This is a genomic window from Streptomyces toyocaensis (assembly GCF_000725125.1).
In the GTDB taxonomy this organism is placed as follows: domain Bacteria; phylum Actinomycetota; class Actinomycetes; order Streptomycetales; family Streptomycetaceae; genus Streptomyces; species Streptomyces toyocaensis.
The window spans coordinates 1-55491 of record NZ_JFCB01000025.1 but is presented as its reverse complement, the minus strand read 5'-3'; the positions used below and the strand labels follow the sequence as shown (position 1 = coordinate 55491).

At 71.2% G+C, this 55491-nt stretch carries 57 protein-coding genes and 1 riboswitch (1 of these 58 only partly in view); of the genes, 28 read left to right on the top strand and 29 right to left on the bottom strand.

The annotated features are described in order from the left end of the window. Both aroA and BU52_RS23825 read right to left on the bottom strand, forming a co-directional pair. Positions 1 to 574: the start of a 3-phosphoshikimate 1-carboxyvinyltransferase gene (aroA, locus tag BU52_RS23830; RefSeq protein WP_037937807.1), read on the bottom strand. 767 nt of this gene lie to the left of the window's left edge; the window shows 574 of its 1341 coding nt (coding positions 1–574); its start codon is at positions 572 to 574; its stop codon lies beyond the left edge, outside the window. Between the two features lie 98 nt (positions 575 to 672). Beyond that, positions 673 to 1395 carry a M50 family metallopeptidase gene (locus BU52_RS23825; protein ID WP_037937899.1) on the bottom strand — a complete coding sequence of 241 codons (723 nt, stop codon included), beginning with the start codon at positions 1393 to 1395 and terminating at the stop codon, positions 673 to 675. A gap of 60 nt (positions 1396 to 1455) precedes the next feature. Between BU52_RS23825 and BU52_RS23820 the strand changes: the two genes are divergently transcribed. From BU52_RS23820 to BU52_RS23775, 10 genes are all read left to right on the top strand, one after another. Continuing rightward, positions 1456 to 2271, top strand: coding sequence for an SOS response-associated peptidase (locus BU52_RS23820; RefSeq protein WP_037937805.1), 816 nt, complete (start codon positions 1456 to 1458; stop codon positions 2269 to 2271). Between the two features lies 1 nt (position 2272). Then, the gene (locus BU52_RS23815; protein WP_037937803.1) at positions 2273 to 2932 is read left to right on the top strand and encodes an alpha/beta hydrolase family protein; all 660 of its coding nucleotides are present in this window, start codon (positions 2273 to 2275) and stop codon (positions 2930 to 2932) included. A 256-nt stretch (positions 2933 to 3188) separates the two neighbouring features. Continuing rightward, the gene (sigR, locus tag BU52_RS23810) at positions 3189 to 3875 is read left to right on the top strand and encodes an RNA polymerase sigma factor SigR (RefSeq protein WP_037937802.1); all 687 of its coding nucleotides are present in this window, start codon (positions 3189 to 3191) and stop codon (positions 3873 to 3875) included. Beyond that, the gene (rsrA, locus tag BU52_RS23805) at positions 3872 to 4183 is read left to right on the top strand and encodes a mycothiol system anti-sigma-R factor (RefSeq protein ID WP_037937801.1); all 312 of its coding nucleotides are present in this window, start codon (positions 3872 to 3874) and stop codon (positions 4181 to 4183) included. Before sigR ends, rsrA begins: the two co-directional genes overlap by 4 nt. Positions 4184 to 4327: 144 nt before the next feature. Beyond that, entirely contained in the window at positions 4328 to 5707 is a 1380-nt protein-coding gene (locus BU52_RS23800; protein WP_037937800.1) for an HD-GYP domain-containing protein, read from the top strand. Then, complete coding sequence (locus BU52_RS23795; protein WP_200881263.1) at positions 5704 to 6951, top strand: HD-GYP domain-containing protein; 1248 nt, start codon at positions 5704 to 5706, stop codon at positions 6949 to 6951. The genes BU52_RS23800 and BU52_RS23795 overlap by 4 nt, the downstream gene beginning before the upstream one ends. Positions 6952 to 7108: 157 nt before the next feature. Further along, positions 7109 to 8089, top strand: coding sequence for a tetratricopeptide repeat protein (locus BU52_RS23790; protein ID WP_037937898.1), 981 nt, complete (start codon positions 7109 to 7111; stop codon positions 8087 to 8089). Between the two features lie 77 nt (positions 8090 to 8166). Continuing rightward, positions 8167 to 8817: a peptide deformylase gene (def, locus tag BU52_RS23785; RefSeq protein WP_037937797.1), complete on the top strand. Its 651-nt coding sequence runs from the start codon at positions 8167 to 8169 to the stop codon at positions 8815 to 8817. A gap of 231 nt (positions 8818 to 9048) precedes the next feature. Further along, positions 9049 to 10134, top strand: coding sequence for an epi-isozizaene synthase (gene cyc1 / locus BU52_RS23780; RefSeq protein WP_037937895.1), 1086 nt, complete (start codon positions 9049 to 9051; stop codon positions 10132 to 10134). Further along, complete coding sequence (locus BU52_RS23775; protein WP_037937796.1) at positions 10131 to 11501, top strand: bifunctional albaflavenone monooxygenase/terpene synthase; 1371 nt, start codon at positions 10131 to 10133, stop codon at positions 11499 to 11501. The genes cyc1 and BU52_RS23775 overlap by 4 nt, the downstream gene beginning before the upstream one ends. 19 nt (positions 11502 to 11520) lie before the next feature. Here the strand turns inward: BU52_RS23775 and BU52_RS23770 are convergent, their stop codons facing one another. Further along, positions 11521 to 12483 carry a GlxA family transcriptional regulator gene (locus BU52_RS23770; protein WP_037937795.1) on the bottom strand — a complete coding sequence of 321 codons (963 nt, stop codon included), beginning with the start codon at positions 12481 to 12483 and terminating at the stop codon, positions 11521 to 11523. A gap of 92 nt (positions 12484 to 12575) precedes the next feature. Here BU52_RS23770 and BU52_RS23765 point away from each other — a divergent pair, with 92 nt between their 5' ends. Continuing rightward, entirely contained in the window at positions 12576 to 12800 is a 225-nt protein-coding gene (locus tag BU52_RS23765; protein ID WP_037937793.1) for a hypothetical protein, read from the top strand. Between the two features lie 24 nt (positions 12801 to 12824). On the opposite strand, the gene BU52_RS23760 is transcribed toward BU52_RS23765, so the two are convergent. From BU52_RS23760 to nagB, 6 genes are all read right to left on the bottom strand, one after another. Next, positions 12825 to 13781 carry a ribonucleotide-diphosphate reductase subunit beta gene (locus BU52_RS23760; protein ID WP_235216408.1) on the bottom strand — a complete coding sequence of 319 codons (957 nt, stop codon included), beginning with the start codon at positions 13779 to 13781 and terminating at the stop codon, positions 12825 to 12827. Between the two features lie 50 nt (positions 13782 to 13831). Continuing rightward, the gene (locus BU52_RS23755; protein WP_107061248.1) at positions 13832 to 16189 is read right to left on the bottom strand and encodes a ribonucleoside-diphosphate reductase subunit alpha; all 2358 of its coding nucleotides are present in this window, start codon (positions 16187 to 16189) and stop codon (positions 13832 to 13834) included. 124 nt (positions 16190 to 16313) lie between these two features. Continuing rightward, a riboswitch (cobalamin riboswitch) is annotated at positions 16314 to 16485 on the bottom strand. Between the two features lie 124 nt (positions 16486 to 16609). Beyond that, positions 16610 to 18241, bottom strand: coding sequence for a monocarboxylate uptake permease MctP (mctP, locus tag BU52_RS23750; protein WP_037937790.1), 1632 nt, complete (start codon positions 18239 to 18241; stop codon positions 16610 to 16612). Beyond that, positions 18238 to 18504, bottom strand: coding sequence for a DUF3311 domain-containing protein (locus BU52_RS23745; protein WP_200881261.1), 267 nt, complete (start codon positions 18502 to 18504; stop codon positions 18238 to 18240). Before BU52_RS23745 ends, mctP begins: the two co-directional genes overlap by 4 nt. A 180-nt stretch (positions 18505 to 18684) precedes the next feature. Further along, positions 18685 to 19449: a GntR family transcriptional regulator gene (locus tag BU52_RS23740; protein WP_037937786.1), complete on the bottom strand. Its 765-nt coding sequence runs from the start codon at positions 19447 to 19449 to the stop codon at positions 18685 to 18687. A gap of 156 nt (positions 19450 to 19605) precedes the next feature. Next, positions 19606 to 20391 (bottom strand): glucosamine-6-phosphate deaminase, encoded by a 786-nt coding sequence (gene nagB / locus BU52_RS23735; protein WP_037937785.1) that lies wholly within the window; start codon positions 20389 to 20391, stop codon positions 19606 to 19608. A 484-nt stretch (positions 20392 to 20875) separates the two neighbouring features. Here nagB and BU52_RS23730 point away from each other — a divergent pair, with 484 nt between their 5' ends. Next, positions 20876 to 22351, top strand: coding sequence for a sensor histidine kinase (locus BU52_RS23730; RefSeq protein WP_037937784.1), 1476 nt, complete (start codon positions 20876 to 20878; stop codon positions 22349 to 22351). A gap of 198 nt (positions 22352 to 22549) precedes the next feature. Here the strand turns inward: BU52_RS23730 and BU52_RS23725 are convergent, their stop codons facing one another. Both BU52_RS23725 and BU52_RS23720 read right to left on the bottom strand, forming a co-directional pair. Next, a complete protein-coding gene (locus tag BU52_RS23725; protein WP_037937783.1) occupies positions 22550 to 22807 on the bottom strand; it encodes a WhiB family transcriptional regulator in 258 nt (85 codons plus the stop codon). Positions 22808 to 23125: 318 nt separating this feature from the next. Beyond that, positions 23126 to 24094, bottom strand: a complete 969-nt coding sequence (locus tag BU52_RS23720) for a diacylglycerol/lipid kinase family protein (RefSeq protein WP_037937782.1) — start codon at positions 24092 to 24094, stop codon at positions 23126 to 23128. Between the two features lie 116 nt (positions 24095 to 24210). Between BU52_RS23720 and BU52_RS23715 the strand changes: the two genes are divergently transcribed. Then, entirely contained in the window at positions 24211 to 24657 is a 447-nt protein-coding gene (locus tag BU52_RS23715) for a hypothetical protein (protein ID WP_037937781.1), read from the top strand. Positions 24658 to 24676: 19 nt separating this feature from the next. Here the strand turns inward: BU52_RS23715 and BU52_RS23710 are convergent, their stop codons facing one another. The 3 genes from BU52_RS23710 to BU52_RS23700 form a co-directional block, all read right to left on the bottom strand. Next, positions 24677 to 25816 carry an RNA polymerase sigma factor SigF gene (locus BU52_RS23710; RefSeq protein ID WP_078903417.1) on the bottom strand — a complete coding sequence of 380 codons (1140 nt, stop codon included), beginning with the start codon at positions 25814 to 25816 and terminating at the stop codon, positions 24677 to 24679. A 17-nt stretch (positions 25817 to 25833) separates the two neighbouring features. Beyond that, a complete protein-coding gene (locus tag BU52_RS23705) occupies positions 25834 to 26247 on the bottom strand; it encodes an ATP-binding protein (protein WP_004925829.1) in 414 nt (137 codons plus the stop codon). Between the two features lie 256 nt (positions 26248 to 26503). Beyond that, a complete protein-coding gene (locus BU52_RS23700) occupies positions 26504 to 26764 on the bottom strand; it encodes a UBP-type zinc finger domain-containing protein (RefSeq protein ID WP_037937779.1) in 261 nt (86 codons plus the stop codon). Between the two features lie 60 nt (positions 26765 to 26824). Between BU52_RS23700 and BU52_RS23695 the strand changes: the two genes are divergently transcribed. After that, on the top strand, positions 26825 to 28417 hold the full coding sequence (locus tag BU52_RS23695) for a Na+/H+ antiporter (protein ID WP_037937777.1): 1593 nt from the start codon (positions 26825 to 26827) through the stop codon (positions 28415 to 28417). Between the two features lie 10 nt (positions 28418 to 28427). Here BU52_RS23695 and BU52_RS23690 read toward each other — a convergent pair whose 3' ends face one another. After that, entirely contained in the window at positions 28428 to 29348 is a 921-nt protein-coding gene (locus BU52_RS23690) for a 1-aminocyclopropane-1-carboxylate deaminase/D-cysteine desulfhydrase (protein WP_037937776.1), read from the bottom strand. A gap of 71 nt (positions 29349 to 29419) precedes the next feature. Beyond that, positions 29420 to 30010: an N-acetylmuramoyl-L-alanine amidase gene (locus BU52_RS23685; protein ID WP_037937775.1), complete on the bottom strand. Its 591-nt coding sequence runs from the start codon at positions 30008 to 30010 to the stop codon at positions 29420 to 29422. 293 nt (positions 30011 to 30303) lie between these two features. On the opposite strand from BU52_RS23685, the gene BU52_RS23680 reads away from it, so the two are divergent. From BU52_RS23680 to BU52_RS23645, 8 genes are all read left to right on the top strand, one after another. Next, positions 30304 to 31710, top strand: a complete 1407-nt coding sequence (locus tag BU52_RS23680; protein ID WP_037937774.1) for a family 2B encapsulin nanocompartment shell protein — start codon at positions 30304 to 30306, stop codon at positions 31708 to 31710. A 133-nt stretch (positions 31711 to 31843) separates the two neighbouring features. Next, entirely contained in the window at positions 31844 to 32953 is a 1110-nt protein-coding gene (locus tag BU52_RS23675; RefSeq protein ID WP_037937773.1) for a family 2 encapsulin nanocompartment cargo protein polyprenyl transferase, read from the top strand. A gap of 188 nt (positions 32954 to 33141) precedes the next feature. After that, entirely contained in the window at positions 33142 to 33795 is a 654-nt protein-coding gene (locus tag BU52_RS23670) for a GNAT family N-acetyltransferase (RefSeq protein WP_037937772.1), read from the top strand. Between the two features lie 142 nt (positions 33796 to 33937). Beyond that, positions 33938 to 34474 (top strand): hypothetical protein, encoded by a 537-nt coding sequence (locus BU52_RS23665; protein ID WP_051858553.1) that lies wholly within the window; start codon positions 33938 to 33940, stop codon positions 34472 to 34474. A gap of 132 nt (positions 34475 to 34606) precedes the next feature. Then, complete coding sequence (ctaD, locus tag BU52_RS23660; protein ID WP_435856999.1) at positions 34607 to 36310, top strand: aa3-type cytochrome oxidase subunit I; 1704 nt, start codon at positions 34607 to 34609, stop codon at positions 36308 to 36310. Positions 36311 to 36313: 3 nt separating this feature from the next. Continuing rightward, entirely contained in the window at positions 36314 to 36754 is a 441-nt protein-coding gene (locus tag BU52_RS23655) for a hypothetical protein (RefSeq protein WP_037937766.1), read from the top strand. 139 nt (positions 36755 to 36893) lie between these two features. Further along, complete coding sequence (locus tag BU52_RS23650) at positions 36894 to 37478, top strand: dihydrofolate reductase family protein (protein WP_037937764.1); 585 nt, start codon at positions 36894 to 36896, stop codon at positions 37476 to 37478. A gap of 26 nt (positions 37479 to 37504) precedes the next feature. Further along, positions 37505 to 37753 (top strand): hypothetical protein, encoded by a 249-nt coding sequence (locus BU52_RS23645; protein WP_037937763.1) that lies wholly within the window; start codon positions 37505 to 37507, stop codon positions 37751 to 37753. Positions 37754 to 37792: 39 nt separating this feature from the next. Here the strand turns inward: BU52_RS23645 and BU52_RS23640 are convergent, their stop codons facing one another. The 5 genes from BU52_RS23640 to sodN form a co-directional block, all read right to left on the bottom strand. Continuing rightward, positions 37793 to 38545 carry a VOC family protein gene (locus BU52_RS23640; RefSeq protein ID WP_037937762.1) on the bottom strand — a complete coding sequence of 251 codons (753 nt, stop codon included), beginning with the start codon at positions 38543 to 38545 and terminating at the stop codon, positions 37793 to 37795. Then, positions 38542 to 38970, bottom strand: coding sequence for a VOC family protein (locus BU52_RS23635; RefSeq protein WP_037937760.1), 429 nt, complete (start codon positions 38968 to 38970; stop codon positions 38542 to 38544). The genes BU52_RS23640 and BU52_RS23635 overlap by 4 nt, the downstream gene beginning before the upstream one ends. Before the next feature lie 9 nt (positions 38971 to 38979). Further along, a complete protein-coding gene (locus BU52_RS23630) occupies positions 38980 to 39402 on the bottom strand; it encodes a helix-turn-helix domain-containing protein (RefSeq protein ID WP_037937759.1) in 423 nt (140 codons plus the stop codon). A 71-nt stretch (positions 39403 to 39473) separates the two neighbouring features. Then, positions 39474 to 40544 carry a protein kinase family protein gene (locus BU52_RS23625; protein ID WP_037937887.1) on the bottom strand — a complete coding sequence of 357 codons (1071 nt, stop codon included), beginning with the start codon at positions 40542 to 40544 and terminating at the stop codon, positions 39474 to 39476. A 151-nt stretch (positions 40545 to 40695) separates the two neighbouring features. Continuing rightward, on the bottom strand, positions 40696 to 41091 hold the full coding sequence (gene sodN / locus BU52_RS23620; RefSeq protein ID WP_037937753.1) for a superoxide dismutase, Ni: 396 nt from the start codon (positions 41089 to 41091) through the stop codon (positions 40696 to 40698). A 144-nt stretch (positions 41092 to 41235) separates the two neighbouring features. Between sodN and sodX the strand changes: the two genes are divergently transcribed. Continuing rightward, positions 41236 to 41670, top strand: coding sequence for a nickel-type superoxide dismutase maturation protease (gene sodX / locus BU52_RS33990; RefSeq protein ID WP_078903416.1), 435 nt, complete (start codon positions 41236 to 41238; stop codon positions 41668 to 41670). Here the strand turns inward: sodX and BU52_RS23615 are convergent. Beyond that, on the bottom strand, positions 41553 to 42203 hold the full coding sequence (locus BU52_RS23615) for a CGNR zinc finger domain-containing protein (protein ID WP_037937749.1): 651 nt from the start codon (positions 42201 to 42203) through the stop codon (positions 41553 to 41555). The genes sodX and BU52_RS23615 overlap by 118 nt on opposite strands. 100 nt (positions 42204 to 42303) lie before the next feature. Between BU52_RS23615 and BU52_RS23610 the strand changes: the two genes are divergently transcribed. After that, on the top strand, positions 42304 to 43074 hold the full coding sequence (locus BU52_RS23610) for a class I SAM-dependent methyltransferase (protein ID WP_037937746.1): 771 nt from the start codon (positions 42304 to 42306) through the stop codon (positions 43072 to 43074). A 62-nt stretch (positions 43075 to 43136) separates the two neighbouring features. Here BU52_RS23610 and BU52_RS23605 read toward each other — a convergent pair whose 3' ends face one another. The 3 genes from BU52_RS23605 to BU52_RS23595 are packed head-to-tail and all read right to left on the bottom strand — an operon-like array spanning position 43137 to position 45851. Continuing rightward, positions 43137 to 43937, bottom strand: coding sequence for an amino acid ABC transporter ATP-binding protein (locus tag BU52_RS23605; RefSeq protein ID WP_051858552.1), 801 nt, complete (start codon positions 43935 to 43937; stop codon positions 43137 to 43139). Continuing rightward, positions 43934 to 44863 (bottom strand): amino acid ABC transporter permease, encoded by a 930-nt coding sequence (locus BU52_RS23600; RefSeq protein ID WP_037937744.1) that lies wholly within the window; start codon positions 44861 to 44863, stop codon positions 43934 to 43936. Before BU52_RS23600 ends, BU52_RS23605 begins: the two co-directional genes overlap by 4 nt. Before the next feature lie 28 nt (positions 44864 to 44891). Then, positions 44892 to 45851, bottom strand: a complete 960-nt coding sequence (locus BU52_RS23595) for an ABC transporter substrate-binding protein (protein WP_037937883.1) — start codon at positions 45849 to 45851, stop codon at positions 44892 to 44894. Between the two features lie 580 nt (positions 45852 to 46431). Between BU52_RS23595 and BU52_RS23590 the strand changes: the two genes are divergently transcribed. The 4 genes from BU52_RS23590 (at position 46432) to BU52_RS23575 (ending at position 49686) form a co-directional block, all read left to right on the top strand. Further along, positions 46432 to 47670, top strand: a complete 1239-nt coding sequence (locus tag BU52_RS23590; RefSeq protein WP_037937743.1) for an NAD(P)-dependent malic enzyme — start codon at positions 46432 to 46434, stop codon at positions 47668 to 47670. A gap of 174 nt (positions 47671 to 47844) precedes the next feature. Next, positions 47845 to 48810: a zinc-binding dehydrogenase gene (locus BU52_RS23585; RefSeq protein ID WP_037937742.1), complete on the top strand. Its 966-nt coding sequence runs from the start codon at positions 47845 to 47847 to the stop codon at positions 48808 to 48810. A 100-nt stretch (positions 48811 to 48910) separates the two neighbouring features. Next, entirely contained in the window at positions 48911 to 49120 is a 210-nt protein-coding gene (locus BU52_RS23580) for an HTH domain-containing protein (RefSeq protein ID WP_030219802.1), read from the top strand. Next, a complete protein-coding gene (locus tag BU52_RS23575) occupies positions 49120 to 49686 on the top strand; it encodes a Clp protease N-terminal domain-containing protein (protein WP_037937739.1) in 567 nt (188 codons plus the stop codon). Before BU52_RS23580 ends, BU52_RS23575 begins: the two co-directional genes overlap by 1 nt. 7 nt (positions 49687 to 49693) lie before the next feature. Here BU52_RS23575 and BU52_RS23570 read toward each other — a convergent pair whose 3' ends face one another. The 4 genes from BU52_RS23570 to BU52_RS23555 form a co-directional block, all read right to left on the bottom strand. Further along, positions 49694 to 50719 carry a PadR family transcriptional regulator gene (locus BU52_RS23570; RefSeq protein WP_037937738.1) on the bottom strand — a complete coding sequence of 342 codons (1026 nt, stop codon included), beginning with the start codon at positions 50717 to 50719 and terminating at the stop codon, positions 49694 to 49696. Position 50720: 1 nt separating this feature from the next. Next, a complete protein-coding gene (locus BU52_RS23565; RefSeq protein ID WP_037937882.1) occupies positions 50721 to 51593 on the bottom strand; it encodes a DUF4097 family beta strand repeat-containing protein in 873 nt (290 codons plus the stop codon). Positions 51594 to 51740: 147 nt separating this feature from the next. Beyond that, positions 51741 to 51920: a DUF6104 family protein gene (locus BU52_RS23560; protein ID WP_003992906.1), complete on the bottom strand. Its 180-nt coding sequence runs from the start codon at positions 51918 to 51920 to the stop codon at positions 51741 to 51743. Positions 51921 to 51998: 78 nt separating this feature from the next. Further along, positions 51999 to 55491: multifunctional oxoglutarate decarboxylase/oxoglutarate dehydrogenase thiamine pyrophosphate-binding subunit/dihydrolipoyllysine-residue succinyltransferase subunit (locus tag BU52_RS23555; RefSeq protein ID WP_037937737.1), on the bottom strand; the 3493-nt coding region annotated here is incomplete at its 5' end.

The following is a 55491-nucleotide window of genomic DNA, read 5'->3' as shown; positions in this document are numbered from 1 at the left end:
CGCTGACGAACTGGGACGAGGAGGACGCGTCGACCTCCACCGTGCCGCCGTCCAGGGCGCCGCCGCCGTGCACCGTCATCGGCAGCGCGCCGCGGTCGTCGTCGTCGATCCGGGCGCCCAGCCGGCGCAGCGCGTCGATGACTCCGTTCAGGGGACGCTCGTACGAGCGGGGGTCGCCGTCGAAGCGGACGGGACCGTCGGCCAGCGTGGCGACCGGGGGCAGGAACCGCATCACCGTGCCCGCGTTGCCGACGTCGACGGTGGCCGGACCGCGCAGGCCGGTGGGGAGCACCCGCCAGGCCTCGCCGGTGCTCTGCGGTCCCCCCGCGACGGAGGAGCTGGACGACACCGTCTCCTCGATCTCCACGCCCATCGCACGCAGCGCGCCCGCCATCAGCAGCGTGTCGCGCGAGCGCAGCGGGCGGCGCAGCCAGCCCGGCTCGGAGGCGAGCGCGGCGAGCACGAGGGCGCGGTTGGTCACCGACTTGGACCCGGGCACGTGGACCGTCGCGTCGACGGCTCCGCTTGCGTACGGGGCGGGCCAGAGGGCGGTGTGCGTGGGGTTCGGGGCCATGGGGCCACTCTATAAGGCGGGCGGTGGCGAGGCCGTTCGTCGTCCGCGGGTGAGACGGCGGGGACCCGCGCGGCTTCCCGCCCGCGGGCGCCGTCGGCTCACAGGCCCAGCAGCCACCTGCCGCCGCCGAGCAGCGCGCACAGCGACACCGCGTGGAACAGGAACAGCCACAGCCCCGCCGGCACGTGGGTCAGCCGCGACAGCTGGTCCGCGTCCGAGTCCCCCGCACCGCCACGCGCCCGCTTGGCCTGCAGCTCGAACGCCGGGCGCACCCCGCCGAGCAGCAGGAACCACACCACGGCGTACGCGAACGCCGCCTGTACCTGCGGGCCGGCCAGCCAGGACACCAGGACGAACGTGCCGCCGGTGACGAGCACCGACAGCGCCCCGTAGGCGTTGCGGATCATCACCAGCATCGCCACCAGCAGCGCCGTGGCCAGCCACAGCAGCAGCGTGATGCGTCCGGCCCCGAGCAGCGCGGCGCCGCCCAGGCCCAGCAGCGGGGGAGCGGTGTAGCCGGCCGCGGCGGTGAGGATCATGCCGATGCCGTCCGGCTTGCCGCGGCTGACGGTGAGGCCGCTGGTGTCGGAGTGCAGGCGTATCCCCGTCAGCGTGCGGCCGGTGAGCAGGGCCACCAGGCCGTGCCCGCCCTCGTGGGCGATGGTGATGGCGTTGCGGGACAGCCGCCACGGCCCCTGCGGTACGACGACGGCGGCCGCGGCGACGAGGGTGGCGACGACCACCCACACATCGGGGTCGGGCTGGGTCCCGGACACCTCGTCCCAGAGGGAGGCGAGCGAGGCGGACGCGGTGCTGGCCATGCTTTCCATGCGTTTCGGATCGCTCCCTGTGTGCGTACGGAGTCTGGCAGTGTTGCATGTATGTGCGGACGGTATGCAGCGAGTCGCAGGCCCGAGGACCTCGCGGGGATCTTCGGGGTGGAGAAGTGGGAGCCGGAGGAGACCCTGGAGCCCGACTACAACGTGGCGCCGACCAAGCAGGTCTACGCCGTACTCGACCGTGCCCTCAAGGACGAGGCCGGACCCCGCCCGGTGCGGCAGCTGCGGACGCTCACCTGGGGACTGGTGCCCTCCTGGTCCAAGACCCCCGAGGGCGGCGCCCGGATGATCAACGCCCGCGCCGAGACCGTCCACGAGAAGCCGTCCTACCGCCGCGCCTTCTCCTCCCGGCGCTGCATCCTCCCCGCCGACGGCTACTACGAGTGGGTCACCGGCAAGCAGGAGCGGGACCTGGAGGCCGAGGGCAGGAAGAAGCGGCCCCGCAAGCAGCCCTACTTCGTGACGCCGGCCGACGGCTCGGTGTTCGCCATGGCCGGGCTGTACGAGTTCTGGCGGGACAGGACGCTGCCGGACGACCACCCCAGGGCCTGGTGGGTGACGTGCTCGGTGATCACCACCGAGGCGGAGACCTCTCCGCTCGCCGTTTCCCCCGCCGAGGGCCCGCACGCCCTCGCCGAGATCCACCCCCGGATGCCGCTGATGCTCACGCCGGACCGCTGGGACGCCTGGCTGGACCCCGCCCGCACGGACGTCGACGAGCTGCGCGGGCTGCTCGCCCCGCCGCCCGCCGGCCTGATGCGCGCCTACCCGGTCGCCACGGCAGTCAGCAACGTCCGCAACAACGGGCCGGAGCTGCTGAAGGAGCTGGCCGCGCCGGAAGAGGGCACACTCTTCTGACGTGACCCCCGACACGACAGACACGTCAGAGACGACCGAGAGCGTCGAGACGGACGCCGGCACCGCCCGTGTGACGTGGCGCAGCGCCGGGCGCGGTGCCCGCCTCGTCCTCGCGGTGAGTCACGGCGCCGGCGGCGGGATCGAGGCTCGTGACCTCCGGGCGCTGGCCGCCGGGCTGCCCGCGCACGGCGTGACCGTCGCCCTCGTCGAACAGCCCTGGCGGGTGGCCGGCAGGAAGGTGGCCCCCGCGCCGAAGACCCTGGACGCCGGCTGGCGCGGCGTCTGGCCCGCGCTGACCGCGCCGGGCCTGCCGGTGATCTCGGGCGGGCGCAGCGCCGGAGCCCGCGTCGCCTGCCGCACCGCCGCGGAACTCGGCGCCCGCGCCGTACTCGCCCTGAGCTTCCCGCTGCACCCGCCGGGCAGGCCCGAGAAGTCCCGGGCCGGCGAACTGCTGGGTGCGGGCGTGCCCACCCTCGTCGTCCAGGGCGGCAACGACCCGTTCGGCAGACCCGGGGAGTTCCCCGACGGGGCCTACGAGCTGGTCGAGGTGCCCCACGGCGATCACGGCTTCGCCGTGCCGAAAAGGGCCGGCATCACGCAGGAGGAGGCCGTGGCGGTCGTCACGGACGCCGTCGTGCGGTGGACCGGGACGCTCGGCTGAGGCGCCGGGAATGCGCGGGCGGCTCCCGCTGTTGGGAGGGGCGTACGTGCCGCTCGTCGGCACAGACGTCGTAGGAGAGGAAGTCCGCCGCATGGGTTCCATGTTCTGCCCGAGCCGCAGTGCCCGCGCCGACCTGGACTGGACGGTGCTGCACGCGGCCAGGACCGCCCCGATTCGGGCGGCGGGCGGACCGGATCGTCGTCTATCCTCCGATTCGGGTGAGACCGGTTCCGGTCTCGCGACGACATCGGAGGAGGTGGGTCCGGTTCCCGGTACCGACGCAGGGACCGAACACGGCCAGGCGGAGCAGCCCGAGGGCCAGGGCAGCACGGGCGCGGAGTCGACCGCGGAGCGCAGCGCGCGCTTCGAGCGGGACGCGCTCGAGTTCCTCGACCAGATGTACTCGGCCGCGCTGCGCATGACGCGCAACCCGGCCGACGCCGAGGACCTGGTGCAGGAGACGTACGCCAAGGCGTACGCGTCCTTCCACCAGTTCCGCGAAGGCACCAACCTCAAGGCGTGGCTGTACCGGATCCTCACCAACACCTTCATCAACTCCTACCGCAAGAAGCAGCGCGAGCCCCAGCGCAGCGCGGCCGAGGAGATCGAGGACTGGCAGCTCGCGCGGGCCGAGTCGCACATGTCCACGGGTCTGCGCTCCGCGGAGTCGCAGGCGCTGGACCACCTGCCCGACTCGGACGTCAAGGAAGCACTGCAGGCGATCCCCGAGGAGTTCCGCATCGCGGTGTACCTCGCCGATGTCGAGGGCTTTGCCTACAAGGAGATCGCCGACATCATGGGGACACCCATCGGTACGGTGATGTCCCGGCTGCACCGTGGCCGCCGCCAGCTGCGCGGCATGCTCGAGGACTACGCGCGCGAGCGCGGGCTGGTCCCGGCCGGTGCCGGAGAGTCGAACGAAGCGAAAGGCTCGGGGTCATGAGCTGCGGAGAGCCGCACGAGACGGATTGCAGCGAAATCCTCGATCATCTCTACGAGTTCCTCGACCGCGAGATGCCGGATGCCGACTGCGTGAAGTTCGAGCACCACTTCGAGGAATGCTCGCCGTGCCTGGAGAAGTACGGGCTCGAGCAGGCGGTGAAGAAGCTGGTCAAGCGCTGTTGCGGGCAGGACGACGTGCCGGGCGACCTGCGCTCCAAGGTCATGGGCCGGATCGACCTGATCCGCTCCGGTCAGGCCGTGCCCGAGCAGGACGTCACGGCTTCACCGGTCACACCGCAGGAGTCCTGACACCCCGCCCCTCCCGGCCCGCGGTGTCACTCGTACGTGCTAATCCCCCGGTTATCGGCCCGTCGCGGTCCTGGACTCCGGCCTAGGCTCCTGAGCCTGGCAGATGGCGGGCCGCGTGCGGCGGGCACGGTCGGGGAGGGGCTCATGGAGGCGTTACCGGCGCGGGCCCTGGCGTATGTCGCCGGTGTCACCTTGCTGGCCCTGCTCTGTGTGGTCCCCCCGCCGGGGCTCCCGTTCCCGGGCGACCCGGCGGACCCGGGCGTCCCGTGGTGGCCGGTCGTTCTGCTCGCCGCCGTGTACGCCGGGTGCGAGCGCCTCGCCCGTTCGCGCCTCGTGGCCGCACCGCATCCGGGCGGCACCTTCTACCCCGTCCTGCTCGCCGGGGCCTTTCTGCTGCCGCCGCACGCCGCGGCGCTGGTCGCGCTGCCCGGGGCGCTGCTGCTTCCCGTGGAGCAGCGGCCGCACCTGGCGCGCAGGCTCTGGCGGGCCGGCCGGCTCGTGGTCGCCGTGTGGGCCGCGGGCCGGGTCCACGGGGCGGCCGGGGGCCCGGACACGGTGGCGGACTGCGACGTGCCGGGGGCACTCGCGACCGCCGGGGCAGCGGTCCTGGCGTTCTGCCTGGTCCTCACCCTGATCGACGGCGGCGTCCTGGCGCCGGCGTCCGGGGCGCGTCCGCGCGGGAGGCGCGCCGCCGCCCTGGCCACGTGGCGCCGGCAGTTCCTGAGGTCGCTGGCACCGCTGACCGTGCACGCCCTCGCCGGGCTCATGATGGCGCTGCTGTGGCGCAGCGCCTACGGCCCCGTGGCGGCACTGCTCGTGCTGCTGCCGATGGGCGTCTCGTGGTGGGCGTTCGCCCAGTACCACCGGGAGCGGGCCGCCCACCAGGCCACGATCCGCGCCCTCGTCCAGGCCGTCGACATCAAGGACGGCTACACGCGCGGGCACAGCGAGCGCGTCGGACGGGCCTCCATGATGATCGCGCGGGAACTCGGACTCGACGACGAGCGGGTGGAGGTGCTCCGCTTCGCGGGCATCCTGCACGACGTCGGCAAGCTCGGCGTCCCCACCCGGCTGCTGACCAAGAACGGTCCCCTGACCCCCGAGGAACGCCGGGTGATCGAACTGCACCCCGAGTACGGGCACGAGATGGTGCGGGGGATCTCCTTCCTCGGCGAGGCCCGGGCGGCCGTGCTGCACCACCATGAGCGGCTCGACGGCTCGGGCTACCCCTACGGGCTGGCGGGCGGTCAGATCCCCGAGTCCGCGCGGGTGGTCGCCGTGGCCGACGCCTTCGACGCGATGACCTCCACCCGCTCCTACAGCAGGGCACGGCCCGTTCCCGTGGCGCTGGAGGAGCTCCGGCGCTGCGCGGGCACCCACTTCGACCCGCGGATGGTCGGCGCGCTGGTCCGCGCGATCGGCCGGGCGGGCTGGCATCCGGCGGTGACCGCCGACGACGACCGCTCCGCCGCCCTGCCCGGGCCCGCCGCACCGGTGACCGGCCGGCCGGGAGCGCGCCGGTGAGGCCGCGGCTGCACACCGTGGTGCACCTGTGCGCCGCCGTCCTCGCCGCGGGCTCCCTGGGCAGCACCCTCTACAACGGCGTCGCGGAGCGGGGCACCGCCCTGGCGTTCGGGGTGCTCGTCACCGTCGGCGAACTCACCCGGCGCAGCGGGACCCGGATCCGGGAGGCCGCGCCGCTCGCCGCCGCGGGCTCGCTCTCGTACGCGCTGCTCGGCGAGACGGCGGGGCGGCCGACCCACCACGGTGCCGCCCAGGTCGTCACCGTGGTGCTCGCCGCGTCCCTGCTCGGCAGCGTGCCGCACGTCGGGCGTGGGGGCGGGCCCGCACTCGAACCGCAGGCCCGCCGGGTGCTGACCGTCGGCTTCGTCGCCGTCTGCTTCCAGCCCCTGCACGGCCGGGGCGCCTTCGACGACTGGGAGGGACCCTCCCACGCGCTGCTGCTGCTGGCCCTGCTGTCCCTCACCGCGCTGTGCGACGCCGTGCTCGCCGCCGCGCTGGCCCACTCCCGTACCGGCTGGCCCTTCCTGCCGACGCTGCGGGACGAACTGCGCGCCGTGCCCGGCATCGGCGCGGCCGTCGTCGCCACGGGCGCGGTGATGGCGCTCGGGGTCGCGGTCGTCGGGCTGTGGGCGCTGCCCGTCTTCTCCGTTCCCCTGCTGCTCGCCCAGCTGTCCTACCGGCGGTACGCCGCCGTGCGCGCCACCTACCGGCAGACCATCGCCTCCCTCGCGCGGGCCACCGAGATCGCCGGGTACACCCCCGCCGGGCACGCCCGCCGGGTCGCCGCGCTCAGCCAGGCGGTCGGCCGGGACCTGGGGCTGACCGAGCCCGAGCTGACCGTGCTGGAGTACGCGGCCCTGATGCACGACATCGGTCAGCTCAGCCTCGTCGACCCGGTCCCCGCGGGCGCCACCGCAGTCCTGCCGGTCTCCGAGCAGCGGCGGATCGCGCTGCTCGGCGGCGCCGTGGTGCGCCAGACGGGAGTGGACCCCCGGGTGGCCGGGATCGTCGAGCGCCAGGCCGACCCGCACCCGGAGCAGCCGCCGGCCGCGCGGATCGTCCGCGTGGTGAACGCGTACGAGGAGAAGTCCCGGGAAGGAGGGCCCGGCGGGGCGCTGGCCGCGCTCGAGGAACTGCGGCTCGCTACCGCCGGGGAGTACGCGCCGGAGGTCGTCGAAGCGCTGGCCCGGGTGCTGTCACGGAATACGGAGGGGGAGCGTGCACACGGAGACCGGTCGTGGTGAGAGCCGCGAACAGGGCTGTCTGACCCCGGGCAAGGCTGGGTAACCCATGGGTAATGAGCGTCCTCGCGGCCGTACGTGGTTGGATGCGAAGGAGAGGGTGTCCGGGGGCGCGGATCGGTACGGCCGGCCCACCGAACGGAACTGGCAGGCGGGAATCGTGAGGATCTTCGGCAAGGGACGGCACCGGCCCTCCGCCTCCTGGCGGCAGGCCACGGACCGCGCGTTCACGCTCATCGGCGACGGCCGGTACGAGGACGCGGGCGCGCTGCTGACACGTGCCGCCGATCTGGAACCCTGGCTGTCGGAGTCCTGGTTCAACCTCGCGCTGCTGCACAAGTTCCGGCACGACTGGGAGCAGGCGCGGACGGCCGGCCTGCGGGCCGTGGCGCTGCTCGACCGGGACACGGGGGCTCCCGACTGGTGGAACGTCGGCATCGCGGCCACCGCCCTGCAGGACTGGCCGCTGGCCCGGCGGGCCTGGCAGGCCTACGGACTCAAGGTGCCCGGCCCGGCCACCGACTCCGGAGAGCCCCTCGGCATGGACCTGGGCAGTGCCGCCGTACGGCTGTCACCGGAGGGGGAGGCGGAGGTCGTGTGGGGGCGGCGCCTCGACCCCGCCCGGATCGAGGTGCTGTCCATTCCGCTGCCCTCGTCCGGGCGCCGCTGGGGCGAGGTCGTCCTGCACGACGGTGTACCGCACGGCGAGCGCAGCACCGCGGCCGGGCACACCTACCCGGTGTTCGACGAGATCGAGTTGTGGGCGCCGTCGCCGGTGCCGACCTGGGTGGTGCTGCTGGAGGCCGCGTCCGAGACGGACCGGGACGCGCTGGAACAGCTGGCCTCCGACGCCGGTTTCGCCGCCGAGGACTGGTCGTCGTCCGTGCGGCTGCTGTGCCGGATGTGCTCGGAGTCACGGATGCCGTCCGACGAGGGCGACGGCGAGCACCTGGACCCGCACGACCACAGTGAGCCGGGTCACCCCGGCCCGCTGGGCCACCGCACCGACGGGCAGTTGTGGGTTCCGGAGCGCGAGTGCGGTCTCGCCGCGCCGGCTTCGCTGGTCCGGGGGCTGCTGGACGGGTGGGTCGCGGACAGCCCGGATTCCCGGGACTGGCGGGACCTGGAAGAGGTCTGTTAGGGGCGGGTACGCGGATCGTTCGCCGTACCCTGTATCAGCACCACCCCCGGTTTTTCCCAGGAAGGCACACGTCGGTCATGGCTCAGCAGGACACCGATCAGCAGCACGCGGGCGCGCTCCCCGTCGACGACGAGGGGTACGTCATCGACACGGAGGACTGCGAGGAGCGCGAGGCGGCCTGGCGGGAGCGCGGGACCTCGCGCCCGATCACGGTGGTCGGCAACCCGGTGCTCCACAAGGAGTGCAGGGACGTCACCGACTTCGGCGAGGAGTTCCAGCAGCTGGTCGCCGACATGTTCGCCAGCCAGCGCACCGCCGAGGGCGTGGGCCTGGCCGCCAACCAGATCGGTGTCGACCTCAAGGTCTTCGTCTACGACTGCCCGGACGACGAGGGCGTGCGGCACACCGGTGTGGTCTGCAACCCGAAGCCGGTTGAACTGCCCGCCGAACAGCGCCGGCTGGACGACAGCAACGAGGGCTGTCTGTCGGTGCCCACCGCGTACGCGTCGCTGGCCCGTCCCGACTACGCCGAGGTGACCGGGCAGGACGAGAAGGGCAACCCGATCCGGGTACGCGGCACCGGCTACTTCGCACGGTGTTTGCAGCACGAGACGGATCACCTCTACGGCTACCTCTACATCGACCGGCTGTCCAAGCGGGAGCGCAAGGCGGCGCTGCGGCAGATGGCCGAGAACGAGCCGCGTTACCCCGTGGTCGCCAACGACTGACCGCTCCACGGAGCCTCACGGGGCCCCTCCGCCTCCTCGCGCACGGCGTTCGCCCGGGACTGCCTTTCCGGTCGGGCGCCGTGCGTCTGTGCGCGGCCAGAGGTAGTGAAAGAAGCAAATCCGTTCCCACAGCGGTCACTTGTGGTGCTGAATGGAGGTGCGTGGATACGCGGCGTGCGCCCGGCTCGGGGGACGGGGGCACGCCGACTGGCGGCTGAGAGGGGATTGTTCGTGCATGCTTTGTCACACGGCACCACATCGACACCGACCACCATCGCAGTTCCACCGGCGCTGTCTCTCCCGGTGATCGAGGCCGCGTTCCCCCGGCAACTCCACCCGTATTGGCCGAGCCTTCAGCAGAGCACGAGGGCGTGGCTGCTCGAAAAGCGGCTCATGTCCGAGGGCGCGGTGGAGGAACATGCCGATGGGCTGTGCTACACCGACCTTATGGCGGGCTACTACCTGGGTGCCCCCGACGAGGTCCTGCAGGCGATCGCGGACTACAGCGCGTGGTTCTTCGTCTGGGACGACCGGCACGACCGCGACATCGTGCACGGCCGCCCCGCCGCCTGGCGGCGGTTGAAGGACCGGCTGCACACCGCTCTCGACAGCCCCGCCGATCACCTGGGGCACGAGGATCCGGTGGTGGCCGGGCTCGCGGACAGCGTGCGACGGCTGTACGCCTTCCTGCCGGATACGTGGAACGCCCGGTTCGCCCGGCACTTCCATGGGGTGATCGAGGCGTACGACCGGGAATTCCACAACCGCACGGAGGGCATCGTCCCCACCGTCGAGGAATACCTGGAACTGCGCCGGCTCACCTTCGCGCACTGGATCTGGACCGATCTCCTGGAACCGAGCGCGGGCACCGAACTCCCGGACGGAGTGAGGAAGAATCCGGCCTACCGGCGGGCGGCGCTGCTCAGTCAGGAATTCGCCGCCTGGTACAACGACCTGTGTTCGCTCCCGAAGGAAATAGCGGGAAGCGAGGTGCACAATCTCGGAATCAGTCTCGTCACTCACGAGGGGCTGTCACTCGAAGAGGCGATCGCCGAAGTGAGACGTCGCGTCGAGGAATGCATACGCGAATTCCAGGACGCGGAAAGGGACGCCTTACGCCTCGCCGACGTCCTCGACGACGGCACGGTGGGAGGAAAGGAGACGAGCACCGCCGTGCGCGCCTGCGTCGGCAACATGAGGAACTGGTTCAGTTCCGTCTACTGGTTCCACCACGAGTCCGGCCGGTACCGGGTCGACAGCTGGGACGACCGGTCCACGCCCCCGTACGTCAACAACGAAGCGGCAGGTGAGTCATGAGCGTCGAGTCGGTGAACCCCGATGCGTCCGCGGCGGCCGCACTGCGCGAGCCGCCCTTGGCCGGCGGAGGCGTCCCCCTCCTCGGCCACGGCTGGAGGCTGGCGCGCGATCCGCTGGCGTTCATGTCCCGGCTGCGCGAGCACGGGGAGGTCGTGCGCCTGAGGCTCGGACCGAAGACGGTGTACGCCGTCACCACTCCCGCCCTCACCGGGGCGGTGGCACTGAGTCCCGACTACATCATCGCCGGACCGCTGTGGGAGTCCCTGGAGGCCCTCCTCGGCAAGGAGGGAGTGGCCACCGCCAACGGCTCGCTGCACCGGCGTCAGCGCCGCACCATCCAGCCCGCGTTCCGGCTCGACGCGATCCCCGACCACGGGCCGATCATGGCGGAGGAGGCGCACGCGCTCGTGGAGCGCTGGCGCTCCGGCGAGGTGCTGGACGTGACGATGGAGTCCTTCCGCGTGGCGGTGAGGGTCGCGGCCCGCTGCCTGATGCGCGGCAGTTACATGGACGCCCGGGCCGAGCGCATCTGCACCGACCTCGCCTCGCTCTTCAGTGGCATGTACCAGCGGATGGTGGTGCCGCTCGGACCGCTCTACAAGATACCTCTTCCGGCCAACCGGGAATTCAACCGGGCCCTGGCCGATTTGCACGTCCTGGTGGACGAGATCGTCGCCGACCGACGTGCTAGCGGTCAAAAGCCGAACGATTTGCTGACGGCTTTGCTGGAGGCGAAGGACGACAATGGCGAGCCCATCGGGGAACAGGAGATCCACGACCAGGTCATCGCCATACTCACCCCCGGCAGCGAAACCGTCGGAGCCACGGTCATGTCCCTGCTCCTGGTTCTCACCGAGCACCCGGAACTCGGCGACAAGATCCGCGACGAGGTGAGAACCGTCGTCGGTGACCGCCCCGTCGCATTCGAGGACGTCCGGAAGCTGACGTACACCGCGAATGTCGTGACCGAGACCCTGCGGCTGCATCCGGCCGTGTGGATATTGACCCGCCGTGCGGTGGCCGACACGGAACTCGGCGGATACCGCATTCCCGAGGGGGCGGACCTCATCCACAGTCCCTACGCCATCCAGCGCGACGGGCGGTCGTACGAGCGGAACGAGGAGTTCGACCCGGACCGCTGGCTCCCCGAGCGCGCGAAGGACGTGCCCCGGTACGCGATGAGCCCGTTCGGCGTGGGCAACCGCAAATGCCCCAGTGACCACTTCTCGATGGCCGAGCTCACACTCATCACCGCGGCGATCGCCTGCGCCTACCGGTTCGAGCACGCGCCCGGCTCCGACCCCCGGCCCCGGATCGGCATCACGCTCCGGCCGCGCCGGCTGTTGCTGCGGGCGCTGCCCCGCTGACCGGCCCGCCGGCGCACGTTCAGGCGGCCTCCGGTCCCCTGAACGTGCGCCGGTACGAGTGCGGGGTGGCTCCCACGGCGCGCACGAAGTGATGGCGCAGCGCCGCCGCGTTGCCGAAGCCGGTGCGGCCCGCGATCGCGTCCACGGTCTCGTCCGTCGCCTCCAGCAGATGCTGCGCCAGCAGCACCCGCTGGCGCAGGATCCAGCGGTAGGGCGTGGTGCCGGTCTCCTGCTGGAAGCGGCGGGCGAAGGTGCGCGGGGACATGTGGGCGCGGGCGGCGAGCTGTTCCACGGTGACCTCCTCGTCGAGGTGCCGCTCCATCCACACCAGCACCTCCGAGACGGTGCCGCCGCCGGACCGCGGCAGCGGGCGCTCGATGTACTGCGCCTGGCCGCCGTCGCGGTGCGGGGGCACCACCATGCGCCGGGCGATCCTGTTGGCGACGTCCGGGCCCTGCTCCTTGCGCACCAGGTGCAGACAGGCGTCGATCCCGGCGGCGGTGCCGGCGGAGGTGATCACCGGGTCCTCGTCGACGTACAGCACGTCCGGTTCGACGGTCAGATGGGGATACCGCCTCGTCAGGTCCTCCGCGTGCTTCCAGTGGGCGGTGACCCGCCGCCCGTCGAGGAGGCCGGCGGCGGCGAGCACGAACACCCCTGAGCAGACGCTGAGCACCCGGGCGCCCCGGTCCACGGCCCGGCGCAGGGCGTCCAGCAGGCCGGGCGGGAACTCCCGGGAGACATAGGAGGAACCGGCGGGTACGGCGATGAGGTCGGCCGTCTCCAGACGCTCCAGGCCGTGCTCGACCTGGAGGGAGAAACCCGCGCTGGTGCGCACCGCGGGACCGTCGGCCGAGGCGACGGCGAAGTCGTGGACCGGCAGCCCGTCGTCACTGCGGTCGACGCCGAAGACCTCGCAGACGACGCCGAGTTCGAAGGGGTTCACACCGTCGAGCAGGACGGCGGCCACGTTCTTGAGCATGGCTCCAGTGTGCCCCGCCGGTGGCAGTAAATCGAGGTTCCATGACGGTCCTGCCACTGCCGGTAAGGAGCATTCGGCGTGACAGTGGTGTCATGGATACGACGCAGAGGGAAGCACTGATCGCGGTGGTCGCCGTTCTCGGCCTGTTCGTCCTCATGACCCTGCCCGCACTGATCGGCGTCGCCCACGACCGGCGGATCGACCGGCAGATCAGGCGGGCCGAGGCCGCACGCGCCGCCGCCGGGCATCGCACCACGGCGGCGGGGGCCCGCCCGGCCCGGGGTGCCGCCCCGCACCGCACCGCAAGGGCGGCGTGAGACGGCACCGGGGCGCGCGGCGCTCTAGAAGTCCTCGTCCAGGTCGACCGTGCCCTCCACGGCGACCTGGTACGCGGACGGACGCCGCTCGAAGAAGTTCGTCAGCTCCTGGACGCCCTGGAGCTCCATGAAAGAGAACGGGTTCTCCGAGCCGTACACCGGCGCGAAGCCCAGCCGTACCAGCCGCTGGTCGGCGACGCACTCCAGGTACTGGCGCATCGACTCGGTGTTCATGCCCGGCAGCCCGTCGCCGCACAGGTCGCGCGCGAACTGCAGTTCCGCCTCGACCGCCTCGCGCAGCATGTCGGTGACCTGCTGCCCGAGCTCCTCGTCGAAGAGCTCCGGCTCCTCCTTGCGCACGGTGTCGACGACGTCGAAGGCGAAGGACATGTGCATCGTCTCGTCGCGGAACACCCAGTTGGTGCCGGTCGCCAGCCCGTGCAGCAGACCCCGCCCCCGGAACCAGTAGACGTACGCGAACGCACCGTAGAAGAACAGCCCCTCGATGCACGCGGCGAAGCAGATCAGGTTCAGCAGGAAGCGGCGGCGGTCGGCCCGCGTCTCCAGCCGGTCGATCTTCTCCACCGAGTCCATCCACCGGAAGCAGAACTCGGCCTTCTCCCGGATGGAGGGGATGTTCTCCACGGCCGCGAAGGCCGCCGCCCGGTCGTCCGGGTCGGGCAAATAGGTGTCCAGCAGCGTCAGGTAGAACTGGACGTGCACCGCCTCCTCGAACAGCTGCCGCGACAGGTACAGCCGCGCCTCCGGGGAGTTGATGTGCTTGTACAGCGTGAGCACCAGGTTGTTCGCCACGATCGAGTCACCCGTGGCGAAGAAGGCCACGAGCCGGCCGATCAGATGCTGTTCCTCCGGGGTGAGCTTCGCCAGGTCGGCGACGTCCGAGTGCAGGTCCACCTCCTCCACGTGCCAGGTGTTCTTGATGGCGTCCCGGTAGCGGTCGTAGAAGTCCGGGTAGCGCATGGGGCGCAGCGTCAGCTCGAAACCGGGGTCGAGCAGGTTCTTGTCGGTCGTCACTGGCAGGCCTCGCAGGACTCGGGGTTCTCAAGGGAGCAGGCGACCGCCTCGGGGTCCGCGGCGGCCTGCACGGGGACGGTGGCGCGGGCCGCGCGGGCGATCCGGGTCGCCGGGCGCGAACGCAGGTAGTACGTGGTCTTCAGACCCTGCTTCCAGGCGTAGACGTACATCGAGGAGAGCTTGCCGATCGTCGGCGTCTCCAGGAACAGGTTGAGGGACTGCGCCTGGTCCAGGAACGGGGTGCGCGCGGCGGCCATGTCGATCAGAGCGCGCTGCGGGATCTCCCACGCCGTGCGGTACAGCCGCCGCACCTCCTCGGGGATCCACGCGACGTCCTGCACCGAGCCACCCGCCTCGCGCAGCGCCTCGCGGGTGCGCGCGTCCCACACGCCGAGCCGCTTCAGGTCGTCCACCAGGTAGGAGTTGACCTGGAGGAACTCCCCGGACAGCGTCTCGCGCTTGAAGAGGTTGGACACCTGCGGCTCGATGCACTCGTACACGCCCGCGATCGACGCGATGGTGGCGGTGGGCGCGATCGCCAGCAGCAGCGAGTTGCGCATCCCGGTCACCGCGATCCGGGTCCGCAGCGCGGCCCAGCGCTCCGGCCAGGACAGTGCGGCGCCGTAGTGGTCGGGGTGCAGCACACCGCGGGCGGTACGGGTCTTCTCCCAGGCCGGGAGCGGTCCGTCCCGCTCGGCGAGGTCGGCGGAGGTCTCGTACGCGGCGAGCATGATCCGCTCGGCGATCCTCGTGGAGAGGGCCTTCGCCTCGGGGGAGTCGAAGGGCAGCCGCAGCTTGAAGAAGACGTCCTGCAGTCCCATGGCGCCGAGACCGACGGGGCGCCACCTGGCGTTGGAGCGGCCCGCCTGCTCGGTCGGGTAGAAGTTGATGTCGACGACCCGGTCGAGGAACGTCACGGCCGTGCGCACCGTCTCGTCGAGGCGCTCCCAGCCGATGTCCCCGTGCTCCACGAACGCCCCGAGGTTGACCGACCCCAGGTTGCAGACCGCCGTCTCCCCGTCGTCGGTGACCTCGAGGATCTCCGTGCACAGGTTCGAGGAGTGGATGACGTGGCCCGGCTCGGCGGTCTGGTTGGCGGTGCGGTTGGCGGTGTCCTTGAAGGTCATCCAGCCGTTGCCGGTCTGGGCGAGCGTGCGCATCATCCGGCCGTACAGCTCGCGCGCCGGGAGGGTCTTGCGGGCCAGGCCCCGGGCCTCGGCGGCCCGGTAGGCCGCGTCGAACTCCTCGCCCCACAGGTCGACCAGTTCGGGCACGTCCGCCGGGGAGAACAGCGACCACGTCCCGTCGGCGTCCACCCGGCGCATGAACTCGTCCGGCACCCAGTGCGCGAGGTTCAGGTTGTGCGTGCGGCGGGCGTCCTCACCGGTGTTGTCGCGCAGTTCGAGGAACTCCTCGATGTCGGAGTGCCAGGTCTCCAGGTACACCGCCGCCGCGCCCTTGCGCCGCCCGCCCTGGTTCACCGCGGCGACGGAGGCGTCCAGCGTCTTCAGGAACGGGACGATGCCGTTGGAGTGCCCGTTGGTGCCGCGGATCAGCGAACCCCGTGAGCGGATGCGGGAGTAGGCCAGACCGATGCCGCCGGCGTGCTTGGAGAGGCGGGCGACCTGGTGGTAGCGGTCGTAGATCGAGTCCAGCTCGTCCCTGGGGGAGTCCAGCAGGTAGCACGACGACATCTGGGGGTGCCGGGTACCGGAGTTGAACAGGGTGGGGGAGGAGGGCAGGTAGTCCAGGCGGCTCATCAGCCCGTACAGCGCGGCGACCTCGTCCAGCGAGCGCGCGCTGTCGTCCTCGGCGAGACCGGCGGCGACCCGCAGCAGGAAGTGCTGGGGCGTCTCGACGACCTTGCGGGTGACCGGGTGCCGCAGCAGGTAGCGGCTGTGCAGGGTGCGCAGGCCGAAGTATCCGAAGCGGTCGTCGGCGCGGGTGTCGATCAGCGCGTCGAGCCGGTCCCCGTGCAGCCGGACGAAGGCGGCGGTCCGGTCGGCGATCAGACCCTCGCGGTGCCCGGTCGCGACGGACCCGGTGAACGACGTGACGCCCTGGGAGGCGGCCTCGGCGCGGATGCCGATGGTCAGCAGCCGGGCGGCGAGCCGGGAGTAGGCCGGGTCCTCGGAGATGAGCCCGGCCGCCGCCTCGGTCGCCAGTTCCCGCAGTTCCGCCTCGTCGGCGGCCGCGGACCGGCCGCGCAGCGCGGCGGCGGCGACCCGGCCGGGGTCGGCGTCGGGCAGGTCGGCGGTCAGCCCGGTCAGGGTCCGCAGCAACACGGCACCGGGGCCGTCGCTCTCCTCGGTCACGGCGACCGCTGAAGCCGGATCGGCTGGCGCGATGGTCACGTGGGGCTCTCCCTCGCTCGGCACGGGGGCCACGAGGAGGGCAGGGGGCAGCACACGAGCGCACGCGGCGTCGCGTCCACCGGCCCATTCCGCGAGGCCCGGACGTCGGGGCACCCGGACCGGACGGCCGGGCGCGCTGTCGGCAGGTCCTCGGACTGACGCCCACGCACACCCCGGCTCGGGCAGGCATGGGTACACCGTTGCGGGACAGTTCCGGACTCGCACCGGATTCCCCTGCGACGACAGCGAGCATGAGCATACATCTTGTGCCAGGTGCCGACGGCAACCCCATATGTTGTGTCGCGCTGGTGTCAGAGCGTCAACTCACATCCGCCGGCCGTCGGGCCGGGTGGGCCGGACGGGTACGGCGACGGGCCGCCGGATTCCTCCGGCGGCCCGTCGCCCGGTGCGCCCGTGGCGTCAGTGGGTGCTGCTGCCCGCCGTGGCCGGCGGAAGCTCCACCTGGACACCGGGGTCGCCCGCGTCCGCCGTGTAGTCCTCCGGCTTGGTCTGGTCGACGCCCTCGGGTGCCTTCAGGGCCCTCATGACGAAGGTCAGGACGACCGTGACCACGACGTTGAGCACGAACGCGGTGAGGCCGATGTAGCCGATCTCGCCGATGCCCGGGATCTCCTTCGCCGAGCCGCCGAAGTGCTTCTGCGTCGGCGACGCCACCCCGTACGCGGCGACCGTGCCGTAGATCATGCCGACCGCCCAGCCGCCGATCAGCGCCCAGCGGTGGAACCAGCGGGTGAACAGACCGCCCACCAGCGCCGGGAAGGTCTGCAGGATCCAGATGCCGCCCAGCAACTGGAAGTTGATGGCGACCGTCTTGTCCATGGTCAGGACGAAGACCAGTGCTCCCACCTTCACCAGCAGAGAGACGATCTTGGAGACCTGGGTCTCCTGCTTCGGCGTCGCGTCCGGCTTGATGAAGTCCTTGTAGATGTTGCGGGTGAACAGGTTCGCCGCCGCGATCGACATGATCGCCGCCGGCACCAGCGCGCCGATGCCGATCGCCGCGAAGGCCACGCCCGCGAACCAGGCGGGGAACATGTTCTCGAACAGCTGCGGGATCGCCAGCTGCCCGTTCTGCACCTTCACCCCGGCCGCGATCGCCATGAAGCCGAGCAGTGCCAGCAGGCCCAGCATCAGCGAGTACAGCGGCAGGATCGTGGTGTTGCGGCGGATCACCTCACGGCTGCGCGAGGACAGAGTCGCGGTGATCGAGTGCGGGTACATGAACAGCGCGAGCGCCGAGCCCAGCGCCAGCGTGGCGTACGTCCACTGGCCCGCGTCGCCCGGTACCAGCGCACCGCGCGGAGCGCCCGTGGCCGGGTTGGTCTGGCTGTACGCCTCGCTCGCCGAGGCGAAGATCTCGTCGAAGCCGCCGAGCTTGATGGGGATGTAGATGATCGCCACGGCGATCACGAGGTAGATCAGTGTGTCCTTGACGAACGCGATCAGCGCGGGGGCCCGCAGCCCCGACGAGTACGTGTACGCCGCCAGCACACCGAAGGCGATCAGCAGCGGCAGGTCCTTGACGAACCAGTTGGTGGTCTCGCCGCCGCCGACGCCCATCACGTCCAGCACGGCCTGGATGCCGACGAGCTGGAGCGCGATGTACGGCATCGTGGCCAGGATGCCGGTGACGGCGACGGCCAGCGACAGACCCTTCGAGCCGAACCGGCCGCGCACGAAGTCGGACGTCGTCACGTAGCCGTGCTTGTGCGACACCGACCACAGCCGGGGGAGGAAGGTGAAGATCAGCGGGTACACCAGGATCGTGTACGGCACCGCGAAGAAGCCCGCCGCGCCCGCCGCGTAGATCGCCGCCGGTACGGCGACGAAGGTGTAGGCGGTGTACAGGTCGCCGCCGAGCAGGAACCAGGTCACCCAGGTCCCGAAGGACCGTCCGCCCAGTCCCCATTCGTCGAGGCTGTGCTCGTTCTCGGCCTTGCGCCAGCGCGCGGCCATGAACCCCATCGCCGTGACGAGGAGGAAGAAGAAGAGGAAGACGGCGAGTGCCACGCCGTTCACGCCGTCGTTCACTTCGACGCACCGCCCTTCGAGGCCGAGCGGGCGCGCTGGTCACGCTGCCAGAGCTTGTAGGCGATCATCGTCAGCCCGGTGGAGAGCAGCACCCACAGCATCTGGTACCAGTAGAAGAACGGGATGCCGATGACGACGGGGTCGGTCTTCGCGTACGAACCGACCCACAGCATGGCCACGAACGGTGCGACGAGACAGAGGGCGATGACGACGCGCAGGGGCGTCACCACCGGCCCTCCTGTGGTTTCTGGGGCTTGCGACATCTGACGGTTCCGTCCCCTCACTGATCACGGGCGGTAAGCGCAGGGAAATCTAGGTGAGGGCGCGGCGGGGCCGTAACCCCTCGTCGGCACAGCGGTATCCAGGCGCGGCTCAACCGAGAGCCAACAGCAACGAAAACCTTGTCAACCACCCGTTTCGTCGGGGTTCGGCACGGCGTCGGCTCACTCCTGCGGACGCTTCAGGCGTGCGACGAACTTGTACCGGTCGCCCCGGTACACCGACCGCACCCACTCCACGGGCTGGCCCTCGCGGTCCCGCGAGTGCCGGGACAGCATCAGCATCGGCAGACCCACGTCGGTCCCCAGCAGACCGGCCTCGCGCGGGGTGGCCAGGGACGTCTCGATCGTCTCCTCGGCCTCCGCGAGATGGACGTCGTACACCTCGGCGAGGGCGGTGTAGAGGGACGTGTACTTCGCCAGGCTGCGGCGCAGCGCGGGAAAGCGCTTCGCGCTCAGGTGGGTGGTCTCGATGGCCATCGGCTCGCCGTTGGCCATGCGCAGCCGCTCGATGCGCAGCACCCGTCCGCCGGCCGTGATGTCGAGCAGTGCGGCGAGGCGGTCGTCGGCGGTGATGTAACCCAGGTCGAGCAGCTGCGAGGTCGGTTCCAGACCCTGGGCCCGCATGTCCTCGGTGTACGAGGTGAGCTGGAGAGCCTGGGAGACCTTGGGCTTGGCGACGAACGTGCCCTTGCCCTGGATGCGCTCGAGGCGCCCCTCGACGACCAGCTCCTGCAGGGCCTGGCGCACGGTGGTGCGCGAGGTGTCGAACTCCGCCGCGAGGGTGCGCTCCGGCGGCACCGGCGTGCCGGGCGGAGCCGTCTCGGTCATGTCGAGGAGGTGTTTCTTCAGCCGGTAGTACTTGGGCACACGCGCCGTACGGACCGTGGTCCCACCCTCGTTCTCCGCACTGCTGACGTCGGTGCTCATGCTCTGCCTTCCCGGCTCCGCGTGCCGAAACGACCGACATCCCCATCGGCCACGGCTGACATCGTGGCACGGCTCGGGGCGGGGGTGCCCCGCACGCTCCGTGATCCCCTTTGTATACCCCCGGGGACGAGGGGTGGTCCAGACCACCGTGGGCGGTCAGATCCCCTGCCACTCCGGCTTGTGCGCGTAGGTGTGCCGGAAGTAGTCGGCGAGCTTCAGCTTGGACGCCGCGGCCTCGTCGACGACCACCGTGGCACGGGGGTGCAGCTGGAGCGCGGAGGCCGGGCACACCGCCGCCACCGGTCCCTCGACGGTCGCGGCGACCGCGTCCGCCTTGCCCTCGCCGGTGGCCAGCAGGACGAGGTGGCGGGCCTCCAGGATGGTGCCGATGCCCTGGGTGATGACGTGGTGGGGAACCTGGTCGATGTCGCCGTCGAAGAAGCGCGCGTTGTCCACCCGGGTCTGCTCGGTCAGCGTCTTGATCCGGGTGCGAGAGGCGAGCGAGGAGCACGGCTCGTTGAACCCGATGTGCCCGTCCGTGCCGATCCCGAGCAGCTGCAGGTCCACCCCGCCGGCCTCGGCGAGCTCCCTGTCGTACGCCTCGCAGGCCGCCTGCACGTCCTCGGCCGTGCCGTCGGGGCCCATGAAGGCGTCCATCCCGATCCCGAGCGGCTCCAGGACCTCCCTGCGGAGCACCGACCGGTAGGACTCGGGATGGTCGGCCGGCAGCCCCACGTACTCGTCGAGCTGGGCGATCCGCGCCCGCGAGGTGTCCACGGCACCCGACGTCACCCTGGCCGCCAGCGCCCGGTAGACGGGCAGCGGCGTCGAACCCGTGGCGACGCCCAGCAGGGCGTCGGGCCTGCGGCGCAGGAGCCGCGCCATGGCCTCGGCGATGAGCTCGCCGCCCGCCCCGGCGTCCGCAACGATGACAACTTCCACGGTGGGCCTGCCGATCTTGAGGAGGAGTCGACTGGGTCCGGCACCCGACGCGCGGGACCAGGTGGTTTAGACCAATCTCAATCTAGCAGAGTGGCGCACTCCCGCCCCGCCGAAATTGCCATGGTCCTTCCGGCTCCCGGAGGAACCCGCACGGGTTAGGCTTCTTGGCGGACGCCCGCGCCTCGGGGCGGACGCGGACAAGACACCGAGAACAGCGTTCCACGCATTTACACGGACAGTGGTCTAGTCCACAATGCGTTGCAGGACACAGAAGCCTGCCTTCCCCGCACAGGAAGGCGGACCGAGGACCCGGAGCTCTCTGCCCTGACTGCCCCGGCTCCTCATCCTTCGGCCGACCGGGACCGCACACCCCACGGCCGATATTGCTCCGGGCTGCGGTGCCGGGAGGGTTGAGGGTCCCTCTCAGGCGCCGCGGCCCGCGGGTGTTCCGGCCCGGTGGCGACCCCCGGGTACGCTCGCTGACGTGCCCTCCATGAACGAACTCGTACGCCAGCACACCGCCCTCGACGACACCGATCTCGAGTGGCTCCACCTGCTGGTCTCGGAGTGGCAGCTGCTCTCCGACCTCTCCTTCGCCGACCTGGTCCTGTGGGTCCCCACCCGCGACGGCACCCGCTACGTCTCCGTCGCCCAGATGCGGCCCAACACCGGCCCCACCTCCTACCAGGACGACATGGTCGGCCATCTCGTCCCGCGCGGCCGCCGGCCCATGCTGGACGCGGCCCTGGACGAGGGCCGCATCGTGCGCGAGGGGGACCCGGAGTGGCGCGAGGAGGTCCCCGTACGCGTCGAGTCCATCCCCGTACGGCGTGAGGGACGCGTCCTGGGCGTCATCGCCCGCAACACCAACCTGCTCACCGTGCGCACCCCGAGCCGGCTGGAGCTCACCTACCTCCAGAGCGCCTCCGATCTGGCCCAGATGATCGCGGCCGGCGCCTTCCCGTTCGCGAACCAGCAGCTGGAGATGGACGCCTCGCCCCGCGTCGGCGACGGGCTGATCCGGCTCGACGCCGACGGCATCGTCCAGTACGCCTCACCGAACGCCCTGTCCGCCTACCACCGCATGGGGCTCGCCGCCGACCTGGTGGGCCACCACCTCGGCCGGACCACCGCCGAACTGGCCCCCTCCCGCGGCCCGGTGGACGAGGCGCTGGCCAAGGTCGCCAGCGGCTGGGCGCCGCGCGAGTTCGAGATCGAGGCGCACGACGGGGTGATCCAGTTCCGGGCGATCCCGCTCAAGCCCAAAGGCACGCGCATCGGGTCGCTGGTCCTGCTCCGTGACGTCACGGAGCTTCGCCGCCGCGAACGCGAGTTGATCACCAAGGACGCGACCATCCGGGAGATCCACCACCGGGTGAAGAACAACCTCCAGACGGTGGCGGCACTGCTGCGCCTCCAGGCCCGCCGCATCGGTTCGGAGCGCGGCCGCGCGGCGCTGGAGGAGGCCGTGCGCCGGGTGGGGTCCATCGCGATCGTGCACGAGACGCTGTCCCAGAACCTGGACGAGCGGGTGGAGTTCGACGAGATCGCCGACCGCGTCCTCGCGATGGTCGCCGAGATCTCCCCGGGCAAGGTCACCGGCAGGCGCTCGGGCCGCTTCGGGATACTCGACGCCGAGGTCGCCACCCCGTTGGCGATGGTGCTGACCGAGATCCTGCAGAACGCCCTGGAGCACGGCTTCGGCGAGGGCGAGACCGGCACCGTCGAGGTGTCCGCCGTCCGGGGCGGCACCTCGAAGGAGGCCCGCCTCCTGGTCACCGTGCAGGACGACGGCGTGGGTCTGCCCGAGGGATTCGACCCGCACACCGCGGGCAACCTGGGCCTGCAGATCGTACGCACGCTGGTGGAGGGCGAGTTGGGCGGCGCGTTCGACATGGTCCCGGCCCCTGGCCGGGGGACCCGGGTGATCCTGGACATCCCGGTGCGGTCGAGCAAGTAGGGGACGGCAAAAGGCCCCGGACCGGGAAGCGGTCCGGGGCTGATGCTCGTTCCTCGTGGTCCCCCTGCTCGAGCGGGGTCGAGTACTGAGGGGGAACTGCGCGCTGCGGCTCGGGGGCGGGAGATGCGTACGCGATGGCTACGGATTCGTGCCGTCAGGCATACGCGCCGCCAAGCTCAGGCTGTCAGCAGGGGGTTGTCAGGCGGAGGCCTGACGGGCCCGGTTGCGGGCGGCGCGGCGCTTCATCGCACGACGCTCGTCCTCGCTGAGACCACCCCAGACGCCGGAGTCCTGACCGGACTCGAGCGCCCACTGCAGGCAGTTCTCGATCACCGGGCAGCGACGGCAGACGGCCTTGGCTTCCTCGATCTGCAGCAGCGCGGGACCGGTGTTGCCGATGGGGAAGAAGAGCTCGGGGTCTTCCTCGCGGCAAACGGCGTTGTGACGCCAGTCCATGGCTGCTACCTCTCCTTGGTATTACGTGCAAGTGCTTGTGAATGTGAACGCTTTCACGAATCCCTCAACAAGTGAAGGGCCGACCGCCAGGTTCCCTGGCGTGGTCCTTGGGTTTGAAGAGGGGTTCCGGTGATCTGTGGAGGCCGGTGTTGCGGGCCGTCCCGATCGCCATGTAGAGACTCGCAAACCTCGGCGGCGGATACAACCCCTTCCGAAAAGTTTTTTTTGATTCTTCGGTGTCGACTAGGTCACAGCCGTACTTCCATGGGGTGGACCCTGGCCTAAACGTTCGAGTGAAAGGACTTTGGCCCTTTCTGCTCACACAATCACACGCAGTGCACGGCGTACGCCTGTGAACGTCACGCTGGTTCGCAGCCCCAGGTGGTCACCGTCCATCTGGAGAGGCAACGGCACCTTCGAATGCAAGGTGAAGCGCGTCAAATCGTGCCGGGAGACCGCGTGGGTGCCGCGGGGCCCGCGCTCCGGGGACGAAGTGAGCAACTGCGTGCCATACCGGGCAACCGCGGCGGTGGAGAGCCGGCTCAGGCCGAAGAGATCCAGGCCGGTATCGAACGAGGCCTTAGGTGACGCGTAGATCGGGCGATTGCCGAGAAACGTCCACGGCGACGTGTTCGAGACTATGGAGAGCGCCAGATCGGTGACCGGCTCCTCGCCCGGGTGCTCGAACGTGATCACCCCGTTCCGGCGGTGCGGATCACCGAGCAGCTGGCGGACCACCTGGCGCATGTAGAGCGCGTGGGTGGACTTCCTGCCGCGCTCCCGCTGCTGCTCGACCCGGCCGACGACGCCGGCGTCGAAGCCCAGCCCCGCGTTGAAGGTGAACCAGCGGGCCGGCACGGCCTCGTCCTCCGAGCCCGGTGTGCCCGAGGTCAGCCCCAGGCCCACGGTGCGCTCCCGGCCCTCGCGCAGCGCGTCGAGCAGGACGCCGGTGGCCTCGACGGGCTGATTGGGCAGCCCCAGGGCGCGGGCGAAGACATTGGTGGAGCCGCCGGGCACCACGGCGAGGCCCGGCAGGTGCTCCGGATCGGGACCCGCGTGCAGCAGGCCGTTGACGACCTCGTTGACCGTGCCGTCCCCGCCGAGGGCCACCACCAGGTCGATGTCGTCGCTCTCCGCGGCCTGTCTGCCCAGATCGCGCCCGTGCCCGCGGTACTCGGTGGTGACCGCCTCCAGCTTCATCTCGCTGGCGAGGGCGTGGATCAGCACATCGCGCGTGCGCGCACTTGTGGTGGTTGCCGCCGGATTGACCACGAGAAGTGCACGCATGACGTGCAGCGTACCTACTGAGCGGTACCGGGCCCAGACCGAGGCCGGACCGGAACGGGAGACGAGGCGTGAACCTCGCCACGGGAGGCGCGCACCGCGAGGGCTACCCTTCAGGGGTGAGCAGTGAGCAGACCCCCACCACCACCGCCTCGGACGACACCGGCCCCCGCCCGCGCCGCCTGACGCACGCCGCGGCGCTCGCCGCCCTGGAAGGGCTCGCGCTGGTGGCCGGCGGGGTGTGGCTGCTGGTCCTCGGACTCGCCGGCGAACCGGACGACCGCGGGCAGGCCGTCACCGGCGGAGTGACGCTGATCGCGCTGGCCCTGCTGCCGCTGCTCGCCGCCCGGGGGCTGTTCACCCGCCGGAGCTGGAGCCGCGGTCCCGCCGTCATCACGCAGATCATGGCGCTGCCGGTGGCCTACAACATGCTGCGGTCCGACGGTGTGGCCATCCCGGCCGGGATCGTGCTCGCCGTCGTGGCCGTCACCGCGCTCGTGCTGCTGGTCAATCCCGAGACGACCCGGGCCCTCGGCATCCGGGGGCCCGGGAACGCCGGGAAGTAGCTCCGGCAACCGTGCCGGGTCACTCCTCGACGAGGAGTTTCTCCCGCAGCTGGGCCAGAGTGCGGGCGAGCAGCCGGGAGACGTGCATCTGCGAGATGCCGACCTCCTGCGCGATCTGCGACTGGGTCATGTTGCCGAAGAAGCGCAGCAGCAGGATCCGCTTCTCGCGCGGCGGCAGATCCTCCAGCAGCGGCTTGAGCGACTCCCGGTACTCCACGCCCTCCAGCGCCTCGTCCTCGGCACCGAGGGTGTCGGCGACCGCCGGGGACTCGTCGTCGGTGTCGGGGACGTCCAGGGACAGCGTGGAGTACGCGTTGGCGGACTCCAGGCCCTCCAGGACCTCCTCCTCGGAGATGGCCAGCTTCTCGGCCAGCTCGTGCACCGTGGGGGAGCGGCCGTGCAGCTGGGACAGCTCCGCGGTGGCCGTGGTGAGTGCCAGCCGCAGCTCCTGGAGCCGGCGCGGCACCCGCACCGCCCAGCCCTTGTCACGGAAGTGCCGCTTGATCTCGCCGACGACCGTCGGGGTGGCGTACGTCGAGAACTCCACGCCCCGGTCCGGGTCGAAGCGGTCGACCGACTTGATCAGCCCGATGGTGGCGACCTGGGTCAGGTCGTCCAGCGGCTCGCCGCGGTTGCGGAAACGGCGCGCGAGATGCTCGACGAGCGGCAGGTGCATCCGCACCAGCCGGTTGCGCAGCTCCGCGTACTCGGGGCTGCCGTCAGGCAGCGTGCGCAGCTCGAGGAACAGGGCGCGCGCCCCGCTGCGGTCCTGCGGGCCGTGGTGCGCGTGCGCGCCGTGGGCGCCCGACGCGCCCGGCGTGCTCCGCGCGCTCCGGGCGCCGGGTGCCCGCGGCGCCTCGTCCTCGGCATGTCGCTCGTGCTCGCTCATCGTCCCGCCCGTCGCCCTTCCCCGAGCGCTCGCCTCGTCCCCGGTCGCCGGCTCGGCCCGCGCGGAGGCGCCGTGGCGGGTATCGGCCCCGCCGGCCCGGCCGGCCCGGGGCGTGCCCCGCACGGCGGCGCCGGGCCGGCCGCCGCCCGGTGAGACGTTCTCCGTGGAGTCGTCCTCCGGATGCGGCCGGGCCTGCTCGGGGATGCCGTCGATGCCGTCCGGCACGCGCTCGGCCGGCAGCTCCCTTGTGCCGCGTTCTTCGTCCCGCACCGGCCCGTCCTCGCTCCTCACGCCGGCCCGGGTCCCGCGCCGCGCTGTTTGTAGAGGCTGATCGAAACGGTCTTGTCCTCGTCGACGGCCGAGGAGACCTTGCCCGCGAGCGCGGACAGGACGGTCCAGGCGAAGGTGTCCCGCGAGGGGGCGTGACCGTCCGTGGTCGGCGCCGACACGGTCACCTCGAGCGAGTCGTCGACGAGCCGGAAGACACAGCTGAGCACCGACCCCGGCACGGCCTGCTGCAGCAGGATCGCGCAGGCCTCGTCGACCGCGATGCGCAGGTCCTCGATCTCGTCGAGGGTGAAGTCCAAACGGGCCGCGAGGCCGGCCGTGGCCGTACGCAGCACCGACAGGTAGGCCCCCGCGGCCGGCAGCCGGACTTCCACGAAGTCCTGGGTCGCGGGCTCGCCTGCGATCTGGGACACCCTCACCTCCAAGGTGGTACAAGCGTTTCAGGGCCGGTTCGCCCCCGGGTAACGCGCCAGGTGGTTCAGCGGTGACGCTATCGCGCTCCCAGCGGTCCTGTCCTCGGGACCCCGGCCTGTTGCTGTCACTCATAGTAAAACTACGGATACGCTCCGTGGCTAGGGGTCTGCGGCTCCCAAATGGGAAGAGCACGCGCCGCATTGACGTACCCAGACGTCAGACGGTCGAACCGTCCGGCACCCGGGCCGCGCCGGGTCACACCAGCACGTGATCGACGAAGCACCAGCGCCAGTCCTCGCCGGGTTCGGCGGTCCGCATCACGGGGTGGCCCGTCTCCCTGTAGTGCTCCGTGGCGTGCCGGTTCGGCGAGGAGTCGCAGCATCCGACGTGGCCGCAGGTGAGGCAGAGGCGCAGCTGCACCGGATCGGTGCCGTCACGCAGACACTCCGGACACGTCTCACCGAGCGGGACGGGTTCCGGGTGCGGCAGCGCTTCGGCGTGCGTGCACTGTTTCATGATTGCCAGATTACGACGCGCCCGTGGGCGACCGCGCGGAAAAACGAGGGTGGGCCGGACATGGATGTGATGCCCCTTCTGCTGCTGGTGGCGGGCAGCACCGCGATCGCGGCCGCCGCCCGGCGCACTCCGGTGCCGGCCCCCTTGCTGCTGGTCGCGGCCGGCCTGGCGGTCAGCTACCTCCCCGGGGTGCCCGAGTACACCCTCGACCCGCACATCGTGCTGCCGCTCGTCCTGCCCCCGCTGCTGTACACGGCGGCCACCGAGAGCTCCTACCTCGGCCTGCGGGCACAGCTGCGGCCGGTGGCGCTGCTGTCCGTGGGCTACGTGCTGTTCGCGACCTTCGCCGTCGGCTGGGTCCTGTACCTGCTGGTGCCGGACCTGCCCCTGACCGCGGCGCTGGTGTTCGGCGCCGTTGTGGCCCCGCCGGACGCGGTCGCGGCGACGGCGGTGGCCCGCAGGGTGGGCCTGCCGTCCCGGATCACCACCATCCTCCAGGGCGAGTCCCTGCTGAACGACGCCACCGCCATCACCGCGTTCCGGGTGGCCCTGGCGGCGGCCGTCGGGGAGGGCGCGACCTGGGCCGGGGGCGTGGGGGAGTTCCTGGTCGCGGCGGTCGGCGGAACCGCGGTCGGGCTGGTGCTGATGGCGCCGCTGCACTGGCTGCGCACCCATGTGAGGGAGGCGCTGCCCCAGAACACGCTCTCCCTGCTGATCCCCTTCGTCGCCTACGCGGCCGCCGAGCAGGTGCACGCCTCGGGTGTCATCGCCGTCGTGGTCGTCGCCCTCTACCTGGGGCACCGCGCGTGGGAGGTGGACTTCGCCACCCGGCTCCAGGAGGAGGCGGTGTGGAAGATGGTCGCGTTCATCCTGGAGTCCGCGGTCTTCGCGCTGATCGGTCTGCAGTTGCCCGTGGTCCTCAGAGGGCTCGGCGCACACGAGGGCGCCGCCTCGGCCCGGTACGCGCTCGCGGTCTTCGTGGCGGTCGTCGTCGTCCGGTTCCTCTGGGTGTTCCCGGCGACCTGGCTCCCGCCGGTGCTCTCGGCGAGGGTCCGGGAACGCGAGGGGAGGCCCGGCTGGAAGGGCCCGTTCGTGATCGCGTGGGCCGGCATGAGAGGCGTGGTCTCGCTGGCCATCGCCTTCTCGATCCCGGTCACCGGGGACGGCGAGGACTTCCCGCACCGCAACCTGCTGCTCTTCCTGACCTTCACCACCGTCATCGGCACCCTGGTCGTGCAGGGGCTGACACTGCCCCCGCTGATCCGCGTGCTGAAACTCCCCGGACGCGACACGCGGGCCGAGACCCTGGCGGAGGCCAACGCCCAGGCGCAGGCCTCCAGAGCCGCCGAGCAGCGCCTCGACGAGCTCCTGTCCGACGAGCGCAACGCTCTTCCGGCCCCGCTCGCCGACCGGCTGCGCACGGTCCTGGAGCGCCGCCGCAACGCCGTCTGGGAGCGGCTCGGACAGGTCAACCCCGTCACCGGGGAATCGGTCGACGACACCTACCGGCGGCTGTCCCGGCAGGTGATCAGCGAGGAGCGCGAGGTGTTCGTCGGACTGCGCGACGCCCGCCACATCGACGACGAGATGCTGCGGACGCTGCTGCGCCGGCTGGACCTGGAGGAGGCGGCGGCGTACCGGGAGACGACCTAGCCGGAGCCCGTCACGCGGGGAAGGGACGTCCCGTGATCACCGCGGCGACCGCGCTCCCGCGGGGGAACGCGCCCCCCTCCGCCAGGGCGACAAGGGCATAGAGCAATTTGGCGACATAGACGCGTTCCACAGGGACGCCGTGACGCCTTTCGAAGTCCTGGGAGAACGCGTCGAGTTCCGGTGTGGTGCGCGCGTAGCCGCCGAAGTGGAAACGGTCGTCGAGGCTCCAGTCGCCGCGCGGACCGCCGAACGCCGCGGTCTGCAGGGCCCTCGTCTCCTCGGTCAGGAAGCCGCCCCTGAGCACGGGTACGCCCAGCGCGCGCACGCCGCCGCCGGCTCCGGCGGCCAGTCCCGCGAGGGTGCCGCCGGTGCCGCAGGCCACCGCGACCACGTCCGCGTGGCCGGTCAGCTCCTCCCCCAGAGCCCGGCAGCCGCGCACGGCGGCGGAGTTGCTGCCGCCCTCGGGCACGACGTACGCGTCCTCGGCGTCCGCCGCGCGCAGGAGGGCCGCCAGGGTCTCCGGCTCGGTCTTGCGGCGGTACACCGACCGGTCGACGAAGTGCAGCCGCATCCCGTCGGCCGCGCACCGGGCGAGGGAGGGATTGAGCGGGCGGGCGGCCAGCTCCTGGCCGCGCACCACGCCGACCGTGGGCAGGCCGAGCAGCCGGCCGGCGGCGGCCGTGGCCCGCAGGTGATTGGAGTACGCGCCGCCGAAGGTGAGCACGGTCCGCCCGGCCGCCAGGGCCAGGTTGGGAGCGAGCTTGCGCCACTTGTTGCCGATCAGCTCCGGGTGGATCAGATCGTCCCGCTTCAGCAGGAGGCGTACCCCGCGGCGCTCGAACCGCTCGTCCACGACCTCCCGCAGCGGCGACGGCAGCCGGGGACGCAGACCCGCCAGGGCGCCGGAGCCGGGATCGTAGGAGCTGGTCACGGGGCCATTGTCGCCCGGTCTCCCGCACGCCCGCACCTGCCGTCACGGCGCCCGGCGCCACCGGGACGGCCCTACTTCAGCCGGTCGCCGATCCGCTTCCTCATCGAGGTCATCGAGAATCCGCGCGGATCCACCTTCCCCGGCTGCCACTCGCGGTGCCCGATGACCGACCGCTCGTTCCAGCCGTGGTGCCGGCACACCGCGGCGGCGGCCCGCTCGATCGCCTCGAGCTGCGCCGACGGCCAGGGGTCCTCGCCGTCGCCCAGGTTCTCGCACTCGAAGCCGTAGAAGTGGCGGTTGCCGTCCGTGTTCGCCTCGTTGTCCGCCGGCAGCCGCTTCTCGGCGATCACGGCGCGCAGCACGTCGTCGTCGCCGAGCCCCGCGTGGTTGGCCCGGCCGTAGCCGACGAGATGGACCCGGCCGTCCTTGGTGATCACCCCGTGGCACAGCGGACCCGGCAGATCCGCGTAACCCTTGCGGCAGAGCTCCACCGTTCTGGCACTGCCCTTGGTCACCGTGTGATGGATCATCACGCCGTGCACCGGGCCCCAGGGGCCCTTGTGGTTCCGGTTGTGGTCGCGCCAGTCGCCGACCTCGACGACCTTGAGACCCTCCGCCTTGAGAGCGCGCAGGAACGCGCTTGCGGACATGGGTGGGGCCATGGCCGCCCTCCTTCGTGCCGGACGACGGTCGCCGTTCGCGGCCGCCTGGTACAGGGCCTATACCGAAAAGGAGCGAGTTCAACTACTCGTTCGGGCCCTGAGCGAGCCGATCCGGACAACTTCCCTCCGGTGCGCGTCCGTCGAGCGGAGCCCCATGTGTGCCCAGCCCTCTCAAGATCCAACCCCGCTCGATCGGGTAATGGCGCGGACACGTTGCGTGAGGAACGCTTGATCGTGCAGGGCGATGCCCGGCGAGGCCGGGCGTGGATCACCATTGGGGAGGGCAATTCTCTATGTCGGTAGGCGAAGAGGTCCGCACGGAGCAGGCCAGGCAGCAGCAGAGCCTCGGCACGGCCGCCGCGCGGAACCTGGCCACCACGACCAAGTCCGTGCCGCAGATGCAGGAGATCAGTTCACGCTGGCTGCTGCGCATGCTGCCCTGGGTCGATGTGCAGGGCGGTACGTACCGGGTCAACCGGCGGCTGACCTACGCCGTGGGTGATGGCCGGATGACGTTCGTGAAGACCGGCGACCGCGTCGAGATCATCCCGGCCGAGCTCGGCGAGCTGCCGGTGCTCAGGTCGTACGAGGACGAGGAGGTGCTGGCCGAGCTCGCCTCCCGCTGCCGGCAGCGGGAGATCGGGGCCGGCCAGGTGATCGCCTCCTTCGGCAGCCCGGCCGAGGAGGTGTACCTGCTGGCACACGGCAGGGTGGAGCGGGTCGGCACCGGCCCCTACGGCGAGGACGAGTCCCTCGGAGTCCTCGCCGACGGTGCCTACTTCGGCGAGCAGGCCCTGCTGGGCGAGGACGCCATCTGGGAGTACACGGCCCGCACCCTCACCGCCTGCACCGTGCTGGTGCTGCCCCGCGAGGCCGTCGAGCAGGTCGCCGAGCGGTCGGACACCCTGCGCGAGCACCTCCGCCGGAGGCTCTCCGTCCCCGGGCAGCGCACCAACAGGTACGGCGAGAAGGAGATCGACCTCGCGGCCGGGCACAGCGGTGAGCCGGACATCCCCCACACCTTCGTCGACTACGAGGCCAGGCCGCGCGAGTACGAGCTCAGCGTCGCCCAGACCGTGCTGCGCATCCACACCCGGGTGGCCGACCTCTACAACCAGCCCATGAACCAGACGGAACAGCAGATCCGGCTGACCGTCGAGGCGTTGAAGGAGCGCCAGGAGCACGAACTGGTCAACAACCGTGACTTCGGTCTGCTGCACAACTGCGAGTACGACCAGCGGATCCAGCCGCACGACGGCGTACCGGGCCCCGACGACATGGACGAACTGCTCAGCAGGCGGCGCGGGACCCGCCTGCTGCTCGCCCATCCCCGCGCGATCGCCGCGTTCGGCCGCGAGCTCAACAAGCGGGGACTCGTCCCGGAGACCATCGACGTGGGCGGCAACCGCATTCCCACCTGGCGGGGGGTGCCCATCTACCCGTGCAACAAGATCCCGGTGACCGAGGCCCGTACGACGTCCGTCATCGCCCTGCGCACCGGGGAGGAGGAGCAGGGCGTCATCGGTCTGCGGGCAGGCGGCATCCCCGACGAGATCGAGCCGAGTCTGTCCGTGCGGTTCATGGGCATCAACGAACAGGCCGTCATCAAGTACCTGGTCACCGCCTACTACTCGGCCGCCGTCCTGGTACCGGACGCGCTCGGCGTCCTGGAGAACGTCGAGATCGGCCGCTGGCGATGACGGTCCGCCGGCTTTTGCACCGCTTGCCGTGTCCCCGCCCCTCCGGGCGGGTACACCTCGGAGGTACGTGCCCGACGGGTGCGCGAGCGCCCTTCCTCCGTTCCTCCACCGAGTCGGACCCAGGGGGAAGCTGATGACGGAGTCCATCACGGCACCGCAGACGGGGCCCACGACGGAGCACGCGACCGGGACCCCCGCGGTACCGGAACCGCGCCACGGTGACGGGCACGAGGCGGCGATGCTGCTGGAGCGGGCGCGGGCCGCGGTCGACCCGGTGCTGCGGGCGGCCCTCGGCTCCCTGCCCGCCCCGCTGCGCCGGATCGCCCTCTACCACTTCGGCTGGGAACACGCGGACGGCAGCCCGGCCGGAGGAGGCACGGGCAAGGCGATCCGCCCCGCGCTGGTGCTCGCCGCTGCCTCGGCCACGGGCGGTCCCGCGGCCAGGGCGGCGGCCGTGCGGGCCGCGGCGGCCGTGGAACTGGTCCACAACTTCACGCTGTTGCACGACGACGTGATGGACCGGGACCCCACCCGCCGGCACCGTCCCACGGTGTGGACGGTGTTCGGGGACACCGACGCGATCCTCGCGGGGGACGCTCTCCAGGCACTCGCCCTGCGGCTGCTCGCCGAGGACCCCCACCCGGCGGGCCGGGCGGCGGCGGCCCGGCTCGCGGACTGCGTGGTCGAACTGTGCGCCGGGCAGCACGCGGACACGGCCATGGAGCGATGCTCCCCCGGCGACGTCACCCTCGCCGAGACGCTCGCCATGGCCGAGTCCAAGACCGGTGCGCTGCTCGGCTGCGCCTGCGCGATCGGGGCGCTGTACGCGGACGCCGACGACGCGGACGTGGCGGCCATGGACGCGTTCGGCCGGGCGGCCGGGCTGGCGTTCCAGCTGATCGACGACGTGATCGGCATATGGGGCGACCCGCTCCGCACCGGCAAGCCCGCCGGCGCGGACCTGGCCGCCCGGAAGAAGTCACTGCCCGTGGTCGCCGCACTCACCTCCGGCACCCCGGCCGCCGCGGAACTCGCCGCCCTGTACGCCGCCCCGCACCGGAAGGAGGACCTGGAACACATCGCCCGGACCGTGGAACGGGCAGGGGGCCGTGACTGGGCGCAGGCCCAGGCCGCCGACCGGATGGCCCGTGCGATGCAGGAGGTGGCCCGCGCGGTGCCCGACCCGGAGGCGGCGGGCGGGCTGCTGACCCTGGCCGAGTTCGTGACCCGGCGCAGCACCTGACGGCCCGCCGTCCCATGACCCCGGACCCACTCGGTGCCGTGCGGCTGCTGACCCCGCACGGCACCGTGGCTCCGGTCCGGCGGGTCCCGCACTTCCCCACGGTGTGCGGGGCCCGCCCTCTCCCCGGCCGTCCTCCCGTTAGGCTCAACCTCCGTACGGACAAGGACGGTTGGGACGAAGGGGCGGACATGGGCGTGGCGATCCGGACGGCTGGGGACGACGACCGGGAGGTGATCGTCCGGCTCCTGGACCGGGCGTTCCAGGACGACCCGGTCAGTGGCTGGGTCTTCCCCGGTGAGGAGTACCGCCGTGCGACCCACCACAGGCTCATGGCGGCCTTCACCGACATCGTCCTCGCCGAGGGGCGTGTCGACCTCACCGAGGACGGCTCGGCCTGCGCGCTGTGGATGTCCGTGCCGGCGGACGACCCCGGCCACGGCGACCGGCCCGCCGGCGAGCGGACGGACGACGACGACTTCGCGCGGATGCGCCGGGCCGTCGATCCGGACAACGAGCGCGTGGAGCTGATCGGCCGGCTCACGGCCGGCATCCACCCCTCGGGGCGCGCCCACGAGTACCTGTGGATGATCGGTGTCGTCCCCGGCCGCCAGGGCGAGGGCCTCGGCACCGCGCTGATCGGTTCCGTCCTCGACCGCTGCGACCGGCAGGGGCGGGCGGCCTACCTGGAGGCGAGCAGCGAGCGCAGCCGCCTGCTGTACGAACGCCTCGGCTTCGAGGCGGCCGGTGATCCCCTGGCCCTCCCGGAGGGGCCGCACATGTGGCCCATGTGGCGCGAACCCCGCACCACGCCCGCCACCTCGTGGACCGGCCCACGGGTCTGATGTCCCGGCGGCCGCCCCCGTCGAGGGACGTTCGGCCCTGGCCGCCGCCGCCCGTGCGGACTTCACTGGCTCGCGGGTGGCGCCCGCCGGCCGTCTCGAGGGGGATCCGGCGGGCGCCGGACGGCGAGGCGACGGGAGCGCGATGAGTGCGACGGGCGACGACGGCGGGGCGGGCGGGGACATCGCGGTGGTGGGGCACGCCGACCTGAGCCCGGACACACTGCTGCTGGTGGAGTCGACGCTGCGGGCCCGCCTGGCGCGCCGTCCCGTCCGGGCCACGGCCCTGGTGCGCACCGGGGCGGGAACGCCCCTGGCCTCCGGCCGGGCCGCACGGGCCTCGGGATGCCCGCTGACCGTGGTGATCCCCACCCGCGCCGGGATGCCGGCCATGCCGCCCCCGCGGGACCGGATGGCGACCGGCGAACTGCTGACCCTCGCCGACCAGGTGCGCCTGCTGACGTACGACCCCGCCTCGCGCGACTCCTGCATCGGCGCCGACGAGCGCCTCGTCGCCTCCAGCGGTCTCCTGCTGGCCGTCTGGGACGGCTCGCCCTCCAACGGCCGCGACGCCACCGCCCACCTGGTCACCTACGCCCGCGCGCGAGGCGTCCCCGTGGAGGTCCTGTGGCCCGCGGGCGCCGCCCGGGAAGCGGTCACGGCCATCGGCGCCAAGGGCTGAACGCCGGGACCATTGGTCCCTGCCCGGGGCCCCTCGCAGGGACCCTTCGACCCATGCGGACCTCTCTCCCCGCCGCCGATCATGGGGCGCGCGAAACAGCTGGGAGGACGACATCCGGTGGATGAGATACGCATGGAGCACGTGAGAACCGCGGCGGACGACCGGACGGATCCGGTGCCGCACGCGGCGGTCACGGCTCGCGAGGGATCCGTCGCGCAGGCGCCGGCGGTGCGCCGGGCCGCGTGGGTGGACTGGCTGACGACCACCGACCACAAGAAGATCGGCACGCTGTACCTGGTCAGCGCGTTCGTGTTCTTCGTCGTCGGCGGGGTCATGGCGCTGATGATGCGCGCGGAGCTGGCCCGGCCCGGTCTGCAGATCATGTCGAACGAGCAGTTCAACCAGGCGTTCACGATGCACGGCTCGATCATGCTGCTGATGTTCGCGATGCCGCTGTTCACCGGCTTCGCGAACTGGATCATGCCGCTGCAGATCGGCGCCCCCGACGTGGCGTTCCCGCGGCTGAACATGCTGGCCTTCTGGCTGTTCCTGTTCGGCTCCTCGATCGCGGCCGCCGGCTTCCTCACCCCGGGCGGCGCCGCCGACTTCGGCTGGTTCCTGTACGCGCCGCTGTCGAACGAGGTCTACTCGCCGGGCATCGGCGCCGACCTGTGGATCATGGGCGTGGCGCTGTCCGGCTTCGGGTCGATCCTGGGCGCGGTCAACTTCATCACCACGATCATCTGCATGCGGGCACCCGGTATGACGATGTTCCGCATGCCGATCTTCACCTGGAACGTGCTGCTCACGGCGCTGCTGGTGCTGATCGTGTTCCCGGTGCTGGCGGCGGCGCTGTTCGCGCTGGAGTGCGACCGCAAGTTCGGCAGTCACATCTTCGACTCGGCCCACGGCGGGGCGCTGCTGTGGCAGCACCTGTTCTGGTTCTTCGGCCATCCCGAGGTGTACATCCTGGCGCTGCCGTTCTTCGGCATCGTCTCCGAGGTGATCCCGGTCTTCTCCCGCAAGCCGATGTTCGGTTACATGGGCCTGATCGGCGCGACCATCGCGATCGCCGGCCTCTCGGTGACCGTATGGGCCCACCACATGTACGTCACGGGCGGTGTGCTGCTGCCGTTCTTCGCCTTCATGACGATGCTGATCGCGGTGCCGACGGGCGTGAAGTTCTTCAACTGGATCGGCACCATGTGGAAGGGCTCGCTGAGTTTCGAGACGCCGATGCTGTGGACGCTGGGCTTCCTCACCACCTTCCTCTTCGGTGGCCTGACCGGCGTCATCCTGGCCTCGCCCCCGCTGGACTTCCACGTCTCCGACACGTACTTCGTCGTCGCGCACTTCCACTACACCGTGTTCGGCACGGTGGTGTACGCGATGTTCGCCGGCTTCCACTTCTGGTGGCCGAAGTTCACCGGCAAGATGCTCGACGAGCGGCTCGGCAAGATCACCTTCTGGACCCTGACGGTCGGTTTCCACCTGACCTTCCTGGTCCAGCACTGGCTGGGGGTCGAGGGCATGCCGCGCCGGTACGCCGACTACCTCGCGGCGGACGGCTTCACCGCCCTCAACACCCTGTCCTCCATCGGGTCGTTCCTGCTCGGCCTGTCGCTCCTGCCGTTCTTCTACAACATCTGGAAGACGGCCAAGTACGGCAAGCCCGTCGGCGTCGACGACCCGTGGGGCGACGGCCGCTCCCTGGAGTGGGCGACCTCCTGCCCGCCCCCGCGGCACAACTTCCTCACCCTGCCGAAGATCCGCAGCGAGTCCCCGGCGTTCGACCTCCACCACCCGGAGATCGCGGCGCTCGAGACGGAGAGGTGAGCCGTGCCGCAGCCCGTTCTCGCCCTGGGGTGCGCGGCGGTGACCGGCGCCGGCTGTGTCTGGTACCTGCCGGCCCTCGCCGATCTGCGGGCCGGAGCGGCCGACCGGCCACTGTCCCGCCGTGCCGCGGCGCTCGCCTGTCTCACCGGCTGGGCCACGCTCGGTGCGGTCGCCGTGGTACTGACGGTGGCCACGGCGTGGTGGATGCCGGGCGCCGTGGCGGCCGTGGGCGGCACGGCCGCCGCCGTCCTGCGGATCCGGGCCGCCGTGCGGCGCGCCGGTGAGCAGCGGGAGGCGGCCCGGCAGTGGGCGCAGTTGCCGCACGCACCCCTGCCCGCCGGTGCCCGGCGCCCTCATGGAGTGGCGGTCACCGCGGCCGTCGTCCCCGTCATGGTGGCGGTCCTGGTCCTCACTCTCGCCGGCCGCGGGCTGCCGGCGGGATAGCGGCCGGCCCGCGTCGGCGGCATACGGAACCTCGTTCCCCACTTCGGCCCCGATCCCGATAACCGCTTGCGACCACTACGATTGGAGTACTACAACTGGAGTTGTTCACGCCGAGTGCCGCCTACGGGAAGAGACCGCGTTGCGAAAGCTCACGTACTTCATCGCCTGCTCCATCGACGGCTTCATCGGGGACCCGGAGGGCGACGCGTCGGCCATGATCTCCCTGGTCGACGAGGAGCTCCTCGAGTTCCTCAGGGCGGAGTACCCGGAGACGGTGCCCACCCATGGCCGGCGCGCGCTCGGCATGGACGACCTGCCGAACAAGCGGTTCGACACGATCGTCCAAGGCAGGGCCAGCTACGACCTGGCCCTGAAGGAGGGCATCACCAGCCCCTATGCCCACCTGCGCGAATACGTCGCCTCCCGCACGCTGGGGGAGTCGCCCGACCCGAACGTCGAGATCATCGCGGACGACCTGGTCGGCCGGGTGCGCGCGCTGAAGGCGGAGGACAGCGCGTACGACGTCTATCTGTGCGGCGGGGCCGGACTCGCCGGTGAGCTGGTCGACGAGATCGACGAGCTGGTCATCAAGACGTATCCCATCGTCCAGGGCTCCGGCATGCCGATGTTCGCCTCCGGCTTCGCCATCACGGAGTTCACGCTGGAGTCGGTGCGCGCATTGGGCAACGGCGTACTGGTACGGACGTACAGCAGGAAGCACTGACCGGCCGCCGGGCCTACCCTGAGGGCATGGGCAGCGAACAACCGGCCTGTCCCGTCTGTGGACAGCCAGTGGACATGGTGGTCCGGCGCCACAAGACGCTGGGCGCGTGGGTCCCGGTATGGGTGCGCGGCCCGTGCCGCAACCCGGAGTGCGAGGAGTGCCCGGACCGGGCGGCCGACGCCGGCACGGCGCCCCCGTCGTCCGAGACGACCGGCGCTCCGCAGTCCGCCCCGGCGGGCGGGGACACCGGAGGCCAGGCCGCCACGACGCGCTAGCACCGGTCGTCGAGGACGGCGTGCGGCGCCGCTGCCTCGTCACCGCCGGTTCGCGTCCCGGCGCGTCACCCCGCCCGTCTCCGGGTCGCGGCCGGTCAGACAGTAGAGGCCGCCCGTCGGGTCCCGCATCACCGTCCAGTGGTCGAACGCGGCCACCGACGACGCCCCGAGGCTCTCGTGCCATGCCCGGGACGCCCGGATGTCGGCGCAGGCCAGGTCGGGATGCGCCGAGACGGGCCGTTCCTCCCGCAGTCGCTGGAGCAGGATGCGCACGGGGAGCCCGGCCGGTGGCCTGACCACGTGGAACTCCGGCAGCGAGCCGGGGACGGAGTCCCAGCCGGGCAGTAGCCCGCTCCAGAAGGCGACCTCGGCGTCGTGGAGGGACGGCGGCAGGTCGAGGCACACCTGGTCCAGCCGGCTGCCGTGCACGACGGGCGGCCGGACCGACTCCCCGTGCCAGCGCACCGCGCAGAACGGCTGCCCGGCGGGCGACCGCAGCACGGACAGCCCCTCGCGCTCGGCGACCGTCCTGCCACCCAGCCGCACCGCCGCCGCGGCGAAACCCGGGACGTCGTCCACGGAGAAGTCGAGGTGCGTACCACCCCCGCCCGAGACGATCCGCTGCATCCCCACGCAGGCGTCGGCGCCGTCCGCCGTCAGGGTCGCGAACTCGCCGTCGTCACCGCTCGGTCCGGACAGCCGGGTCCCCGTGACGGCCGTCCAGAAGTCACCGGCCCGGCCGACGAGCGCGGCGGGGCGGTCGATGAAGGCGTACGTCCACCGGACGCTCACCGCGCGGGGCGTTCCATGAAGCGCAGCATGTTCCCCGCCGGGTCGCGGAACGCGCAGTCACGCACCCCGTACGGCTGGTCCACCGGCTCCTGGAGCACGTCCGCGCCGGCGGCCCGGACGCGCTCGAAGAGGGCGTCGCAGTCGGTGGTGGTGAAGTTGACACCGCGCAGCATGCCCTTGGCCAGCAGCTCCGCCATCGCCTGCCGGTCGCCGGGGGAGGCGTCCGGGTTCGCGGCGGGCGGCTCCAGCACGATCTCCACGTCCGGCTGCTCGGGCGAGGCGACCGTCACCCACCGCATCCCCTCGAATCCCACGTCGTTGCGGACCTCGAGGCCCAGCACGTCACGGTAGAAGGCCAGCGCCTTGTCGTGATCGTCGACGGCGATGAAGCACTGGGCGAGTCTCACGTCCGTTCCTGTGTCCATACGCCCACGCTAGAAGGTTTCGCCGGGATCGACCCGGGTGCGGCCCCGGACCGGTCGGGTGTACGTCCGTGCCACGCACGGCGGGATCACCGCGCTCTCCTCGTGCGACCGGGCCCGGTAGGCGCTCGGCGTCTGACCGACCAGCTCGGTGAAACGCGAGCTGAACGACCCGAGCGAGGTGCAGCCGACCGCCAGGCACACCTCCGTCACCGTGAGGTCGCCCCGCCGCAGCAGCGCCTTGGCGCGTTCGACGCGCCTCGTCATGAGGTAGGCGTACGGCGTCTGCCCGTAGGCCGCGCGGAAGCTGCGCTGGAAGTGGCCGGGCGACATCAGCGCGGTCCGCGCGAGCGCGGAGACGTCGAGCGGCTCGGCGTACTCCCGGTCCATCCGGTCCCGGGCCCGCCGCAGCCGCACCAGATCCTCCAGCTCCACCCGCCCAGCATCCCACGCCCCGCACCCCCGCCGAGGCGGCACGACGGCGGGCAGGTCGGCCCGCCGGACCCTCAGGGCCCGCCCGTTGTGCCGCCGAGCCGGCGGATCTCCTCCAGCGGGTAGGGGGTCCGTCTGCTGCGGTCCTGGAACGCGCGGTTGAAGTCGGACATCACCGCGGCGACCGGCGCGTGCCGGGCGAGGATCGCCGCGGCCTCGCGGGAGATACCCGTGGGACGCTCGCCCTCCGCGAAGGCGCGCACCAGCGCGCGGCGGCCGTCCCGGTCCTCCCTGCGGATGTCGTACAGAGCGGTGACGAGCCAGTTCACCAGGTACGTGGCGGTGTGACAGCGGTCGTACGTCCGATGCCGACCGAAGAACTCGGCCTCGTCCGGCGAGAGCTGGAACCCCGCGGAGAGGGCGAGACCGTAGTCGGCGAAGTACAGGCGCCTGCCGTCGGTCAGGATGTTCTCGAAGTGCGCGTCGAAGTGCAGCAGCCCGCGGCTGTTCATGAACGAGACGCCGGCCGCCAGGCCCCTCTCCACCATGGCGCAGGCCCGGTCGGCGGTCTCGCCCCCCGCTTCGATCCGCTCGCCCAGCCACTGGTGCAGGTTCCGCGGGATGTACTCCAGGAACAGCGCGACACTGGCGGACGACTGCTCCAGGGCCCGGATCCGGTCGCGGACCCGCGGGTCGCCGCCCCAGTAGGCGACGGCCCGTTCGACGTCGGCGAGTTCCTCGGGCAGGGGCGTCGAGTCCGGCAGCACCCGCCAGTGGTACATCAGGGGGAATCCCTCGTGCTCCGCCGCCAGTACCCAGTGGGTCGTCATGATGTGCGCGGCGAGCTCCCGCCAGGCACCGAAGCCCGGCCCGCCGATGGCACCGACGCCGTAATGGCAGTAGACGGGGAGCCGGAAGAGATTCGCCGTGGACCGGAGGTGCTCCGGCCGCAGTTCCACGTCGGTGAGGGGCACCCGTTTGACGAAGACCGGGATTCCCGCGACCTCCGTCAGGGCCGACTTCCCGCCGATGCCGGAGCCGGCCGGCGCGGCCCGCTCCACGAGGGAGGCGAGGGCGCGGTCACTGCACCGCGCCAGGGCCGTGGAGACCGTGCCGTGGGCGGCCAGACGGGCACGGCGCGACATGTCCGTGGCGGTCACCGGCGCCTCCGCCGGGTGGTGCCGCAGACGACCGCACCCGGCCCGTCGGGGACGCCGTGGGAGGCGGACCGTGGGGCCGGGTGCGGGTGGGGGACGCTGCGAGCCGTGAGGAACCGCGCGTCGGAAGGCATGAGGATCAAGCCTTCTTGGTCTCCCAGAAGATCTTGTCGATCTGGGCGATGTAGTCCAGCGCCTTCTGGCCGGTCGCCGGGTCCGTCGAGGCCTTGGCGGCCGACAGGGCCTTCAGGGTGTCGTTGACCAGCTGGTGCAGCTCCGGGTACTTCTCGAAGTGCGGCGGCTTGAAGTAGTCGCTCCACAGCACGGAGACGTGGTGCTTGGCCAGCTCGGCGCGCTGCTCCTTGATGACCGTGGCGCGGGCCTGGTAGTGCGGGTCGTCGTTGCCGGCCATCTTCTCCTGGACGGCCTTCACCGACTCCGCCTCGATGCGGGCCTGGGCCGGGTCGTACACGCCGCAGGGCAGGTCGCAGTGGGCGCTGACCTTGACCTTGGGGGCAAACAGGCGGGAAAGCATGGAGCGTTTCCTTCCTCGTGATCGTCTTCTCACACTGGACATTACTCCGTGGCGGACGGCTTTTCGCGAGTGCCCCCGCGGGCTTAGGACAAAAGTCCGGGGTGAGACTGAGACTGGTGGAGGAAGAAGGGGAGGTGCCGGGAGATGCCTGAGCTGTCGCGGGACGCCGAGCGGGCGAGGGCCCCGCTGCCCTTCGGGGTGGCCGAGGTGACCGGGCCGTCCATGGTGCCCACGCTGCACCACGGGGACCGGCTCCTCGTGCACTACGGCGCCCGGGTCAGACGCGGTGACGTGATCGTGCTGCGGCATCCCTTCCAGCAGGACCTGCTGGTCGTCAAGCGGGCCGCCGAGCGGCGCGACGGCGGCTGGTGGGTGCTGGGGGACAACGCCTACGCCGGCGGGGACAGCACCGACTACGGCGTCGTCCCCGACGAGCTGGTGCTGGGCCGGGTCCGGTTCCGTTACCGGCCGCGCGGCTCGGGGCGGCGGTCGCCGCTGGCCGTGGTGGGCTGGGCGCTGTCGTCGGCGCGGCCCGTGCTCTCCGGCCGGTCGGCCTCCAGGCGTTTGCGCGCGCGGTAGGCGGCCACGTTGGCGCGGGTGGCGCAGCGGTCGGAGCAGTAGCGGCGGGAGCGGTTGGTCGAGGTGTCCAGGTAGGCGTTGCGGCAGGGTGGCGCCTCGCACAGGCCGAGCCGGTCCACGCCGTACTCGGTGAGGTGGAAGGCGAGGCCCATGGCGGCGATGGCGGCATAGCCGGCGGTCGCGTTGGACGGGTGGTCGGCCAGGTGCATGTGCCACAGCGGACGGCCGTCGTCGTCGCGGAAGTCGTGGCCGGAGATCTGCGGGCTGACGGGGAACTCCAGCAGCAGCGAGTTCAGCAGGTCGACGGCGAGCGTCTCGTCGCCGCCGTCCGCCGCGTCGAAGACCGAGCGGAGCCTGGCCCGGACCGAGCGGAACCGCGTCACATCGGCGTCGGTGGCGCGCCGGGCGGCCGACTGGTTCGCGCCGAACAGATCCCGGACGGCCTCGACCGAGGTGAGCATGTCCTTCCCCCGGGCCGGCTCCTCGGTGTTGACGAGGCGTACGGCGTAATCCGAGTAATAGGCCAGTTCCACTTGTAGTCCTTACGCAGGGGCTCTAGGGTCGTGCGTGCGGTCGGGTAATAGACGGTCGTGCTGCAAGGGTATTACGTGACGGAGACGAGGGAGGGGCTCGATGACGGACGCGCACACCACCACGGCCACCGCCGGCTGGCAGGCCTGGCAGGAGAGCTGGGACCGGCAGCAGGAGTGGTACATGCCCGACCGCGAGGAGCGGTTCCGGGTCATGCTCGACATGGTCGAGGCCCTCGTCGGCACGGCCCCGCGCGTGCTGGACCTCGCCTGCGGCACGGGCAGCATCACCGCCCGGCTGCTCGCCCGGTTCCCGGACGCCACCAGCACCGGCGTCGACCTGGACCCCGCGCTGCTCGCCATCGCCGAGGGCACCTTCGCGGGGGACGGACGGGTCTCCTTCGTGACGGCCGACCTCAAGGATCCCGGGTGGCCGGCGGCACTGCCCCACGACTCCTACGACGCCGTCCTGACCGCGACGGCCCTGCACTGGCTGCACCGGGAACCCCTCGCGGACCTCTACGGGCACATCGCGGGGCTGGTCCGCGACGGCGGTGTCTTCATGAACGCGGATCACATGATCGACGACACGACGCCCCGGATCAACGCGGCCGAGCGCGCCCAGCGGCACGCCCGCATGGACCGGGCCAAGGCGGACGGCGCCCTCGACTGGGCCGAGTGGTGGCGCCTCGCCGCGAAGGACCCGGTCCTCGCCGGACCGACGGCCCGCCGGTTCGAGATCTACGGCGAGCACGCCGAGGGCGACACGCCGTCGGCCGCCTGGCACGCGCGCGTGCTGCGCGAGAAGGGGTTCGGCGAGGCGCGGCCCGTCTGGTGCTCGCCGTCGGACACCCTGCTGCTGGCGCTGAGGTAGCACACGGGCGAGGGGCGGTACGGAAGATCCGTACCGCCCCTCCGCCGTGCGCCCGGCCGCGGTCAGAGCACCTTGGACAGGAACGACTTGGTGCGGTCGTGCTGCGGGTTGGTCAGCACCTCGCGCGGGTGTCCGGACTCGACGACCACGCCGTCGTCCATGAACACCAGCGAGTCGCCCACCTCCCGTGCGAAGCCCATCTCGTGGGTGACGACGATCATCGTCATGCCGTCCTCGGCGAGGTCGCGCATCACGTCGAGGACCTCGCCGACGAGTTCCGGGTCGAGGGCCGACGTCGGCTCGTCGAAGAGCATCAGCTTGGGCTGCATCGCCAGTGCGCGGGCGATGGCGACGCGCTGCTGCTGACCTCCGGAGAGCTGTGCGGGGTAGTGGCCCCTGCGGTCGCCGAGACCGACCCGGTCCAGCAGCCGCTCGGCACGCTCCCGGGCCACGGCCCTGGTCTCCCGCTTGACCTGGACCGGGGCCTCCATGACGTTCTCCAGCGCCGTCATGTGGGGGAAGAGGTTGAAGCGCTGGAACACCATGCCGATGTCCCGTCGCTGCGCCGCGACCTCCTTCTCCTTCAGCTCGTAGAGCTTGTCGCCCTTCTGCCGGTACCCGACCAGTTCGCCGTCGACGGACAGCCGGCCGGCGCTGATCTTCTCCAGGTGGTTGATGCACCGCAGGAAGGTGGACTTGCCGGAACCGGACGGGCCGATCAGGCAGAACACCTCCCGCGCGTTCACCTCCAGGTCGATGCCCTTGAGGATGTGCGCGAGGCCGAAGGACTTGTGCACGCCCTCCGCCTTGACCATCGGCTGACCGCTCGTGCCGCTCACGACGTCCTTGCTGAGCTTGCTCATCGGGTCACCCCCGGCCGGCTGAAGGAGTTGAAGAGGCGGAGGTTCTTCTTCAGGCGCTGCAGCGGTGTCGGCGGCAGATTGCGCGTCGAACCGCGGGCGTAGCGGCGCTCGAGGTAGTACTGGCCGACACTGAAGACGCTGGTGAGTGCCAGGTACCAGATCGACGCCACGAAGTACATCTCGACCACCGCGAGCGAGGTGCTGGAGACGTCGGTGGACCGCTTGATGAGTTCGTTGAACTGCACCGCGTAGGCCAGCGAGGAGGTCTTCAGCATGTTGATGAACTCGTTGCCCGTCGGCGGCACGATCACCCGCATCGCCTGCGGGAGGACCACCCGGCGCAGCGTCTTGGCCTGGGTCATGCCGAGCGCGTGCGACGCCTCCGTCTGTCCCTCGTCGACGGACTGGATGCCCGCGCGGACGATCTCGGACATGTACGCGGCCTCGTTCAGGCCGAGCCCCAGCAGCGCCGCCAGGAACGGCGTCATCACCTGGTTCATCTCGTCCTTGTAGAACCCCAGGTTGAGGGTGGGGAACACGAGCGCGATGTTGTACCAGATGAGGAGCTGGACCAGAACGGGCGTGCCGCGGAAGAACCAGACGTAGAAGTAGGCCACCGCGCTGGTGACCGGGTTCGACGACATCCGCATGACCGCGAGGATCACGCCCAGGACGAGACCGAGCACCATGGCGAGCACCGAGATGTACAGCGTGTGCCAGGCGCCGGACAGAATCGTCCCGTCGGTGAGGTAGTCGGGGATGATGCCGTAGTTGATGTTCGCGTTGGAGAAGGCGATCCCGATCAGCACCAGGATCGCGATGACCACCGCGCCGGCCACCCAGCGGCCGTAGTGGCGCACCGGGATCGCCTTGATCTGCTCCGGCGGCACCGATGGCGCCGGAGCCTTGTCAACCGTGTCCGTCACAGTGACTGCCCTTCAGTGTCGCCGAGGTTCAGGAACCGCCGTTGATCTTCGCCTCGGTCACCGCGCCGTCCGTGACGTTCCACTTCTCGAGGATCTTCGTGTACGCGCCGTTCTCGATGATGGCGTTCATGGCGGCCTGGATGGCGTCGCGCAGCTGGGTCTGGTCCTTGCTGATGCCGATGCCGTACGGACCGGCCTCGATCTGCTCGCCGACGACCTCGAAGTCCTTGCCGCCGCCCGACGTCTTGGCGTTGTACGCGGCGACCGGGAAGTCGTTGAGGTCGGCGACGGACGCGCCCTGCTTCAGTCGGAGCAGCGCCTCGGGGTCGGTGTCGTAGGTCTGGAGCTTGATGGCCGGCTTGCCGTCGTCGGTGCACTTCTTGTTCTGCGCGTTGGCGATGCCCTCGGAGGTGGTGCCGCGCTGCAGCGCCACGACCTTGCCGCACAGGTCGTCCAGGGTCTTGATGCCCTTGGGGTTGCCCTTCTGGACGAGGATCGACGTGCCGGCGGTGAAGTAGTCGACGAAGTCGATGCCCTCGCCGGCCTTCTTGCCGGTGTCCGAGTCGATGCCGTTCTGGCGGTCCTTGGTGTCGTTCATCGCGGACATGATCACGTTGAAGCGCTCGGACTGCAGACCGACGATGAGCTGGTCGAACTTGCCGTTCTGGAAGTCGAACTTCACGCCGAGCTGCTTGCCGAGGGCTTCCGCGATGTCGGGGTCGATGCCGACGGCCTTGCCGTCCTTCATGAACTCGACCGGCGGGTACGCGATGTCGGAGCCCACCTTGACGACGCCCGCCTTGCGGATGTCGGCCGGGAGCTTGTCGGCGAGCGGGGCGCTGGACGAGTCGGCCGTGTTGCTGTCGCTGCTCTTGTCCGTCTGGTCACCGCAGCCGGTGAGAATCAGTGCGCCTGCGACCGCGATCGCGCCGACCGCTGCAATCCGGGAGCGTGCGGCGGTGGTACGACGGGTGGTGCTTGCGGTCATGGTGGGTTCCTCCGGCGGATGGGTGGAGTTGCCGATGGGGCCGGCGACTGCCTGAGCGGCATCGCCGCGGGTCGACGAGAGCACACGCCTTCGAGTGTCGCGACCTCGTGTGATTACCGCATCTTGCCATTCGGACTGCGCTATTCAGGGGGGAGGCGATGTCAAAATCGGATAACGGGTGACGCTCGAACCGGGCCGGTCCGCTCCATCATGGCCGGACACTCTGCGGGAATCCTCCATTCCGGCCGGAAGATCTCCGGTGGCGCCCGTGGTAGGGGCAGGGCCGTCGTGACCTTTGGTCCGATTGTGGGCTTGCCGGTGGTTCGCCTGGGTCTTGTCCTGATATCGGGCGATGGTTCAGGGCGTCGGCATGTGACCTTCGCGTTATGGACTCGTCGTCGACGGCGTCCGTCCGGTAAGAAGGGTCTTTACACCCCTCATCCGGGGCTCAGGGCGCGTGTGCGGCGCGCCCGTCGTGTTCGGCCCGTACGAATCATCCCTCCGGGCCTTGCGCGGTCCCGCCCACCCCTCACCAGGAGTGGCAACCCTCAAACCATGAACACTTAAGGGGTAAAACCAAGTGGCAGCGGAGATTGTCAATCCTCGCAGCGACAGCGAAAGCCGGAACGGTCATGAGGAACCGGAGAGCGGGGCAGCGCCCCTGGATTCCTTCGACCCGGCATTCGCGCTGCACCGCGGCGGCAAGATGGCTGTGCAGGCCACCGTGCCGGTCCGCGACAAGGACGATCTGTCCCTGGCTTACACGCCCGGCGTCGCGAAGGTGTGCAGCGCGATCGCCGAGCAGCCGGACCTCGTCCACGACTACACATGGAAATCGCAGGTCGTCGCCGTCGTGACCGACGGCACGGCCGTGCTGGGGCTCGGCGACATCGGGCCCGAGGCCTCCCTCCCCGTGATGGAGGGCAAGGCCATCCTCTTCAAGCAGTTCGGCGGCGTGGACGCCGTCCCGATCGCTCTGGCCTGCACCGACGTCGACGAGATCGTCGAGACCGTGGTCCGGCTCGCCCCCTCCTTCGGCGGCGTGAACCTGGAGGACATCTCGGCGCCCCGGTGCTTCGAGATCGAGCGGCGGCTGCAGGAGCGGCTGGACATCCCGGTCTTCCACGACGACCAGCACGGCACGGCGGTCGTGTCGCTGGCGGCGCTGCGCAACGCGGCGCGGCTGAGCGGACGCGCGCTGGGCGAGCTGCGGGCCGTGATCTCGGGCGCCGGCGCCGCGGGTGTCGCGATCGCCAAGATGCTGGTCGAGGCCGGCATCGGCGACGTGGCCGTGGCCGACCGCAAGGGCGTCGTGTCGCGCGACCGCCAGGACCTCACGCCGATCAAGGCGGAGCTGGCGTCGTTCACGAACAAGGCCGGCCTCTCCGGGACGCTGGAGTCGGCGCTGGCCGGGGCCGATGTGTTCATCGGTGTCTCCGGCGGCACGGTGCCGGAGTCGGCGGTGGCGTCGATGGCCGAGGGCGCGTTCGTCTTCGCCATGGCCAACCCCGACCCGGAGGTGCACCCGGAGGTCGCCCACAAGTACGCGGCGGTCGTGGCCACCGGGCGTTCGGACTTCCCGAACCAGATCAACAACGTGCTGGCGTTCCCCGGGATCTTCGCGGGTGCCCTCCAGGTGCGGGCCTCGCGGATCACCGAGGGGATGAAGCTGGCGGCGGCCGAGGCGCTGGCCTCGGTGGTCGGTGACGATCTCGCCGCCGACTACGTCATCCCGTCCCCGTTCGACGAGCGGGTCGCCCCCGCGGTGACGGCGGCCGTGGCCGCGGCCGCCCGGGCGGAGGGTGTCGCCCGCCGCTGAGGCGCGCTGACAAGCGGCCCCGTCCCGGTGCGGACGGGGCCGCTTTTCTGTGCCGGAGGGCTGATCCGTACGGGTGGCGACCGCCGCGTGCGGCCGGAGGGCGCGTGGCAAGAGGGCGTGTCTCACAGCGGGCCCTGGTTCCCCCGGCGGGGCGGGGAACCTATCGTCAAGGTCATGTTCGCTGTCTACGCCGCCCGAATCGACCGCGACCAGCCGCTGAACGGTCTGGAGTCGGGGGAGCGTCCCGCTCCCGAGACCCGGCCCGGCTGGAGCACCGTCACGGTCAAGGCCGCCTCCCTCAACCACCATGACCTCTGGTCCCTGCGGGGCGTCGGCCTCGCCGAGGACAAACTGCCGATGATCCTCGGCTGCGACGCCGCCGGCGTCGACGCGGACGGCAACGAGGTCGTCCTGCACTCCGTGATCGGACAGAGCGGTCACGGGGTGGGGCCCGGGGAACCCCGCTCCATCCTGACCGAGCGCTACCAGGGCACCTTCGCCGAGCAGGTGTCCGTGCCCACCTGGAACATCCTGCCCAAGCCCAAGGAGCTCTCCTTCGAGGAGGCCGCCTGTCTGCCGACCGCCTGGCTGACGGCGTACCGGATGCTGTTCACCAACGCCGGGGTCCGGCCCGGTGACTCCGTCCTCGTCCAGGGGGCCGGGGGCGGCGTCGCGACCGCCGCCATCGTGCTCGGCAAGGCCGCCGGGCTGCGGATCTTCGCCACCAGCCGGGACGAGGCCAAGCGCAAGCGGGCGCTGGAGCTCGGCGCGGTGGAGGCGGTGGAGCCCGGTGCGCGGCTGCCGCAGCGCGTGGACGCGGTGATCGAGACCGTGGGCGCCGCCACCTGGTCCCACTCGGTGAAGTCGCTGCGCCCCGGCGGCACGGTGGTCATCTCCGGGGCCACCAGCGGTGACCGGCCCTCGCACGCCGAACTGACCCGGGTCTTCTTCCTGGAGCTCAGGATCGTCGGGTCGACGATGGGGACCAAGGACGAGCTGGAGGACCTGCTCTCCTTCTGCGCCGCCACGGGGGTGCGTCCCGTCATCGACGAGGTGCTGCCCATGGACCGGGCGCGGGAGGGCTTCGAGCGGATGGAGTCCGGGGGGCAGTTCGGGAAGATCGTGCTCACCGGTCCCTGAGGAGCGGGGTTCCCGCCGACGGCCGGTCCGGTTCTCCGGGCCGGCCGTTTTGTGTCAACTAGGGTTGACGGCTCGCATGATGTCAACGTAAGTTGACATCATGACTGAGGCAACCGACCTCGCCGAACGGGCGGGCGACCGCGACCCACGGGTCGGCCTGCGGGCCGTCGCCGCGCTGCGCAGGCTGCTCGAGCAGCTGGAGACCGTGCAGGTGCGCAACGCGCGCCATCAGGGCTGGTCGTGGCAGGAGATCGCCACCGAACTCGGGGTCAGCAGGCAGGCCGTGCACAAGAAGTACGGGAGGCATTGATGTTCGAGCGGTTCACCAAGGACGCCCGCGAGGTGGTCAAGGGCGCGGTCGCACACGCGGAGCAGACCGGCGCGGGCAGCGTCGGAGCCGAGCACCTGCTGCTCGCCCTGCTCGACCGGGAGGGCAGCCGGGCCTCCTTCGCGCTGGGGGCCCTCGGGCTCGCCGGGCGGAGGGATCCGGTGAGGGCGGCACTGGAGCGGGCACGGCGGCGCGGCGGGCTGACGCAGGCCGAGACCGACGCCCTCGCAGGGCTGGGGATCGACGTGCCGGAGATCGTGGCCCGGGTGGAGGAGGTGCACGGGGCCGGCGCCCTGTCCGGCGGCCGGCGGGGCGGCGGCCGCCGGACAGGGCACCCCCCCTTGGAACCGGGAGCCAAGGACGTCCTGACCGGGGCACTGCGCGCCGCCACCGCCCGGCGTGACCGGCGCATCGGCGACGAGCACATCCTGCTCGCCCTCACCGCACGCCCCGGCGTCCCCGCCGAGGTCCTCGCCGACCACGGGGTGACGTACGAGTCCGTGACCCGGGTGCTCCCCGGAGGCGGCGGCGAGGCCAAGGCGGGCTGACGGCGGCTCAGGGCTTCGGGGTGCGCAGGACCGCCCCGATGTTCGCCGCCGCCGTGGACAGATGGCGCCGGGCGTCGCGCAGTTGGTCCCCGGTGACGCCGTGGTCCCGGGCCGCGTCCCGGATGTCGTCCCGGAAACGGTCCAGCAGCCGGTCCAGATCGCGGGTCGGGTCACCTGTTGAGTCCGAGGCGTCCTCGTGCGCCCACGCCGGGGTGCAGCCCGCGGGGAAGTCCGCGGGGGTCTGGGAGTACGACGGCTCGGAGGCCTTGCCGGCCGGTCCCGTGCCGGTGCGCCCGAAGGTGAAGTCCTTGCCGAACTCGCCCATCCCCTTGGCCAGTTCACTCAGGCCCTCGCGCAGTCCCGTCGGCCAGTCGCCGCGGGCGAAGTGGTCCTGGGTCTGTTCCTGGACCTGGCGCATGATGCGCTGCACCTGCTCCTGCGCCTCCTGGGCCTGGCGGCGGGCACGCTGGGCCTCCTCGCGGGAGCGCCGGCTCTCGTCCTTCGCACGCCGGGCCTGTTCCTTCCACTCCTGCTTGGCGCGGCGCATCTCCTCCCTGGCGGCGCGCCAGGCGTCCTTGTCGCCGAAGACCGTGAAGTCGCCGGGCAGGCCCTCGTCATCCGTGGACGCGCCGGTGCCCCGGGACTGGCGGGCCCTGCCGGCCGCGGCCCGCATCTCCCGGCGCAGATCGCCCGCCGCGCCGCTGACGTCGGCCCGGATCTCGGCAGCCAGTTCGGCGACCGACTCCCGGATCTCCTGTTCCAGGTCGGCCAGTTCGCCGCTGCGGCCGGCCAGTTCGGCGCGGCCGGCGTCCGTGATGGCGTACACCTTGCGGCCGCCCTCGGTGGTGTGGGTGACCAGACCCTCCGCCTCCAGCTTGGCCAGGCGGGGGTAGACCGTGCCCGCGGAGGGCGCGTAGAGGCCCTGGAAGCGTTCCTCGAGGAGGCGGATCACCTCGTAGCCGTGACGCGGGGCCTCGTCCAGCAGCTTCAGCAGGTAGAGGCGCAGGCGTCCGTGGGCGAAGACGGGGGGCATGTCAGAGCACCTTCTTGTCGGTCGTACCGGCGTTGTCTCCCGAGGTGTCCCGCGGGTCCGGCTCGTCCTCGCCGGGCGGGCGGCGCAGCAGGGCGATGGAGCCGGAGACGGTGGTGGCGCGCAGCTTGCCGCTGCCCGCGCCCAGACGGCCGGTGAGTTTGTGGGCGCCCCAGTGGCCCTGCACCCGGAGGTCGTCGAAGGCGTTGGAGATGGCGCCGCTCGCGGTGTTGGCCTCGACCTCGGCGTCCGCCGGATCGGGCAGCCGGATGGCGATCTCGCCGGAGACGCTGGTGAGCCTGACGTCGGTGGGGCCGTCGGGATCGAGGTCCACGATCATGGAGCCGCTGACCGTGTCCGCCCGCACGGACGATCCCGAGCCCTCGACGACGGTGAGGTCGCCCGAGACGGAGGCGAAGCGGAGGTCGCCGGTGACCGACTGGGCCTCCACGTTCCCCGACACGGTGTCCGCGCGGACCGGACCGGAGAGGGCGACCAGGGTGGTGTCACCCGCGACGCCCTTCACCGCGGCGGGACCACGGATACCGGAGACCACGGCGCCGGCGCCGACCACACCGACCTCCACCCGGGTCTGCGCCGGGACGGCCAGCGAGACCACCGCGCTACGGCGCCAGCCCTTGCGGTCCAGCCACTTGAGGAAGCCCTTCCAGGGCAGGTCGTCATAGGCCACCGTGAGGGTGCCGTCCCGCTGGGTGACCACCAGGGGCGGGCCGTCGATCTCGGTGACCTCCAGCCGGGCGGAACCCTCGTCGGTCCCCACCACGTTCACCGTTCCGTTGACGATGCGCACGTGGAGCTCGCGCACGGGGGCGTCGAAGGTGAGCTTGGTGGGCTCCGCGACGGACGACTCGGACATGGTGACGACCTCCAGGGAGCGGACGTACCCGACGACGCGCCATATCGCGTCTTCCAGATTCACGATATATCGCGGCAGGGGAAAGTCAAGACACCCGTTCCGGTGATGGGTCGTGTGGTGAGCCCTCGACGGAGGTCCGGGAGGCGGCTACTCGTCGTCCTCGTCGTCCAGGCGGGCCAGCCAGGTGGCCAGACGCTCCACCGGGACCTCGAAGTCGGGGTTGAGGTCGACGAACGTCCTGAGCTGCTCGGCCAGCCACTCGAAGGTGACCTCCTCCTCGCCGCGCCGCTTCTCCAGTTCCTCGATGCCACGGTCCGTGAAGTACATGAGACAAGGATATGTGCCGGAAAACGGGCGGGCCGCACCCCCCGGGAGAGGGGTGCGGCCCGCGCGTACGGCTGCCGGTTACGCCTCGAAGACCTCGCGCACCAGCTGCTCCTGCTCGGCCTGGTGGCGCTTCGCGGAGCCGACCGCGGGGGACGAGCCGTGCGGGCGCGAGATGCGCCGCAGACGCTCGTCGTGCGGGAGGTCCGCTCCGACCGCCAGGTCGAGGTGGTCGATCAGGTTGAGCGCGATGAACGGCCAGGCACCCTGGTTCGCCGGCTCCTCCTGGGCCCACAGGTACTTCTCGGCGTTCGGGTACTTCTTGATCTCCGCCTGGAGCTCCGCACCCGGCAGCGGGTACAGGCGCTCGATGCGGATGATCGCCGTGTCGGTCACGCCGCGCTTGCGCCGCTCGGCCTCCAGGTCGTAGTAGACCTTGCCGGCGGTGAAGACGACCTTCCTGACCGCGGCCGGGTCGACCGAGGCGTCGCCGATGACCGGGCGGAACTGGCCCGTCGTGAACTCCTCCGCCTTCGAGGCCGCGGCCTTCAGGCGCAGCATCGACTTCGGGGTGAAGACGACCAGCGGCTTGTGGTGCGGGTTGTGCACCTGCCACCGCAGGAGGTGGAAGTAGTTCGACGGCGACGTCGGCATCGCGACCGTCATGTTGTTCTGCGCGCAGAGCTGCAGGAACCGCTCGGGACGGGCCGAGGAGTGGTCCGGCCCCTGGCCCTCGTAGCCGTGCGGGAGGAGCAGGACCACACCGGAGGTCTGGTTCCACTTCTGCTCGGCCGAGGAGATGAACTCGTCCACGACCGTCTGCGCGCCGTTGACGAAGTCGCCGAACTGCGCCTCCCACAGCACGAGCGCGTCGGGGCGGGCCAGCGAGTAGCCGTACTCGAAGCCCATCGCCGCGTACTCGGACAGCAGGGAGTTGTAGACGTTCAGCCGCGACTGGTCCTCGGAGAGGTACTGCAGCGGCGTGTACTCCTCGCCCGTGCTGCGGTCGATGATGACCGCGTGGCGCTGGCCGAAGGTGCCGCGCTGGGAGTCCTGGCCGGCGAGGCGCACCGGGACGCCCTCCAGCAGCAGGGAGCCGAACGCGAGGGTCTCGCCCATGCCCCAGTCGATCGTGCCGTCCTCGACCATCGCCGCACGGCGCTGCAGCTGCGGCAGCAGACGCGGGTGGACGGTGATGTGGTCGGGGACGTTCACCTGGGACTCGGCGATCCGCTTGACGACCTCCGTGGTCACCGCGGTGTTCACGGCGACCGGGAACTCGGCCTGCGGCTCGGACGGCACCACGGCCGACGGCTGCGAGGTGGCCTCACGGACCTCCGTGAAGACCTTCTCGAGCTGGCCCTGGTAGTCCTGCAGCGCCTGCTCGGCCTCTTCCAGGGTGATGTCGCCGCGACCGATCAGGGACTCGGTGTAGAGCTTGCGCACCGAGCGCTTCTTGTCGATCAGGTCGTACATCAGCGGCTGGGTGAAGGCCGGGTTGTCCGACTCGTTGTGACCGCGGCGGCGGTAGCAGATGAGGTCGATCACCACGTCCTTGTTGAACGCCTGACGGAACTCGAAGGCCAGGCGCGCGACGCGCACGACCGCCTCCGGGTCGTCGCCGTTCACGTGGAAGATCGGGGCCTCGATCATCCGGGCCACGTCCGTGGCGTACATCGAGGAGCGCGAGGACTCCGGGGCGGCGGTGAAGCCGACCTGGTTGTTGATGACGATGTGGACCGTGCCGCCGGTGCGGTAGCCGCGCAGCTGCGACATGTTCAGGGTCTCGGCCACCACGCCCTGGCCCGCGAAGGCCGCGTCGCCGTGGATCGCCACGGGCAGGACGGTGAAGTCCGTGCCGCCCTTGCCGATGATGTCCTGCTTGGCACGGGCGACGCCCTCCAGGACCGGGTCCACCGCCTCCAGGTGCGAGGGGTTGGCGACCAGGGAGACCTTGATCTGCTCGCCGTCCAGGCCGGTGAAGGTGCCCTCGGCGCCCAGGTGGTACTTCACGTCGCCGGAGCCGTGCATCGACTTCGGGTCGAGGTTGCCCTCGAACTCGCGGAAGATCTGCGCGTACGACTTGCCGACGATGTTGGCCAGCACGTTCAGCCGGCCGCGGTGGGCCATGCCGATGACGACCTCGTCCAGGCGGGACTCGGCGGCCGAGTCCAGCACCGCGTCGAGCAGCGGGATGACGGACTCGCCGCCCTCCAGGGAGAAGCGCTTCTGGCCGACGTACTTGGTCTGCAGGAAGGTCTCGAAGGCCTCCGCCGCGTTCAGCCGGCGCAGGATGCGCAGCTGCTCCTCGCGCTCCGGCTTGGTGTGCGAGCGCTCGATGCGGTCCTGGATCCACTTGCGCTGCTTGGGGTCCTGGATGTGCATGAACTCGACGCCGGTGGTGCGGCAGTACGAGTCGCGCAGGACGCCCAGGATGTCGCGCAGCTTCATCAGGGACTTGCCCGCGAAGCCGCCGACGGCGAACTCGCGCTCCAGGTCCCACAGCGTGAGGCCGTGCTCGACGATGTCCAGGTCGGGGTGCTTGCGCTGGCGGTACTCCAGCGGGTCGGTGTCGGCCATGACGTGACCGCGGACCCGGTAGGAGTGGATCAGCTCGAAGACGCGGGCGGCCTTGGTGACGTCGTCGTCGTGCGAGGCGTCGATGTCCTTGAGCCAGCGGACGGGCTCGTAGGGGATGCGCAGCGCCTCGAAGATCTCGTCGTAGAAGTTGTTCTCGCCGAGCAGGAGGTTCGCGACCTGGCGGAGGAACTCGCCGGAGGCGGCGCCCTGGATCACCCGGTGGTCGTAGGTCGACGTGAGCGTCATGACCTTGGAGATGCCGAGCTTGTTCAGGGTGTCCTGGCTGGTGCCCTGGAATTCCGCCGGGTAGTCCATCGAGCCGACGCCCAGGATCACCGACTGGCCGGGCATGAGGCGCGGCACGGAGTGGACGGTGCCGAGGCCCCCGGGGTTGGTCAGCGAGACCGTGACGCCGGTGAAGTCGTCCATCGTCAGCTTGTTGTCGCGGGCACGACGGACGATGTCCTCGTAGGCCTGCCAGAACTCGAAGAAGTTCAGCGTCTCGGCCTTCTTGATCGCCGCGACGACGAGCTGGCGGTCGCCGTTGGGCTTGACCAGGTCGATGGCGAGACCGAGGTTGACGTGCTCCGGCTTGACCAGGGTGGGCTTGCCGTCCACCTTCGCGTACGAGTGGTTCATCGCGGGCATCGCCTTGATCGCCTGGACCATGGCGTACCCGATGAGGTGCGTGAAGGAGATCTTCCCGCCGCGCGCCCGCTTGAGGTGGTTGTTGATGACGATGCGGTTGTCGAACAGCAGCTTCACCGGGACCGCGCGCACGGAGGTGGCCGTGGGCAGCTCCAGCGAGGCGTCCATGTTCTTCGCCACGGCGGCGGACGGACCGCGCAGGGTCACCCGCTCGGGGCCGCTCTTGGCCTCGTCGGCGGGCTGCGCCTGGGGCCTGGCGGGGGCCGGCTTCGCGGCGGGGGCGGCCGGAGCGGCGGCCTTCGCCGGGGCGGGCGCCTGCGCCGGGGCCTTGGCGGCCGGCCGGGCC

What these genes read in the sequence shown, in the direction of transcription:
- BU52_RS23635 (WP_037937760.1), bottom strand. Translation starts at nt 38,970, where the DNA reads ATGGACACAGGAACGGACGTGAGACTCGCCCAGTGCTTCATCGCCGTC.
- BU52_RS23645 (WP_037937763.1), top strand. Translation starts at nt 37,505, where the DNA reads ATGGGCAGCGAACAACCGGCCTGTCCCGTCTGTGGACAGCCAGTGGAC.
- BU52_RS23580 (WP_030219802.1), top strand. Translation starts at nt 48,911, where the DNA reads ATGACTGAGGCAACCGACCTCGCCGAACGGGCGGGCGACCGCGACCCA.
- BU52_RS23585 (WP_037937742.1), top strand. Translation starts at nt 47,845, where the DNA reads ATGTTCGCTGTCTACGCCGCCCGAATCGACCGCGACCAGCCGCTGAAC.
- BU52_RS23675 (WP_037937773.1), top strand. Translation starts at nt 31,844, where the DNA reads ATGACGGAGTCCATCACGGCACCGCAGACGGGGCCCACGACGGAGCAC.
- BU52_RS23700 (WP_037937779.1), bottom strand. Translation starts at nt 26,764, where the DNA reads ATGAAACAGTGCACGCACGCCGAAGCGCTGCCGCACCCGGAACCCGTC.
- ctaD (WP_435856999.1), top strand. Translation starts at nt 34,607, where the DNA reads ATGGAGCACGTGAGAACCGCGGCGGACGACCGGACGGATCCGGTGCCG.
- BU52_RS23765 (WP_037937793.1), top strand. Translation starts at nt 12,576, where the DNA reads ATGGATACGACGCAGAGGGAAGCACTGATCGCGGTGGTCGCCGTTCTC.
- BU52_RS23685 (WP_037937775.1), bottom strand. Translation starts at nt 30,010, where the DNA reads ATGGCCCCACCCATGTCCGCAAGCGCGTTCCTGCGCGCTCTCAAGGCG.
- BU52_RS23820 (WP_037937805.1), top strand. Translation starts at nt 1,456, where the DNA reads ATGTGCGGACGGTATGCAGCGAGTCGCAGGCCCGAGGACCTCGCGGGG.
- BU52_RS23605 (WP_051858552.1), bottom strand. Translation starts at nt 43,937, where the DNA reads ATGAGCAAGCTCAGCAAGGACGTCGTGAGCGGCACGAGCGGTCAGCCG.
- BU52_RS23570 (WP_037937738.1), bottom strand. Translation starts at nt 50,719, where the DNA reads ATGCCCCCCGTCTTCGCCCACGGACGCCTGCGCCTCTACCTGCTGAAG.
- BU52_RS23665 (WP_051858553.1), top strand. Translation starts at nt 33,938, where the DNA reads ATGAGTGCGACGGGCGACGACGGCGGGGCGGGCGGGGACATCGCGGTG.
- BU52_RS23560 (WP_003992906.1), bottom strand. Translation starts at nt 51,920, where the DNA reads ATGTACTTCACGGACCGTGGCATCGAGGAACTGGAGAAGCGGCGCGGC.
- BU52_RS23725 (WP_037937783.1), bottom strand. Translation starts at nt 22,807, where the DNA reads ATGGACTGGCGTCACAACGCCGTTTGCCGCGAGGAAGACCCCGAGCTC.
- def (WP_037937797.1), top strand. Translation starts at nt 8,167, where the DNA reads ATGGCTCAGCAGGACACCGATCAGCAGCACGCGGGCGCGCTCCCCGTC.
- BU52_RS23800 (WP_037937800.1), top strand. Translation starts at nt 4,328, where the DNA reads ATGGAGGCGTTACCGGCGCGGGCCCTGGCGTATGTCGCCGGTGTCACC.
- BU52_RS23740 (WP_037937786.1), bottom strand. Translation starts at nt 19,449, where the DNA reads ATGAGCACCGACGTCAGCAGTGCGGAGAACGAGGGTGGGACCACGGTC.
- BU52_RS23760 (WP_235216408.1), bottom strand. Translation starts at nt 13,781, where the DNA reads ATGCGCTACCCGGACTTCTACGACCGCTACCGGGACGCCATCAAGAAC.
- BU52_RS23670 (WP_037937772.1), top strand. Translation starts at nt 33,142, where the DNA reads ATGGGCGTGGCGATCCGGACGGCTGGGGACGACGACCGGGAGGTGATC.
- BU52_RS23625 (WP_037937887.1), bottom strand. Translation starts at nt 40,544, where the DNA reads ATGTCGCGCCGTGCCCGTCTGGCCGCCCACGGCACGGTCTCCACGGCC.
- BU52_RS23595 (WP_037937883.1), bottom strand. Translation starts at nt 45,851, where the DNA reads ATGACCGCAAGCACCACCCGTCGTACCACCGCCGCACGCTCCCGGATT.
- sodN (WP_037937753.1), bottom strand. Translation starts at nt 41,091, where the DNA reads ATGCTTTCCCGCCTGTTTGCCCCCAAGGTCAAGGTCAGCGCCCACTGC.
- BU52_RS23775 (WP_037937796.1), top strand. Translation starts at nt 10,131, where the DNA reads ATGAGCGTCGAGTCGGTGAACCCCGATGCGTCCGCGGCGGCCGCACTG.
- BU52_RS23825 (WP_037937899.1), bottom strand. Translation starts at nt 1,395, where the DNA reads ATGGCCAGCACCGCGTCCGCCTCGCTCGCCTCCCTCTGGGACGAGGTG.
- BU52_RS23575 (WP_037937739.1), top strand. Translation starts at nt 49,120, where the DNA reads ATGTTCGAGCGGTTCACCAAGGACGCCCGCGAGGTGGTCAAGGGCGCG.
- BU52_RS23745 (WP_200881261.1), bottom strand. Translation starts at nt 18,504, where the DNA reads ATGTCGCAAGCCCCAGAAACCACAGGAGGGCCGGTGGTGACGCCCCTG.
- BU52_RS23720 (WP_037937782.1), bottom strand. Translation starts at nt 24,094, where the DNA reads ATGCGTGCACTTCTCGTGGTCAATCCGGCGGCAACCACCACAAGTGCG.
- BU52_RS23680 (WP_037937774.1), top strand. Translation starts at nt 30,304, where the DNA reads ATGTCGGTAGGCGAAGAGGTCCGCACGGAGCAGGCCAGGCAGCAGCAG.
- BU52_RS23610 (WP_037937746.1), top strand. Translation starts at nt 42,304, where the DNA reads ATGACGGACGCGCACACCACCACGGCCACCGCCGGCTGGCAGGCCTGG.
- BU52_RS23565 (WP_037937882.1), bottom strand. Translation starts at nt 51,593, where the DNA reads ATGTCCGAGTCGTCCGTCGCGGAGCCCACCAAGCTCACCTTCGACGCC.
- rsrA (WP_037937801.1), top strand. Translation starts at nt 3,872, where the DNA reads ATGAGCTGCGGAGAGCCGCACGAGACGGATTGCAGCGAAATCCTCGAT.
- sodX (WP_078903416.1), top strand. Translation starts at nt 41,236, where the DNA reads ATGCCTGAGCTGTCGCGGGACGCCGAGCGGGCGAGGGCCCCGCTGCCC.
- BU52_RS23695 (WP_037937777.1), top strand. Translation starts at nt 26,825, where the DNA reads ATGGATGTGATGCCCCTTCTGCTGCTGGTGGCGGGCAGCACCGCGATC.
- BU52_RS23770 (WP_037937795.1), bottom strand. Translation starts at nt 12,483, where the DNA reads ATGCTCAAGAACGTGGCCGCCGTCCTGCTCGACGGTGTGAACCCCTTC.